The sequence below is a fragment of the Thermus sp. NMX2.A1 genome (assembly GCF_000511705.1).
In the GTDB taxonomy this organism is placed as follows: Bacteria; Deinococcota; Deinococci; order Deinococcales; family Thermaceae; genus Thermus; species Thermus scotoductus.
In genome coordinates this window covers 53885-106513 of the sequence record NZ_ATNI01000081.1, presented here as the reverse complement: position 1 = coordinate 106513, position 52629 = coordinate 53885, and the positions used below count along the sequence as shown (strand labels likewise).

Annotated in this window: 62 protein-coding genes and 1 pseudogene (2 of these 63 only partly in view); 28 read left to right on the top strand and 35 right to left on the bottom strand. The window is 65.8% G+C overall.

Features of this window, described 5'->3' with window-relative positions:
* On the bottom strand, positions 1-1287 hold the 5' portion of the coding sequence (gene pckA / locus TNMX_RS10165) for a phosphoenolpyruvate carboxykinase (ATP) (protein ID WP_038031780.1). Its footprint begins 303 nt before the window's first position; 1287 of the gene's 1590 nt are visible here — the first part of the coding sequence; the start codon lies at positions 1285-1287; its stop codon lies beyond the left edge, outside the window.
* 52 nt (positions 1288-1339) lie between these two features.
* Positions 1340-2605, bottom strand: a complete 1266-nt coding sequence (pgi, locus tag TNMX_RS10160) for a glucose-6-phosphate isomerase (protein ID WP_015716030.1) — start codon at positions 2603-2605, stop codon at positions 1340-1342.
* Positions 2606-2637: 32 nt separating this feature from the next.
* Between pgi and TNMX_RS10155 the strand changes: the two genes are divergently transcribed.
* The 7 genes from TNMX_RS10155 (at position 2638) to groL (ending at position 11000) form a co-directional block, all read left to right on the top strand.
* Complete coding sequence (locus TNMX_RS10155) at positions 2638-4935, top strand: GNAT family N-acetyltransferase (protein WP_038031778.1); 2298 nt, start codon at positions 2638-2640, stop codon at positions 4933-4935.
* Positions 4913-5686, top strand: coding sequence for an RNA methyltransferase (locus TNMX_RS10150; RefSeq protein ID WP_015716028.1), 774 nt, complete (start codon positions 4913-4915; stop codon positions 5684-5686). Before TNMX_RS10155 ends, TNMX_RS10150 begins: the two co-directional genes overlap by 23 nt.
* Complete coding sequence (locus TNMX_RS10145) at positions 5683-7002, top strand: DUF4129 domain-containing protein (RefSeq protein ID WP_038031776.1); 1320 nt, start codon at positions 5683-5685, stop codon at positions 7000-7002. The genes TNMX_RS10150 and TNMX_RS10145 overlap by 4 nt, the downstream gene beginning before the upstream one ends.
* Positions 6954-7868 (top strand): MoxR family ATPase, encoded by a 915-nt coding sequence (locus TNMX_RS10140; protein ID WP_015716025.1) that lies wholly within the window; start codon positions 6954-6956, stop codon positions 7866-7868. Before TNMX_RS10145 ends, TNMX_RS10140 begins: the two co-directional genes overlap by 49 nt.
* Before the next feature lie 11 nt (positions 7869-7879).
* Entirely contained in the window at positions 7880-8956 is a 1077-nt protein-coding gene (locus tag TNMX_RS10135; protein WP_015716024.1) for a DUF58 domain-containing protein, read from the top strand.
* 97 nt (positions 8957-9053) lie between these two features.
* Positions 9054-9359, top strand: coding sequence for a co-chaperone GroES (gene groES / locus TNMX_RS10130; RefSeq protein WP_015716023.1), 306 nt, complete (start codon positions 9054-9056; stop codon positions 9357-9359).
* Between the two features lie 12 nt (positions 9360-9371).
* Positions 9372-11000 (top strand): chaperonin GroEL, encoded by a 1629-nt coding sequence (gene groL, locus TNMX_RS10125; protein WP_038031775.1) that lies wholly within the window; start codon positions 9372-9374, stop codon positions 10998-11000.
* 81 nt (positions 11001-11081) lie between these two features.
* Here the strand turns inward: groL and dnaE are convergent, their stop codons facing one another.
* Positions 11082-14747, bottom strand: coding sequence for a DNA polymerase III subunit alpha (gene dnaE, locus TNMX_RS10120; RefSeq protein ID WP_038031773.1), 3666 nt, complete (start codon positions 14745-14747; stop codon positions 11082-11084).
* Positions 14748-14811: 64 nt separating this feature from the next.
* Here dnaE and TNMX_RS10115 point away from each other — a divergent pair, with 64 nt between their 5' ends.
* The 3 genes from TNMX_RS10115 to TNMX_RS10105 are packed head-to-tail and all read left to right on the top strand — an operon-like array spanning position 14812 to position 16100.
* Positions 14812-15117 carry a type II toxin-antitoxin system Phd/YefM family antitoxin gene (locus TNMX_RS10115; protein WP_015716019.1) on the top strand — a complete coding sequence of 102 codons (306 nt, stop codon included), beginning with the start codon at positions 14812-14814 and terminating at the stop codon, positions 15115-15117.
* On the top strand, positions 14999-15559 hold the full coding sequence (locus tag TNMX_RS10110; protein WP_321162866.1) for a type II toxin-antitoxin system VapC family toxin: 561 nt from the start codon (positions 14999-15001) through the stop codon (positions 15557-15559). The genes TNMX_RS10115 and TNMX_RS10110 overlap by 119 nt, the downstream gene beginning before the upstream one ends.
* Positions 15540-16100: a 5-formyltetrahydrofolate cyclo-ligase gene (locus TNMX_RS10105; RefSeq protein ID WP_015716017.1), complete on the top strand. Its 561-nt coding sequence runs from the start codon at positions 15540-15542 to the stop codon at positions 16098-16100. The genes TNMX_RS10110 and TNMX_RS10105 overlap by 20 nt, the downstream gene beginning before the upstream one ends.
* Here TNMX_RS10105 and TNMX_RS10100 read toward each other — a convergent pair.
* The 5 genes from TNMX_RS10100 to dnaX form a co-directional block, all read right to left on the bottom strand.
* Entirely contained in the window at positions 16097-17011 is a 915-nt protein-coding gene (locus TNMX_RS10100) for a 2-oxoacid:ferredoxin oxidoreductase subunit beta (RefSeq protein ID WP_015716016.1), read from the bottom strand. The two genes, TNMX_RS10105 and TNMX_RS10100, sit on opposite strands and share 4 nt — an antisense overlap.
* 2 nt (positions 17012-17013) lie before the next feature.
* Positions 17014-18867, bottom strand: a complete 1854-nt coding sequence (locus TNMX_RS10095) for a 2-oxoacid:acceptor oxidoreductase subunit alpha (RefSeq protein WP_015716015.1) — start codon at positions 18865-18867, stop codon at positions 17014-17016.
* A 75-nt stretch (positions 18868-18942) separates the two neighbouring features.
* The gene (locus TNMX_RS10090; protein WP_015716014.1) at positions 18943-19404 is read right to left on the bottom strand and encodes an HD domain-containing protein; all 462 of its coding nucleotides are present in this window, start codon (positions 19402-19404) and stop codon (positions 18943-18945) included.
* 49 nt (positions 19405-19453) lie between these two features.
* Complete coding sequence (locus tag TNMX_RS10085; protein ID WP_015716013.1) at positions 19454-19735, bottom strand: metal-sensitive transcriptional regulator; 282 nt, start codon at positions 19733-19735, stop codon at positions 19454-19456.
* Between the two features lie 7 nt (positions 19736-19742).
* On the bottom strand, positions 19743-21608 hold the full coding sequence (gene dnaX, locus TNMX_RS10080) for a DNA polymerase III subunit gamma/tau (protein WP_038031771.1): 1866 nt from the start codon (positions 21606-21608) through the stop codon (positions 19743-19745).
* A 17-nt stretch (positions 21609-21625) separates the two neighbouring features.
* Here dnaX and TNMX_RS10075 point away from each other — a divergent pair, with 17 nt between their 5' ends.
* Positions 21626-22117, top strand: a complete 492-nt coding sequence (locus TNMX_RS10075; RefSeq protein WP_148228629.1) for a hypothetical protein — start codon at positions 21626-21628, stop codon at positions 22115-22117.
* Positions 22110-22856, top strand: coding sequence for an acetylglutamate kinase (gene argB / locus TNMX_RS10070; RefSeq protein ID WP_015716008.1), 747 nt, complete (start codon positions 22110-22112; stop codon positions 22854-22856). Before TNMX_RS10075 ends, argB begins: the two co-directional genes overlap by 8 nt.
* Here argB and TNMX_RS10065 read toward each other — a convergent pair.
* The 9 genes from TNMX_RS10065 to TNMX_RS10025 are packed head-to-tail and all read right to left on the bottom strand — an operon-like array spanning position 22846 to position 28688.
* Entirely contained in the window at positions 22846-23349 is a 504-nt protein-coding gene (locus TNMX_RS10065; protein WP_019550615.1) for a type 1 glutamine amidotransferase domain-containing protein, read from the bottom strand. The genes argB and TNMX_RS10065 overlap by 11 nt on opposite strands.
* Positions 23312-23782, bottom strand: coding sequence for a CoA pyrophosphatase (locus TNMX_RS10060; protein ID WP_038031759.1), 471 nt, complete (start codon positions 23780-23782; stop codon positions 23312-23314). Before TNMX_RS10060 ends, TNMX_RS10065 begins: the two co-directional genes overlap by 38 nt.
* Positions 23783-23811: 29 nt before the next feature.
* Complete coding sequence (locus TNMX_RS10055; protein WP_019550617.1) at positions 23812-24408, bottom strand: MazG family protein; 597 nt, start codon at positions 24406-24408, stop codon at positions 23812-23814.
* Positions 24383-24832 carry a hypothetical protein gene (locus tag TNMX_RS10050; protein ID WP_038031756.1) on the bottom strand — a complete coding sequence of 150 codons (450 nt, stop codon included), beginning with the start codon at positions 24830-24832 and terminating at the stop codon, positions 24383-24385. The genes TNMX_RS10055 and TNMX_RS10050 overlap by 26 nt, the downstream gene beginning before the upstream one ends.
* Positions 24833-24840: 8 nt before the next feature.
* Positions 24841-25590: a hypothetical protein gene (locus TNMX_RS10045; RefSeq protein ID WP_038031754.1), complete on the bottom strand. Its 750-nt coding sequence runs from the start codon at positions 25588-25590 to the stop codon at positions 24841-24843.
* The gene (locus TNMX_RS10040; RefSeq protein WP_015716002.1) at positions 25587-26090 is read right to left on the bottom strand and encodes a nitrous oxide reductase accessory protein NosL; all 504 of its coding nucleotides are present in this window, start codon (positions 26088-26090) and stop codon (positions 25587-25589) included. Before TNMX_RS10040 ends, TNMX_RS10045 begins: the two co-directional genes overlap by 4 nt.
* Before the next feature lie 52 nt (positions 26091-26142).
* Complete coding sequence (locus tag TNMX_RS10035; protein ID WP_015716001.1) at positions 26143-26838, bottom strand: nitrous oxide reductase accessory protein NosL; 696 nt, start codon at positions 26836-26838, stop codon at positions 26143-26145.
* A 12-nt stretch (positions 26839-26850) separates the two neighbouring features.
* Positions 26851-27522 carry an ABC transporter ATP-binding protein gene (locus tag TNMX_RS10030; RefSeq protein ID WP_038031752.1) on the bottom strand — a complete coding sequence of 224 codons (672 nt, stop codon included), beginning with the start codon at positions 27520-27522 and terminating at the stop codon, positions 26851-26853.
* Positions 27501-28688: a NosD domain-containing protein gene (locus tag TNMX_RS10025; protein ID WP_305807353.1), complete on the bottom strand. Its 1188-nt coding sequence runs from the start codon at positions 28686-28688 to the stop codon at positions 27501-27503. Before TNMX_RS10025 ends, TNMX_RS10030 begins: the two co-directional genes overlap by 22 nt.
* Positions 28689-28778: 90 nt before the next feature.
* On the opposite strand from TNMX_RS10025, the gene TNMX_RS10020 reads away from it, so the two are divergent.
* Genes TNMX_RS10020 through TNMX_RS10010 form a run of 3 tightly spaced genes read left to right on the top strand, consistent with a single transcriptional unit; the run spans position 28779 to position 30131 of the window.
* On the top strand, positions 28779-29192 hold the full coding sequence (locus tag TNMX_RS10020) for a copper chaperone PCu(A)C (RefSeq protein ID WP_038031747.1): 414 nt from the start codon (positions 28779-28781) through the stop codon (positions 29190-29192).
* Entirely contained in the window at positions 29189-29782 is a 594-nt protein-coding gene (locus TNMX_RS10015) for an SCO family protein (protein ID WP_038031745.1), read from the top strand. Before TNMX_RS10020 ends, TNMX_RS10015 begins: the two co-directional genes overlap by 4 nt.
* A gap of 10 nt (positions 29783-29792) precedes the next feature.
* Positions 29793-30131 carry a hypothetical protein gene (locus tag TNMX_RS10010; protein WP_038031743.1) on the top strand — a complete coding sequence of 113 codons (339 nt, stop codon included), beginning with the start codon at positions 29793-29795 and terminating at the stop codon, positions 30129-30131.
* A gap of 8 nt (positions 30132-30139) precedes the next feature.
* On the opposite strand, the gene TNMX_RS10005 is transcribed toward TNMX_RS10010, so the two are convergent.
* Positions 30140-30937: a ZIP family metal transporter gene (locus TNMX_RS10005; RefSeq protein ID WP_038031742.1), complete on the bottom strand. Its 798-nt coding sequence runs from the start codon at positions 30935-30937 to the stop codon at positions 30140-30142.
* Between the two features lie 65 nt (positions 30938-31002).
* Here TNMX_RS10005 and prfA point away from each other — a divergent pair, with 65 nt between their 5' ends.
* Positions 31003-32067, top strand: a complete 1065-nt coding sequence (gene prfA, locus TNMX_RS10000; RefSeq protein WP_038031737.1) for a peptide chain release factor 1 — start codon at positions 31003-31005, stop codon at positions 32065-32067.
* A complete protein-coding gene (locus TNMX_RS09995) occupies positions 32067-32534 on the top strand; it encodes an NUDIX hydrolase (RefSeq protein WP_038031733.1) in 468 nt (155 codons plus the stop codon). The genes prfA and TNMX_RS09995 overlap by 1 nt, the downstream gene beginning before the upstream one ends.
* Positions 32535-32633: 99 nt before the next feature.
* On the opposite strand, the gene TNMX_RS09990 is transcribed toward TNMX_RS09995, so the two are convergent.
* Complete coding sequence (locus TNMX_RS09990) at positions 32634-33323, bottom strand: hypothetical protein (RefSeq protein WP_038031731.1); 690 nt, start codon at positions 33321-33323, stop codon at positions 32634-32636.
* A 95-nt stretch (positions 33324-33418) separates the two neighbouring features.
* Between TNMX_RS09990 and TNMX_RS09985 the strand changes: the two genes are divergently transcribed.
* On the top strand, positions 33419-34468 hold the full coding sequence (locus tag TNMX_RS09985; protein WP_038031728.1) for an NADH:flavin oxidoreductase/NADH oxidase: 1050 nt from the start codon (positions 33419-33421) through the stop codon (positions 34466-34468).
* Between the two features lie 84 nt (positions 34469-34552).
* On the opposite strand, the gene TNMX_RS09980 is transcribed toward TNMX_RS09985, so the two are convergent.
* Together TNMX_RS09980 and TNMX_RS09975 are read right to left on the bottom strand one after the other, a co-directional pair.
* The gene (locus TNMX_RS09980; protein ID WP_038031723.1) at positions 34553-34924 is read right to left on the bottom strand and encodes a nucleotidyltransferase domain-containing protein; all 372 of its coding nucleotides are present in this window, start codon (positions 34922-34924) and stop codon (positions 34553-34555) included.
* Complete coding sequence (locus tag TNMX_RS09975) at positions 34881-35261, bottom strand: HEPN domain-containing protein (RefSeq protein ID WP_015715936.1); 381 nt, start codon at positions 35259-35261, stop codon at positions 34881-34883. The genes TNMX_RS09980 and TNMX_RS09975 overlap by 44 nt, the downstream gene beginning before the upstream one ends.
* Before the next feature lie 28 nt (positions 35262-35289).
* Here TNMX_RS09975 and TNMX_RS09970 point away from each other — a divergent pair, with 28 nt between their 5' ends.
* A complete protein-coding gene (locus tag TNMX_RS09970) occupies positions 35290-36249 on the top strand; it encodes a quinone oxidoreductase (protein WP_015715935.1) in 960 nt (319 codons plus the stop codon).
* Here the strand turns inward: TNMX_RS09970 and TNMX_RS09965 are convergent.
* A complete protein-coding gene (locus TNMX_RS09965) occupies positions 36205-37143 on the bottom strand; it encodes a carbohydrate kinase (protein ID WP_038031718.1) in 939 nt (312 codons plus the stop codon). The genes TNMX_RS09970 and TNMX_RS09965 overlap by 45 nt on opposite strands.
* Before the next feature lie 132 nt (positions 37144-37275).
* On the opposite strand from TNMX_RS09965, the gene TNMX_RS09960 reads away from it, so the two are divergent.
* Both TNMX_RS09960 and TNMX_RS09955 read left to right on the top strand, forming a co-directional pair.
* A complete protein-coding gene (locus tag TNMX_RS09960) occupies positions 37276-39099 on the top strand; it encodes an aldehyde ferredoxin oxidoreductase family protein (protein ID WP_038031716.1) in 1824 nt (607 codons plus the stop codon).
* Between the two features lie 61 nt (positions 39100-39160).
* Positions 39161-39670: a ubiquitin-like small modifier protein 1 gene (locus TNMX_RS09955; RefSeq protein ID WP_015715990.1), complete on the top strand. Its 510-nt coding sequence runs from the start codon at positions 39161-39163 to the stop codon at positions 39668-39670.
* On the opposite strand, the gene TNMX_RS09950 is transcribed toward TNMX_RS09955, so the two are convergent.
* From TNMX_RS09950 to TNMX_RS09940, 3 genes are read right to left on the bottom strand one after another with little or no spacing between them, the layout of a single operon-like run.
* Positions 39667-40347: an ATP-binding cassette domain-containing protein gene (locus tag TNMX_RS09950; protein WP_015715989.1), complete on the bottom strand. Its 681-nt coding sequence runs from the start codon at positions 40345-40347 to the stop codon at positions 39667-39669. The two genes, TNMX_RS09955 and TNMX_RS09950, sit on opposite strands and share 4 nt — an antisense overlap.
* Positions 40344-40979 carry an ABC transporter permease gene (locus TNMX_RS09945; protein ID WP_015715988.1) on the bottom strand — a complete coding sequence of 212 codons (636 nt, stop codon included), beginning with the start codon at positions 40977-40979 and terminating at the stop codon, positions 40344-40346. The genes TNMX_RS09950 and TNMX_RS09945 overlap by 4 nt, the downstream gene beginning before the upstream one ends.
* Positions 40966-41775, bottom strand: coding sequence for a substrate-binding domain-containing protein (locus tag TNMX_RS09940; RefSeq protein ID WP_038031714.1), 810 nt, complete (start codon positions 41773-41775; stop codon positions 40966-40968). Before TNMX_RS09940 ends, TNMX_RS09945 begins: the two co-directional genes overlap by 14 nt.
* A gap of 22 nt (positions 41776-41797) precedes the next feature.
* Between TNMX_RS09940 and TNMX_RS09935 the strand changes: the two genes are divergently transcribed.
* Together TNMX_RS09935 and TNMX_RS09930 are read left to right on the top strand one after the other, a co-directional pair.
* Positions 41798-42079, top strand: coding sequence for a DUF309 domain-containing protein (locus tag TNMX_RS09935; RefSeq protein WP_038031712.1), 282 nt, complete (start codon positions 41798-41800; stop codon positions 42077-42079).
* Positions 42076-43056 (top strand): asparaginase, encoded by a 981-nt coding sequence (locus tag TNMX_RS09930; RefSeq protein ID WP_015715985.1) that lies wholly within the window; start codon positions 42076-42078, stop codon positions 43054-43056. The genes TNMX_RS09935 and TNMX_RS09930 overlap by 4 nt, the downstream gene beginning before the upstream one ends.
* 15 nt (positions 43057-43071) lie before the next feature.
* Here the strand turns inward: TNMX_RS09930 and TNMX_RS09925 are convergent, their stop codons facing one another.
* Both TNMX_RS09925 and TNMX_RS09920 read right to left on the bottom strand, forming a co-directional pair.
* Positions 43072-43392 carry an FUN14 domain-containing protein gene (locus TNMX_RS09925; RefSeq protein ID WP_019551393.1) on the bottom strand — a complete coding sequence of 107 codons (321 nt, stop codon included), beginning with the start codon at positions 43390-43392 and terminating at the stop codon, positions 43072-43074.
* 37 nt (positions 43393-43429) lie between these two features.
* Positions 43430-43981: an HD domain-containing protein gene (locus tag TNMX_RS09920; RefSeq protein ID WP_015715983.1), complete on the bottom strand. Its 552-nt coding sequence runs from the start codon at positions 43979-43981 to the stop codon at positions 43430-43432.
* 16 nt (positions 43982-43997) lie between these two features.
* On the opposite strand from TNMX_RS09920, the gene ispF reads away from it, so the two are divergent.
* Both ispF and TNMX_RS09910 read left to right on the top strand, forming a co-directional pair.
* Complete coding sequence (ispF, locus tag TNMX_RS09915; protein ID WP_015715982.1) at positions 43998-44456, top strand: 2-C-methyl-D-erythritol 2,4-cyclodiphosphate synthase; 459 nt, start codon at positions 43998-44000, stop codon at positions 44454-44456.
* Positions 44449-45045 (top strand): trimeric intracellular cation channel family protein, encoded by a 597-nt coding sequence (locus tag TNMX_RS09910; protein WP_015715981.1) that lies wholly within the window; start codon positions 44449-44451, stop codon positions 45043-45045. Before ispF ends, TNMX_RS09910 begins: the two co-directional genes overlap by 8 nt.
* Positions 45046-45086: 41 nt before the next feature.
* On the opposite strand, the gene TNMX_RS09905 is transcribed toward TNMX_RS09910, so the two are convergent.
* On the bottom strand, positions 45087-45788 hold the full coding sequence (locus TNMX_RS09905; protein WP_052037974.1) for a hypothetical protein: 702 nt from the start codon (positions 45786-45788) through the stop codon (positions 45087-45089).
* Positions 45789-45848: 60 nt separating this feature from the next.
* Between TNMX_RS09905 and TNMX_RS09900 the strand changes: the two genes are divergently transcribed.
* Positions 45849-47315 (top strand): lipopolysaccharide assembly protein LapB, encoded by a 1467-nt coding sequence (locus tag TNMX_RS09900; RefSeq protein WP_038031705.1) that lies wholly within the window; start codon positions 45849-45851, stop codon positions 47313-47315.
* Between the two features lie 64 nt (positions 47316-47379).
* Complete coding sequence (locus TNMX_RS09895; RefSeq protein ID WP_038031703.1) at positions 47380-48198, top strand: S-adenosyl-l-methionine hydroxide adenosyltransferase family protein; 819 nt, start codon at positions 47380-47382, stop codon at positions 48196-48198.
* On the opposite strand, the gene surE is transcribed toward TNMX_RS09895, so the two are convergent.
* The 3 genes from surE to TNMX_RS09880 form a co-directional block, all read right to left on the bottom strand.
* On the bottom strand, positions 48146-48895 hold the full coding sequence (surE, locus tag TNMX_RS09890) for a 5'/3'-nucleotidase SurE (RefSeq protein ID WP_019551387.1): 750 nt from the start codon (positions 48893-48895) through the stop codon (positions 48146-48148). The two genes, TNMX_RS09895 and surE, sit on opposite strands and share 53 nt — an antisense overlap.
* A 146-nt stretch (positions 48896-49041) precedes the next feature.
* A complete protein-coding gene (locus TNMX_RS09885) occupies positions 49042-49248 on the bottom strand; it encodes a cold-shock protein (protein WP_015715977.1) in 207 nt (68 codons plus the stop codon).
* A gap of 121 nt (positions 49249-49369) precedes the next feature.
* Entirely contained in the window at positions 49370-49837 is a 468-nt protein-coding gene (locus tag TNMX_RS09880) for a peptidylprolyl isomerase (RefSeq protein WP_019551386.1), read from the bottom strand.
* Positions 49838-49965: 128 nt separating this feature from the next.
* On the opposite strand from TNMX_RS09880, the gene cysK reads away from it, so the two are divergent.
* A complete protein-coding gene (gene cysK, locus TNMX_RS09875) occupies positions 49966-50880 on the top strand; it encodes a cysteine synthase A (RefSeq protein WP_026329099.1) in 915 nt (304 codons plus the stop codon).
* Here cysK and TNMX_RS09870 read toward each other — a convergent pair.
* The 4 genes and pseudogenes from TNMX_RS09870 to TNMX_RS09860 all read right to left on the bottom strand — a co-directional run.
* On the bottom strand, positions 50877-51515 hold the full coding sequence (locus tag TNMX_RS09870; RefSeq protein WP_019551384.1) for an outer membrane lipoprotein carrier protein LolA: 639 nt from the start codon (positions 51513-51515) through the stop codon (positions 50877-50879). The two genes, cysK and TNMX_RS09870, sit on opposite strands and share 4 nt — an antisense overlap.
* Before the next feature lie 11 nt (positions 51516-51526).
* Complete coding sequence (locus TNMX_RS09865; RefSeq protein WP_019551383.1) at positions 51527-52288, bottom strand: hypothetical protein; 762 nt, start codon at positions 52286-52288, stop codon at positions 51527-51529.
* A gap of 59 nt (positions 52289-52347) precedes the next feature.
* A pseudogene (locus TNMX_RS12665) lies at positions 52348-52500 on the bottom strand (ATP-binding cassette domain-containing protein); the annotation flags it as partial.
* Positions 52463-52629: the final stretch of a TetR/AcrR family transcriptional regulator gene (locus tag TNMX_RS09860; protein WP_038031861.1), read on the bottom strand. The gene runs 427 nt beyond the window's last position; 167 of the gene's 594 nt are visible here — the last part of the coding sequence; the start codon falls outside the window, past its right edge; its stop codon occupies positions 52463-52465. The gene TNMX_RS09860 and the pseudogene TNMX_RS12665, both read right to left, overlap by 38 nt.

Here is a 52629-nt window from a genome sequence, read left to right as displayed (position 1 = left end):
GGTCCAGCCGGTGTTCACCAGGTACACCCTGGGACCATGCTTCTTGATCTTCTCCCCCAGCATGCGGGCATAGACCCCGGGATGGAGGGGAAGAAAGGGCGCCCCGAAGCAGGCGGAGAAGGTGGCCTTGGGCTCGGTGACGCCCCTTTCCGTGCCCGCCACCCGGGCGGTGTAGCCGGAGAGGAAGTAGTACATGGCCTGCTCCGGAGAAAGGCGGGCGATGGGGGGCAGGACCCCGTAGGCGTCGGCGGAGAGGAAGAAGATGGCCCTGGGATGGCCCGCCATGCCCGAGTCCACCACATTTTCCAGGTGGGCAAGAGGGTAAGAGGCCCGGGTGTTCTCGGTCTTGGTGTCGTCATCCCACTCCACCCGACGGCTTTCCGGGTTGACCACCACGTTCTCCAGGATGGCCTCAAACTGGTTGGAGGCTTTATAGATGAGGGGTTCGTGCTCCGGGGAGAGGCGGATGACCTTGGCGTAGCATCCCCCTTCAAAGTTGAAGACTCCCTCCTCGCTCCAACCGTGCTCGTCGTCGCCGATCAAGGGCCTCTCCGGATCGGTGGAAAGGGTGGTCTTGCCCGTCCCGGAAAGACCAAAGAAGATGGCCACATCCCCCTCCTTCCCCACGTTGGCCGAGGCGTGCATGGGGAAAACCCCCCGCTTGGGCATGAGGTAGTTCATCACGGTGAAGATGCTCTTCTTGATCTCCCCGGCGTACTTGGTACCCACGATGAGGACGAGCTTTCTCTGGAAGCTGATGCCCACGAACACCTCGCTCCGGGTTCCATCCCGCTCGGGGTCGGCCAGGAAGTAAGGGGCGTGGATCACGGTGAAGCCGGGAGCGAAGGGCTCCACCTCGTCGCCCTCGGGGAACCGGCGCGGGAGGATGAACATGTTGCGGGCAAAAAGGGCGTGCCAGGGGCTTTCCGTCACCACCCGCACCGCCAGCCGGTAACGCTTATCCGCTCCCGCATACAGGTCCTGCACGTAGAGGTCGCGGTCAGAAAGGTAGGCGGCCACCCTTTCCAAAAGGGCCTGGAAGGCCTCCGGGGCGAAGGGCTGGTTCACCTCACCCCACCAGACCTCCTCCTCTACGCCCGGCTCCCGCACCACGAACTTGTCGCGGGGGCTTCTCCCGGTGTAGGGGGTGGTGTCCACCACCAAGGACCCTTTGTGGGCCAGAATCCCCTCGCCCCGGGCCAGGGTGTGCTCCACCAGGATGGGAGAAACCGTGTTCCAGAAAACCTGTTTCCTCGGTTTGATGCCCAAAGGCTCCAGTCGGTCCATAGAGACCCCCTAATGCCTAGGGCATCATACACTTATTTCCACGCTTCCAAGGTTAGGAGCCATACCCGGGACGCCCAAGAAGGGCAAAGGTCAAGCGCTTGCCCAGCTCCACCCCGGGCTGGTCAAAGGCGTTCACCCTCCAGAGCTCCCCCAGGAAGGCGGTTTGCCACATGAGGTGCTGCAAGAGCCAGCCCACGGCGTAAGGGGAAACCTCCGAGAGGTAGAGGGTATAGACCCTCTGTCCCGCTTCGGCCAAGGCCTGGTAGGTGGCCTCGGCCTCGGCCTTCAAGAGCTGGAACAAGCCCTTGCCGAAGAGGTAACCTGCCTCCCCCTCGAGGCCTTCCACCTGGGGCAGGAGGAGGTCCTCCGTGGCCCTTTCCGGCACCACCAGAACGATGAGCTTGTCCAGGGGGCCTTCCCGGAAGAGCTGCACCTGGGCGTGCTGGTCCTGGGGACCCAAAGCGGGCACGGCGGTGGTGCCCACCCGGTTGCCCTCCCCATCCCGCTTGCCCAAGGACTCGTCGTGGAGCTGGACAAACCAGGCGGGAAGGTATTTCAGCCTTTCCGAGTACACCATAAAGACCGTGATGGGCAGGTGGCGGTGGAGGTGCTGGAGGAAGGCGGTTTTCAGGGGGAGGTTTTCCTCCAACGGGGCCAGGGCCAGCTCGTTCGCCTTCCTTGCCCCCATGAGGAGGGCCTCCAGGTCCATCCCGGCAAAGGCCAAGGGAAGGAGCCCCACCGGGGAGAGCACGGAGAAGCGCCCTCCCACGTTTTCGGGAATGGAAAAGGCCTCGAGGCCCTCCTTTTCCGCCAAGGCCCTTAGCGCCCCCCGCCTGGGGTCGGTGGTGAGAACCAGATGCCGCCGCCACTCCTCCCCCAGGTTCTCCCGAAGCCAGTTCAGAAAAACCAGAAGAGCGGCCAGGGTTTCCGCGGTGGCCCCCGACTTGGAAACCGCGTTCACCAGGGTCTTCCGGGGGTCTAGGCCCCGAAGGAGCCGAAGCACGGGCTCCGGCTCCACGTGGTCCACATAGTGGAAGCGCACGCCGCTTTCGTTGAAGGCACTCTCCAGGGCCTTAGGCCCCAAGGCGCTTCCCCCGATGCCCAGAAGGACGAAGTCCTCCACCCAAGGGTTAGCCTCCCGGTAGCGGCGGATCCGCCTCAGGGTTTCCGTGTCCTCGGGGAGGTCCATCCAGCCCAGCATGCTTTGGAGATCCTTCCGCTTGGCCAAAAGAGCCTCCCGGGCTTGAAGAAGGAGGGGCCCGTGCTCCTTAAAAGCCTGGGGGAAATCCGGGAGGAAGCGGGTATCCAGGCGCAGCATACCCCCATGCTACCCGGATGTAGGCTAAAGGCATGGGCTACGTGCCCCCACCCACGCCCCAGCACGGCCTCGAGGAGGGTCCCATCCTCCTCAAGGACGGGCGCACCGCCTTCCTGAGGCGGGCAGGCCCCAAGGACCTTCCCCTTTTCGTGGAGTTCCTGAGGCGGCTATCCCCGGAGTCCCTGCGCATGCGCTTCTTCTCCCCCATCTCCCCGGAAAAGGCGGCGGAGCTTCTCCTTTCCGCCAAACCGGAAGAGGAAAAGGTGATCCTCATGGTCCTGGCGGGAGACCCCCCCAGGATGGTGGCCACGGGGGAGTACGTGCGCCTGAAGGGGGAGGACACCGCCGAGGTGGCCTTTCTGGTGGACGACGCCTTCCAGGGCAAGGGCCTGGGCACCCTCCTTCTGGAGCGCCTGGCCTTGATCGCCGCCAAGCGGGGGGTAAGGCGGTTTCAGGCCTTCGTCCTGGCGGAGAACCAGAAAATGCTCAACGTCTTCATGGAAAGCGGCTTCCAGGTGCGGGCCCGCAGGGATAGCGGGGAGGTGGAGGTGGAGTTTGAGATCCTCCTGGAGGAGAAGGCGGCGGAGCGGTTTGAGTGGCGGGAAAAGGTTTCCACCCTCGCGAGTCTCCATCCCTTCTTCTTTCCCCGGGGCGTGGCGGTGGTGGGGGCCAGCCGCGACCCGGAAAGCATCGGCTACCGGACCCTGGAAAACCTCATCTTTGGCCGCTTCCAAGGCCCCGTCTACCCGGTGAACGAGGCCATCGGCAAGGAAGGAGGTACCGTGGGGCCCCTTCTCGCCTACCCCAGGGTGGAGAGCATCCCCGGCCCCGTGGACCTGGCGGTGATCGCCGTGCCCAAGGAGCGGGTTTGGGAGGCCCTCGAGGCCTCGGGAAGACGGGGGGTGCGAGCCAGCGTGGTCCTCACCACCGGCTTCCAGGACCAAGAGGCCAAAGAGCTGGCCGACAAGGCCAGGCGCCTGGGGATGCGCCTTCTGGGCCCGGGTTCCTTGGGCCTGGTCCACACCCACCCCGAGGTGCGCCTGGCGGCGGGCCTGGCCCCCCTCCCCAAACCCGGACCCCTGGCCATCTCCAGCCAGTCCGGCACCCTGGGCCGGGCGGTGATGGCCTATGCGGAGGGTATGGGACTGGGCATCTCCTCCTTCGTCTCCTTGGGGGCCAAGGCGGACATCTCCTCCAACGACCTTTTGCAGTTCTGGGAAGAGGACGAGCGAACCCGGGTGATCCTCCTTTACCTGGAGAGCTTCGGCAACCCCCGGCGCTTCTCCCGCCTAGCCCGCAGGATCGGCAAGAAAAAGCCCATCCTGGCGGTGCATCCCTCCCGGGATCCCTTGGTGCGCACCCTCTTCGCCCAGGCCGGGGTGATCCGGGCCAACAGCCTGGAGGAAGCCTTTGACGTGGCCGCCCTTCTGGCCCTGGGGCGCCTTCCGGAAAACAACCGGGTGCGACTCATCTCCAACGCCTCCGGCCCCTCCAACCTGGCCCTCGAGGCCCTAAGGGAAGGAGGGCTTTTCGTGGAGCACGTGGACCTAGGCTCCACCGCCAAGGCGGAGGAGTTCGCCCGCGCCCTGGAAGAAGCCCTGGAAGGCGAGGCGGGAAGCGTGTTTCTCCTCTTCGTACCCATGGGCTTTACCAGCGAGGAGGAGTTCCTGGCTCTTTTAGAGAAGGCAGAAGGGAACAAGGTACTCTTGGCCTGCGTGATGGGCTCCCCTGGGGTGCGGGCCCGGGTTATGGGCCAGGTGGCCCTCTACCGCTTCCCCGAATCCGCGGCCATCGCCTTGAGCCGGGCCTGGGCTTACAAGGCCTGGCGGGAAGAGCCCCTCCACTTCCCCGACTTCCCCGACCTGCGCCTGGAGGAGGCGAGGAAGCTTCTAGAAGGGAAAAGGACCCTGAGTCAGGCGGAGGGGGCCGCCCTCTTGGAGTGCTTCGGCCTGCCCTTGGGGAAGGGGGAAGGGCTTTCCCTCAAGCTCACCGCCAAGCCCCACCCCCTCTTCGGCCCCGTCCTCACCCTGGTCCTGCCCACCCCCCTGGGGGACCAGGTGCTGGGCCAGCGGCTTTCCCCCCTCACCCAGAAGGACGCCCAGGAGCTGGTAAGGCCCCTAAGCCACGGGCAAAGCCCGGATCTTTCGGGTCCTCTCGACCCTGCCCCCTACCAGGAAATCGTCCTCAGGCTTTCCCGGCTTCTGGAGGAACTGCCCCAGGTGGAAGAAGTTTCCCTGGAGCTTTCCGGACCCCGGATCGCCCGCTTTGAAGTGCGCCTCGGGGGAAACCCCGAACCGAGGAACCGCCATGCGCATTCAAAGCCCCGCTAACCCCAAGGTGAAGGCCTTGGCCGCCCTGAAGGAACGAAGGGAGCGGGAAAGGACTGGCCTTTTCCTGGTGGAAGGCCGGCGGGAGGTGGAAAGGACCCTAAGGGCTGGCCTCCAGTTAGAAACCCTCCTCCTCGGCCCCAAGGCCACCCCGGAGGACCAGGCCCTGGCGGGATCGGCCCCCACCCTGGAGCTTTCCCAGGAGGCGATGGAGCGGGTTTCCGTAAGGGAGAACCCGCCTCCCGTCATCGGGGTCTTCCGCCTGCCCCACAAAACCCTAAAGGAGGTCCAGCTCCCGCAAGACCCCCTGGTCCTGGTCCTTCTGGGCCTGGAAAAACCCGGCAACCTGGGGGCTATCCTGCGCTCGGCGGATGGGGCGGGGGTGGATCTGGTTCTGGTGGCGGAAGGGGTGGACCTCTATAGCCCCCAGGTGATCCGGAACTCCACGGGGGTGGTCTTCTCCCTGCCCGTCTACCCCGTGGCCGAGGAGGAAGCCGCCCGCTTCCTGGAGGAAAAAGGGCTTTTTTTGGTGGCCGCCACCCCCAGGGGGGAGAAGGTTTACTGGGAAGAGAACTACCAAAGGGGGGTGGCCTTCCTCCTGGGAACCGAGGACGAAGGCCTTTCCGAGGCCTGGCTGGCCCGGGCGGGGGTGAGGGTGCGCATCCCCATGCGGGGGGTGGCGGATAGCCTCAACGTTTCCGTGAGCGCTGCCCTCCTCCTCTACGAGGCCCTGCGCCAAAGGGGCGGAGGATGAGGTTTCCCCTCACCCCCTTGCTGGCCCTGGGGCTTTTTCTTTCCCTGCCCGTGTGGGCGCTCCCTTCGGCCCTGGGGATCCTCCTCCTCCACCTGGGCAAGCGGTTCTACCCCGGCGCCTTCCTATGGGGAGCCTTCCTTCCCGGTCTCCTCCATGCCTTTACCCTCCCTTTCCCCACCTGGCTCCAGGGATGGGCCCTGACCTCCGGGCTTCTCCTCCTCTACGGCTTTTTCCTGGCCGCCAAGGCCAGGCCCCTTTCCAGCCTCTTCCTCCTCCCCTTGGCCCTTGGGCTTGGGCCATGGGGCCTCTTCCTCCTGGGCCTCCTGCACGGAATCAGCCTTCTGGAGGAGGCCCATGGGCGGGCCCAGGAACGGGGGGAATGGTTTTGGACCCCCCCTTCCACCCTATGGATCCCAGGGATCCTGGGCCTTTTGCTGGCAGGCCTGGCCTTTCTTCCCCTCCATCTTCCCGCCCTTCCCCTACCGGCCCTGGCTCCCCCTAGCCTTCAGGCTTCCCCGGAAGCGAAATCCCAGCCGGGAGAGGAAGCAGCCTACCAGGCCCCCGAGGAAGGGTTTTCCCCCTGGGTGGCCTTCCTCAACCGGGCCTTGGCCCATGCCCAGCCCCTGGCCCTCCTTCTTCTCCTCCTGGCGCTTCTGCCCCTTTTGGACCGGGGGGAGAGGCTTCCCTACCGGGGGCTTCACCTCTTGCCCCTCTTGCTGGCCCTTTTGGCCGGGGGCCTTTTCCTCCTCTACCTGGGTACCCTGGGGGGTGGGGAAAGCGCATGGGGAACCAGCCCCTCAGCCTCCATGCCCACCCCTTCCCAGGAGAGCGGCCCCAAAGAGGCTGTACCGGGACCCAGGCGGTTAGGCGAGGTGGGCATGGCCCTGGCGGGGCTTTCCGCCCTTTTCACCCTGGGGCTTCTCTCCCTCCTGGCCTTCCTGGTTTGGCGCCACCGGGACCGGGAAGAGCAGGAGGCCGCCCAGGGCATACCGGCCAGGAGTTCCAAGCGCTTTCAAGAAACCCTCCCCCAAGACCGGGTGCGGCGGGCCTATCTCCAGACCCTTAAAGCCCTAAAGGCCCTGGGCCTTCCCCGGCTGGCCTCCGAGGGGCCCCTGGAGTACCTGGAGAGGGTTTCCCTCCCCCTTCCCGGGTTGAGAGAACCCTTGGAGGGGCTCACCCGGCTTTACCTGCCCGCGCGCTACGGCGGAAGGACCGGGGAGGAGGAAGCGGAAAGGGCGGAAGCCCTCTTGGGGGATATCCTTAGGCTATGTTCCTCGCCCGCATCCAAAGGGCCCTTTCGGGCCGGGTCCTCCTGAGGGAGGAAACCCTAAGGCTTTCCCTGGCCACCCTCCTTTCCGGGGGGCACCTTCTTCTGGAGGACGTGCCCGGCACGGGGAAGACCACCTTCGCCAAGGCCTTGGCCCGGGTCCTGGGCCTTTCCTTTAGCCGCATCCAGATGACCCCCGACCTCCTGCCCCAGGACCTCACCGGCGTCTACCTCTACCGGGAAGGAAGCCTCCTTTGGCAGAAGGGACCCGTCTTCGCCCAGGTGCTCTTGGTGGACGAGCTCAACCGGGCCACCCCCAGGACCCAGTCCGCCCTCCTCGAGGCCATGGGGGAAGGCCAGGTGACCCTGGAGGGGAAAACCCATCCTTTGCCCGAGCCCTTTTTCGTCCTGGCCACGCAAAACCCCGTGGAGGAGGAGGGCACGTACCCCCTGCCCGTGGCCCAGCGGGACCGGTTCACCGCCCGGCTATCCCTGGGCTACCCCGACGAAAAGGCCCTCCTCCAGGCCCTGAAGGAGAGGGAACCCCTAGAGGGCCTGGAGGCGGTCACCCAAGGGGAGGAGATCCTGGCCCTTCGCCAGGAGGTGCGCCGGGTGCGGGTGGCCGAGGAGGTGCTGGACTACCTCCTGGCCTTGGCGGGCTGGCTCAGGAGCCGGGAGGAGGTGCGGCTTGGCCCCTCCCCCAGGGCTCTTTTGCAGGTGGAGCGCCTGGCCCAGGCCCTGGCCCTCTTGCAGGGACGGACCTTCACCGTGCCCGAGGACATCAAGGAGGCCTTCCGGGCCGCCATCCCCCACCGCCTTCTCCTACGGCTGGAGGCGGAGCTTTCCGGAGCCAGCCCGGAAGGGCTGGTGGCGGAAGCCCTCAAGGCGGTCCCCGCCCCGGTGGAAAGGGCCTAGGGAAGGACGTCATGGAAGGGGTTTTGGGCCTTCTATCCCTCCTTCTCCTCCTCGCCCTTTGGCGGGCACCCCGATTGGCCCGGATCCGGGTGCAAACCCCGGACCTGGCTCCAGGCTTCCCCGGGCAGGTGCGGCTTGGGCAGGTGGCGGTGGAGGTCTGGGCTCCCCTTCCCCTTTTCTTCCGCCTGGAAAACCTCCCCTCGGCCCCCTTGGGCTTGGAACCCCGGGGCCTTTCCGGGATGGCCTGGGGGAAGATCCGGTTGGCCCTGCCTCTTTCCTGCCGCTACCGCCGGCGGGGAGAGCATACCCTCCGCCTTACCCTACGCTTCACCAGCCCCCTGGGCCTGGGGGAGAGGCTTCTCAGCCTGGAGGCGGGGAGGGTCTTGGTCTACCCCGCCTTGCGGCCCCTACCGCCCTTTGAGCCCGCCCCCAGCTTCTTCCTGGAGGGCAAAACCGAGCCCTTCGGCCTTCCCGATCCCCTCGAGGCCAAGGGCCTCCGCCCCTACCAGCCCGGGGATTCCCTGCGCCTTCTGGCCAAGCCGGCAAGCCTCCGCCAGGGCCGCCCCATCGTGCGGGAAGTGGAAAAAAGCCTTCTGGGAAGCCTCTTCCTTCACCTGGACACCCAAAGCCTCCACCCCGCCTACCTGGACCATGGGGCGAGCCTTGCCGCCTGGCTCCTTCTCCTGGCGGAGAAAAGCGGGGTTTCCTATGGCCTTTCCGCAGGAGAGGTCCTGCCTTTGGGACGGGGAAGGGGCCACCTGGTGAGGGCCCTCTCGCTTCTGGCCCGCCTAGAGCCCACCCAAACCCCCGCCCTCCCGCCCAAGGCCCCTCCTGGAAGCACCTTCTTCCTCATCACCCAGGCGGCGGAACAAGCCTTCCTCAAGGCGGCCTTAAAGGGAAGCGCCCAAGCCCGGCAGGGAGTTCTCCTCCTCCTCCCCGAGGGTTACTTCCTTTACCCAGGGGAAAAGGGCCGGCTGGCCTTGGGCAAGACCCCGGGCCTGGAGCGAGCCCTGGCTATGCGGGGCCTCCTCCTGGCCCATGGCCTCGAGCTGAAGGTGGTGAGGGGCCACCAGCCCCTCTCCTTATAAAACCCCCCTCAACCCCCTTGACAGGAACACGCGGGGGCAAAATAATAACCCTTGGTTTGACACTCTCGCCCTTTGAGCGTCAAAGGAGGGAGTGAATATGGCTGCGGAGGTGAAGACGGTGATCAAGCCCCTAGGCGACAGGGTTGTGGTGAAACGGATTGAGGAGGAGCCCAAGACCAAGGGCGGCATCGTGCTCCCCGACACCGCCAAGGAGAAGCCCCAGAAGGGCAAGGTGATCGCGGTGGGCTCGGGCCGCATCCTGGACAACGGGCAGAAGGTGCCCCTCGAGGTCAAGGAGGGGGACATCGTGGTCTTCGCCAAGTACGGCGGCACTGAGATCGAGATCGACGGCGAGGAGTACGTGATCCTCTCCGAGCGCGACCTTTTGGCGGTTCTGCAGTAAGGGAGGTGAGGTATGGCGAAGATCCTGGTGTTTGACGAAGCGGCCCGCCGGGCCTTGGAGCGCGGCGTGAACGCGGTAGCCGACGCGGTGAAGGTAACCCTTGGCCCCCGGGGCCGGAACGTGGTCCTGGAGAAGAAGTTCGGCTCCCCCACCATCACCAAGGACGGGGTGACGGTGGCCAAGGAGATCGAGCTGGAGAACCACCTGGAGAACATCGGGGCCCAGCTCCTCAAGGAGGTGGCCTCCAAGACCAACGACGTGGCCGGCGACGGCACCACCACCGCCACCGTCTTGGCCCAGGCCATCGTGCGGGAGGGCCTCAAGAACGTGGCCGCCGGCGCCAACCCCTTGGCCCTCAAGCGGGGCATTGAGAAGGCGGTGGAGGCGGCGGTGGAGAAGATCCGCTCCCTGGCCATCCCCGTGGAGGACCGCAAGGCCATCGAGGAGGTGGCCACCATCTCCGCCAACGACCCTGACGTGGGCAAGCTGATCGCCGACGCCATGGAGAAGGTGGGGAAGGAGGGGATCATCACCGTCGAGGAGTCCAAGAGCCTGGAGACCGAGCTGAAGTTCGTGGAGGGGTACCAGTTTGATAAGGGGTACATCTCCCCCTACTTCGTCACCAACCCCGAGGCCATGGAGGCGGTCCTCGAGGACGCCTTCATCCTCATCGTGGAGAAGAAGGTCTCCAACGTGCGCGAACTCCTCCCCATCCTGGAGCAGGTGGCCCAGACGGGTAAGCCCCTCCTCCTGATCGCCGAGGACGTGGAGGGCGAGGCCCTGGCCACCCTGGTGGTCAACAAGCTCCGGGGCACCCTGAACGTGGCTGCGGTGAAGGCTCCCGGCTTCGGTGATCGCCGCAAGGAGATGCTCAAGGATATCGCCGCCGTCACCGGTGGTACCGTCATCTCCGAGGAGCTTGGCTTCAAGCTGGAGAACGCCACCCTCTCCATGCTGGGCCGGGCCGAAAGGGTGCGGATCACCAAGGACGAGACCACCATCGTGGGCGGCAAGGGCAAGAAGGAGGACATCGAGGCCCGCATCAACGGCATCAAGAAGGAGCTGGAGACCACGGACAGCGAGTACGCCAAGGAGAAGCTCCAGGAGCGCCTGGCCAAGCTGGCGGGGGGCGTGGCGGTGATCCGGGTGGGGGCTGCCACCGAAACCGAGCTCAAGGAGAAGAAGCACCGCTTTGAGGACGCCCTGAACGCCACCCGGGCCGCGGTGGAGGAGGGCATCGTCCCGGGCGGTGGCGTGGCGCTCCTCAGGGCCATCAGCGCCGTGGACGAGCTCCTTAAGAAGCTGGACGGGGACGAGGCCACCGGGGCCAAGATCGTGCGTCGGGCCCTGGAGGAGCCTGCCCGTCAGATCGCCGAGAACGCTGGCTACGAGGGCTCCGTGGTGGTCCAGAGGATCCTCTCCGAGACCAAGAACCTCCGCCTGGGCTTCAACGCCGCCACCGGGGAGTACGTGGACATGGTGGAGGCAGGCATCGTGGACCCTGCCAAGGTGACCCGCTCCGCCCTGCAGAACGCCGCCTCCATCGGCTCCCTCATCCTCACCACCGAGGCGGTGGTGGCCGAGAAACCCGAGAAGAAGGAGTCCACCCCCGCTCCCACGGGCGGCGACATGGACTTCTAAAGCCACCCCAACCTGGCTTTGCCAGGTTGGGGCCCCGGCAAAGGGGCAAAGGAGGCTGGGCCTACGCCCAGCCTCTTTTCCCTAAAAGGGCACCACTTCCTCCTTGGGCCCTCCTCCACCGTTCCCCTGGAGGAAGGCCTCCCGATCCGGGATCAAGTAGGCGCGGAAGCCCTCGGCCTCGAGGGCCTCGAAAACACCTTCCCCGACCCGGGCTTCCCGTAGGGAGAGGATGGCTTCTCCAAAGGGCCCCTGCACCCTCAGGTAGAGGGGGAGGTTCCCGGGGTGCTCATCCAGGATGCTCTTCAGAAGGGCAACACCCCCTTCGTCCAAAAGGGCATGGTCTACCTCCACCTCCAGGGCCTTGGGGGCCTCGGCCACCTCCTCGTGGGTCCAGGCGGCCTGGGCCATGACCCTAAGCCCCCCTTCCTCCCGCTCCACCTCCGCCAGGACCAGGAGAGGGGTGTCCTCCTTGAGCTTGGGAGAAACCCCCTCGTAAGCCCGGCCGAAAACCACCACCTCGAGGGCCCCTGTCTCATCGGAGAGGGTAAAACGGGCCATCATGCCCCCGCTTTTGGTGGGCTTGCGCGCCACCTCCTCCACCATGCCCGCGAGGAGCACCCTGGGCCTTGGGGGAAGGCCCCGGATGAAGTCGGAAAGCTCCTCCAGGGTGCAGCTCGCCACCTCCCTCAGGCCCGGGTAGCGCAGCACCGGGTGGCCGGAAACGTAGATGCCCAAGGCCTCCTTCTCGTAGCGGAGCCGGGTGATCTCGTCCAGGGGCAAGGCTTCCGCCAGGGGAGGTTCTTCCACCTCGGCGAACAGGCCCATCATGCCGGATCGCTCCCGCTCCCGGCTTTCCGCCGCCCACCGGAGGAGGGGGTCCAAGGAAGCCAGCAACCGGGCCCTGTCCCCAAAGGCGTCAAAGGCCCCCGCCTTGATAAGGGACTCCAGGGTGCGCTTGTTCACCACCCTCTCGTCCAGGCGCTTGAGGAAGTCCCCGAGGCTCTTAAAGGGACCACGGCGCTCCCTTTCCGCCAGGATGGCCTGGGCTGCCCCTTCCCCCACGTTCTTCACCGCGGAGAGGCCAAAAAGGATCTCCTCCCCCACCACCTTGAAGTCAAAGCCTGAGCGGTTGATGTCGGGGGGAAGGACCTCTATGCCCATGGCCCGGGCGTCGCGGATGTACTCCGCCACCTTGTCGGAATCGTGCCGCTCCACGGTGAGGAGGGCGGCCATAAACTCCACCGGGTAGTGGGCCTTCACGTAGGCGGTCTGGTAGGAAAGGAGGCTGTAGGCGGCTGCGTGGGACTTGTTGAAGCCGTAGTTGGCGAAGGCCTCCAGCATGTCAAAAAGCCGGTTGGCCTCCTCCTCGGGCACGCCCCGCTCCCTGGCCCCCCGCACGAAGCGCTCCCGGTGCTTTTGCATCTCCTCCACCTTCTTCTTGCCCATGGCCCGCCTCAAAAGGTCGGCCTCCCCTAGGGAGTAGCCCGCCACCTGGGAGGCGATCTGCATGATCTGCTCCTGGTAGACGGGGATGCCGTAGGTTTCCTCCAGGATGGGCCTCAGGTACCTCTCCGCATGGGGGAATTCCACGTAGCTCACGGGCTCCTGGCCATGGTGGCGGCGGATGTAGGTGGGGATGTGCTCCATGGGCCCCGGGCGGTAGAGGGAAACCAGGGCGATGATGTCCTCGAGGCGCCTGGGCTTTAGCCCCCGCACCGTGGCGGTCATCCCTCCCGATTCCAGCTGGAAAACCCCCTTGGTCTCCCCCCGCGCCAAGAGGGCGAAGGTCTTGGGGTCGTCCAAGGGCAAGCGATCATAGTCCAGCTCCACCCCCTTGGACTCCTTCACGATCTTCTTGGCCTCGTCCAGGAAGGTGAGGGTGCGCAAGCCCAGGAAGTCCATCTTCAAAAGCCCCAGGGCCTCCACCGCCCCCATGTCGTACTGGGTCACGGGCCGTCCCTCCTGGTCCCGCATGAGGGGCACCAGGTCCGTGAGGGGCTCGGCGGCGATCACCACCCCGGCGGCGTGCACGGAAGCATGGCGGTTCAGGCCCTCGAGGCGCATGGCCACCTCGATCACCTCCCGCACCCGGGGGTCTTTTTCCATCTCCGCCCTTAACTCCGGCACCAGCTCTATGGCCTCGGCCAGGGGCTTGGGCTTGCCGAACTGCACGGGAATCAGCTTGGCCAGCTCCTCCGCCTTCTTGTGGGGGATGCCGTAGACCCGGGCCACATCCTTGAGGGCTGCCTTGGAGGCCAGGCTACCGAAGGTGCCGATCTGGGCCACCTTCTCCTCCCCGTAGCGCCCGCGCACGTACTGGATCACCCGGTCCCGCTCCCGGTCGGAAAAGTCCGTGTCGATGTCGGGCATGGAAACCCGCTCGGGGTTCAGGAAGCGCTCAAAGAGGAGGCCGAAGCGCAGGGGGTCGATGTTGGTGATGCCCACGGCATAGGCTACCAGGCTCCCGGCGGCGCTTCCCCGGCCTGGTCCCACGGAGATCCCGTTCCGCCTGGCCCAGTTGATGTAGTCCTGGACGATGAGGAAGTAGCCGGGAAAGCCCATCCGCTCGATCACGGAAAGCTCGTAAAGGGCCCGGTGCAAGATGGCCTCCGCCGTCCACTCCCTCACCCCCTCCAACGGGGGTAGCTTGGGCAGAAGGGCTTCCCAAGCCTTCCCTTCCACCTGGGCCAAGGCCTCCGCCAGGGCTTCCCCGTCCCCATGGGGCGGTATCTTCCCCAGAAGGCGGAAGACCTCCCGGTAAAACCCCTCGGTGATGCGGTCCGGATACCGGGAAAGAAGCCCTTTGAAGGTGAGCTCCCTAAGGTACTGGGCCTCGGTCCTTCCCTCGGGAAGGGGAAAGCGAGGGATGCGGTAGACCATCTTGTCCCCGATGGGAAGGTCCACCTCGCACATGCGGGCGATCTCCACCGTGTTGTCAAAGGGTTCGTCGCCCCACTCCTCCTCCGGGAGCATGGCCCGCATCTCCTCTGGGGTCTTCACGTAAAACTCGTCGCAGGGGAAACGCCAGCGCTCGGGGTCATCCAGGGTGCTCTTGGACTGGATGGCGAGAAGCACCTCGTGGGCCCGGGCGTCCTCCTTGCGCACGTAGTGGCCGTCGTTGGTGGCCACCATCCCCAGGCCGTACTTCCGGGCGAACTCCCTCAGGACCTGGTTAACCTTCCTTTGCTCGGGCAGGCCGTGGTTCTGGATCTCTATGAAAAAGCGGTCGCCGAAGATGGAGAGGTACTCGTTCAGCCGGGCCTCCGCCAGGTCCAGGCGGTCCTGCAGGATGAACTGGGGAATCTCCGCCCCCAGGCACCCCGAAAGGGCGATAAGACCCTCGGCATGCTCCCGTAGAATCTCCCGGTCAATGCGGGGTTTTTCGTAAAAACCCTCCAGGTATGCCCGGCTCGCCAGGCGCACCAGGTTCTGGTAGCCCTTGAAGTCCCTGGCAAGAAGGGTGAGGTGGAAGTACCCCCCGTCCAGGCCCTTCCCCCTTTTGCGGTCAAAGCGGCTTTCCGCGGCCACGTAAGCCTCGTAGCCGATGATGGGCTTGATCCCCATGGCGGTGGCCTTCTTGTAGAACTCCACCGCCCCGAAGAGGTTGCCGTGGTCGGTCATGGCCAGGGCAGGGTCCTCGGGGGAAACCGTTTTCACCCACTCAAGAAGGTCAGAAAGCTTCGCCGCCCCGTCCAGGAGGGAGAACTGGGTGTGCTGGTGCAGGTGGGCGAACTTAAGGCGGCCCATAGGGTCCAGTCTAGCAAGGGCCTTGCCTCCCTTAGTTAGGTACTTGGGTATACTGATTAATGCAATGATTGAGGACACCAGCACCCCCATCTCCGCCACCGAGGCCCGGGTTCACTTTGGGGAGGTCCTCCAACGCGTGGCCCAGGGAGAAACCCTGGTGGTGGAACGGGGAGGAAGAGCCGTAGCGGTCATCCTGTCCGTGGAAGAATACGAGCGGCTCCGGAAAGCGCCTAAGCAACAAGAGATCCTCGATGCGCTTTGGAGGCTGGGCCAGGAGATCCGAAGCCACCTACAAGGACCCATCTCTTCCCCAGAGGAAGTCATACGGGCGATGCGGGAGGAACGCACCCTTGAACTGGGCGGTTCTTGACGCAAGCTTCCTCATGCGAGTTCTTCTGGCAGGCATCCTTGGCGACAGAAGGGCCCATGAAGCTTTTCTTGGTTTGGGTAGCAAGGAGGTGGTCGCCCCCACCCTCCTGCCTTACGAGGTGGCCAATGCCCTTCACCGCTACGTTCTGGGCGGGGTCTTGTCAGGGCCCCAAGCGGAAGCCTTTTTGCGAGGAGCCTTGGGCCTGAACATCCGCCTGATGGGGGACAAAGGCCTTCATCTAAGAGCCTTGGCCCTATCCCAAGCCCTGGGTTTAAAAGCTGTGTACGACGCCCATTACCTGGCCCTGGCGGAGAAGCTTCAGGCTGAATTCTGGACAGCGGACGGAAAGCTATCCCGGAAGGTTACGGAAGCGCAAGTTCAAGGCTTGCTGGAAGGCATCACCGTGCGCTATTTAGAACCCCATGACCCTGGGCCAACTTAGGGAAGAAGTCTGGAACACCTTAGCCCGCTACGACCTGGCCCTTCACCCCACGCCTCCCCACGGCCACCACCCCAACTTCCTGGGAGCCAAAAAGGCAGCGGGGCTCCTCCTCCGCACCCCGGAGTTTCAAAGGGCCAGGCTCATCCTGGCGGGCATGGATGCGGTGCTGAAACCCTTGCGGGAAGAGGCCCTGAAGGCAGGAAAGGCCCTGATCCTCCCCCACCCCGACCGGCCGGGGGAGTTCGTGCTCCTTAAGGACCTGGACCCAAGAAAGCTCAAGCGGGTGCGGGAGGCCTACCGCTACGGGGTGAAGGTGGACCTAAAGGGGCAGCCCATAGACCTAGTCCTCATCGGGGCCGTGGCCGTGGATGAAGAAGGGGGCTGGGTGGGGAAGGGCTACGGTTTTCCCCAGGCCTGGCTTGCCGTGGAGGCCCCCTTCGCCACCCTGGCCCACGCCCTCATGGTCTACCCCAAGCTTCCCGTGGAGCCGGAACGCCGGGTGGACCTCATCGCCACCCCGGCGCGGCTCATCCGGCCTTAAAGGGCGAACTCCTTAAGGAGGCCCTCGAGGTCCAGGGGTTCCTGTTGCCCTAAGGCAGGGTAGACCTCAGGGTAGCGGGGCAGATAGGCCTTGAGGCGCTCCTCAAAGGTGGGGACCTCCGCCTTCCAGAAGACCCCTATGGGGATCCGCTCCCCCCACTCCGCCGCTTTTTCCTGGAACTGGGCCATCCTGCGATCCAGCTCCTCCGGGGGAAGCCCTTCGGGAACATGGGGGTCGTATCCCTCATCCTGGAGCTTATAGAGCCTGGGGGCGAACCACTCCTTGGTGTGCAGGTCGTTGTAGGTGGGGCAGGGCTGGAGGACATGCAGAAAAGCCAGGCCCTTATGGCTAAGGCCCTCCTTGATGAGCTCCTTGAGGCCCTTCACGTCGTAGGCGTAGCCCCGGGCGATCCAGGTGTAACCCGAGGCAAAGGCCAGAAGCAGGGGGTTGATGCGCCCCTGGGGGTTGGGCTTGGGAAGGCTTTTGGTCTTCTCCCCTAGGCCCAGGGTGGGCCCCGCCTGCCCCTTGGTGAGGCCGTAGACCTCGTTGTCGTAGAGGATGTAGAGCATGTCCACGTTGCGGCGGCCTGCGGCCACGAAGTGCCCGGCCCCGATCCCAAGGCCATCCCCGTCCCCACCCACCGCCACCACGGTGAGGTGGGGGTTGGCCAGCTTGGCCCCCTGGGCCACGGGGAGGACACGGCCGTGGAGGGTGTGGATCCCGTAGACATTAAGGTAGTGAGGGGTCTTGGCGGAGCAACCGATTCCCGAGAAGACCGCCGTCTGGGAAGGATCCCGCTTCAGCTCGAAAAGGGCCATCTGCAACGCGGAGAGGATGCCATAGTCCCCGCAGCCCGGGCACCAGTCCGGTTGCTTTTCCGCCTTGTAATCGGCAAGTTTGAGTTCCAGCATGGTTAAACTCCTTTCCTGAGCACCAGGCGCTCCGGGGCCCTGCCCGCAAGCACCTGCTCCAAGGCCTGCACCGCCTCATCCAGGGTGATGGGGCGGCCGTTGTACTTCACAATGCGGTGATCCACCCGCCTTAAGGTTTCCTGCTGCACCAGGTCCGCAAGCTGCCCCGAGTAGTTGTGTTCCACCGTGACCAGCTTTTTCCCCTCCAGAAGTGCACCAATCTCCGGGAAGGGCCAGAGGAGCCTGAGGTGCAGGTAGCCCACCCCAGGCAGGCGGTCCAGGGCTTCCAGGAGGGTACCCTTCACCGTGCCCCAACCCAGGACCAGGACTTCGCCATCCCTGTAGAGGGTGTACTGGTCCTCGAGGGGAATCTCCCTGCGGGCGTCTTCCAGCTTGCGCATGCGCTTTTCCATCTGGTATTCCCTGAGGACGATGTCCTCGGTGATGTGGCCCTCGAGGTCGTGCTCGTCCGAGGTCATCCAGTAAAAGCCCCCCGGGGTGCCAAGGGGGATAAAGGGGGAGATGCCGTCCTCCGAGGGAGCGTAGCGCTCATAGGGGCCAAACCCCTCCTTTCTGGGGGTGAGGCGTTTTTCCCCATCCAGGGAAAGCACCCTCAAGGCCTCCTTGGGAAGGCTCTGCGCCATGGAGGCCAGGAACTTGTCCAAAAGGTGCACCACCACCGTCTGGTAGCGCCAGGCCCAGGCCAGGGCCTTCTGGGCATCCAGGAAAGCATCCTCTATATCCCCAGAGGCCAGGACGATCCTGGGGTACTCCCCGTGCCCGCCCCGGATGGCGAACATCAAGTCGCCCTGCTCGGTGCGGGTGGGAAGGCCGGTGCTCGGGCCACCCCGCTGGTAGAGGGTCACCACCAAGGGGGCCTCGATCATGCCGGCAAAGCCCATGCCCTCGGCCATGAGGCTGAAGCCTGGCCCGCTGGTGGCGGTGGCGGCCCTGGCCCCGGTGAGGGCCGCTCCCACCGCCATGGTCACCGCGGCGATCTCGTCTTCCGTCTGGACCACGGCCACGTCGGCTCCGGTAAAGGCCGTGTGGGCCTCGAGGTAGGTGGACTCGTCCGTGGCCGGGCTTATGGGGTAGTAGGTCTGGAAGCGAAGCCCGCCAGCCAGCTTGCCCAAGGCCGCCGCCTGGGCCCCGGTGAGGTAGACTCGGCCCGGCTCGTACCCGTTTAGGTGAAGCTGGAAGGAAAGCCTGGGCACCTCCTCCCGGTACACCGCCTCGGCCACCTTCTGGTTTAGCTCCAACACCTTGCCCCTAAACTGCAGGGCCAGGGCCTCCAGCAAGGGTTCCAGGGGGAAGCCCAGGAAGTGGAGGCTCGCCGCCACGGCGATGGTGTTCAGGGTGCGCCGGGCTTGAAGGGAAGGGACACCCAGCTCCGCCCCGATCCGGTCCGCCACCTCCTCAAAGGGGTAGGGCAGGGGCTGGACCCCCGACTCCACGTAGGCGGCAAGGAGATCCTTCAGGGTGGGGTCCAGCTTGCCGAAGCGTTCCGAAAGGGCCTCCGCCACCCGGTGGTCCAGCATGGGAAGCTTGTGCACCGTGAGCTCCAAGACCCGGGGATCGTAAAGGATCACCCCTCCAGACCGAATCTCGTCCAGGTGCCGGGCCAGGGTCTCCCCGTCCAGGGCCACCAGCATGTCCACCTTTCCTCGGAAGGCCGCCACGGGTTTTCGCGAGAGGCGCACATCCAAGTAGGAGTGCCGCCCCATGATGTTGGAGTGGTACTCCCGCTTGGTGGCCACCCACCAGCCCCCCTTGGCCACCGCCCGGGCGAAAAGGGTGGCCGCCGTCTCTATCCCGCCCCCTTGGGGGCCGCCCACGCGCCAGGTGAAGTCTTCCATAAGCCCTCCTTTGCTCTTTGATACCCTACTCCTTAAGGGTCCGGCTTGGCTAGGGGCATTTGCCCAAAGGGGGGTTCATTCCTCCTGGTCCGCCTGGTGAAGCCGCTTTCCCCAGAGGCTTTGCGGGCGGTGGTGCTCCAGGACCAAAGCCCGCACCTCGGGGTCCTGAATGCGCTCCGCAGCGTACAGGGGGTGGTGGCGGCGCACCTGGAAGGCCCCCAAGATCCCCCTCCGCAAGGGATAAGGGGGTACGGGGAGGGCGTAAAGCCCGGTGAGAATGCGCTCCAGGGGACGGTAGGGCCTCAGGGCCTTTCCCGCATCGTGAAGAAGGGCAGCCCGGATGGCGAAGGCAGGGGCCTCAGGGTAGTGCCTCAGGAGCCGGCGGGCCACCCGCACCGCATGGGCCCGGTCCCTGGGGTCCATGGAAAGGTAAAGGGTGCGCTCCTCCCCCTGCAGAAAGGCCAGGGCGAAGGCATCGTCCGGCTCCTCCCCTCGAGGAAAAAAAGCCTGAAAGAGGCGCCTAAGCCTCTTCGGCACCTTCCCAAACCCTCGTCCTAAGCCCGGGCTCCTGCGACCCAGCAAGGGGCTAGATGAACTTCTTCAGCATGGTGGCGATCTCCTCGGGCTTTTTGGGGTCCACCTTGCCCTCGGAAACCTCGGCGGCGCAGATGTTGAGGAACTCCTCCAGGATCAAGGTGGCCGCCGCCTCCATGGCCTTTTTGGTGGCGGTCATCTGGGTGAGCACCTCGTCGCAGGGACGCCCCTCCGCCACCATCTTCTGCAAACCCCTCACCTGGCCTTCGATACGCCGTAGCCGCTTAAGGATGTTTTCTACGGTCTCTTGCCCCAGCTCGGTGGTCTTGGTCATGGGGGCATTATATACCAGTACCCCCTATGTCGTCTTCACTCAGCGGTTCCTCGGCCTCGGGAAGCCTGGGCCTGCGCACCCATAGAAGCCGCGCCCCCAAGAGCCGGGTGATCTCCGCCAGGCGCCGGCTGGGATCCTCAGGAGGCCTGATGGGGTCCTCCGTTGGGGCGTCTTGGCCAAAGGGGTCCACCTCCCCTCGCCAAGGAGCCTCTGCGGAAGGTGGCCTTTCGGCTGGCTCGGGCAAGGAATCCCACGGCTCCTCCTCCCCTTCAGGAAAACCCCTGACCTCCTGGACACTCCCTTCGGGCAGGGCCGGGGGAGCGGGCTCGGAGGCCTTGGGCTCTTCCGAACGCCCACGTTTTTCCCCAGGCAAAGGAAGGTTCCGGGAAGGGGGCCTAGGGTCTAGGCTTTTTTTTTCCAGGAGAAAGGCCACCTCCTCCACCCCGAAGTGGGCCCGCACCAGGGGGAGAAGGATGGCCCTTTGCTCCTCAGCCCGCTTGTGGTGAAAGGCCTTGCTCTCGGGGAAGCGAAGCACCAAGCGCCCTTCTTCCAGGTCCGGCCGGGCCTCCCTGAGGAAGGCCCTCAGGGTGGGCTTCAGGGCCTCGAGGAACGCCCGCCACCTCCCGGCCAGGTCCCTTGGCACCTCCCCGGAAAGGCCTGCTTCCCTGGCACCTGGCGGCACCAGGGGCTTGGTGGGATGGAACTCGGGCAGGTCTTCCCGGGAAGCCCCTTGCCTACGCACATGGGCTGGCTCTTCAGGCAAAGCCGCCTCGGCCCGCACCCCTTCCCCGGAGGAAGGGCCGGCCGTGGGCTGAACCTCCCCCTTGCCCGGCTGGAACAAGGAGGCCGCCGGGAAAACCCTGGCCGCCTGCAACAGGGCTGCCTCCAGGGCCAGGAGGTCCGAGCGCTTGGCAAGGCGCTCCATGGCCTCGTCCAAGGCGGTGAGGGCTCCCAGTAAAGCTTCGGGAGGAGCCTCGAGGCCCTCCCCCGGCAGGCCGTGGGCGGCGTAGAGGGCTTCCCGGAGCACCTCCATGAGCCCTCCCGCCAGGCTCCTTGGGGCGAAGCCCTTGGCATAAAGCCCCCTGGCCTCCGAGAGCACTTCCTTGAGGTCCCCCCGGGCTAGGCCCCGGGCCAGGCGGGAAAGAGCTTCTCTTGGCGGAAGGCCCAGGGCCTCCTCCACCTGCTTTCGGGTCAAGGGACCCTCCAGGAGAAGCAGGCGGTCCAAAAGGCTTTCCGCATCCCTAAGCGCCCCGTCCGAAATCCTTGCCACCAGGAGAAGGGCATCTTCCTCCGCCTCCCTCCCCATCTCCTTGAGGATGCGCTGGAGCTTAAAGGCGATCTCCTCCTCCGTGAGGCGGCGGAAGCGGTAGTGCTGGGTGCGGGAAAGGATGGTGGGGGGCATCCTCTCGGGCTCGGTGGTGGCGAAGATGAAGAGCACGTGGGGCGGGGGCTCCTCCAGGGTCTTGAGGAGGGCGTTGAAGGCGCTTTTGGAGAGCATGTGGGCCTCGTCCAGGATAAAGACCTTCCTGGGGGCGGAAAGGGGGGCGAGGAGGATCCTCTCCCTAAGCTCCCGCACGTCCTCCACCGAGTTGTTGCTGGCGGCATCGATCTCCACCACATCGGGGTGGGCTCCCTTTTGCACCGCCTGGCAGTGGGCGCAAACCCCGCAAGGGCGCTCCGCCCCCTGGCACCCCACGGCCATGGCCAGAAGCCGGGCAGTGGTGGTCTTCCCCACCCCCCGCGGACCGGAAAAGAGGTAGGCCTGGGCGAGGCGTCCTTCCCGGATGGCCCGCACCAGGGGCTCCTTCACGTGCTCCTGGCCCACCAGCTCCTCAAAGGTGAGGGGGCGGACCCGGCGGTAAAGGGCGCTCACAAGGGCTAGTATAGGGCTTGGTGCGGAGCTTTCTCTCCCTCCACGTGGAGGCCCCCCTGGAAAGGGTGCTGGCCTGGGCTCAGGGCAAGACCCTGGGGGCCGGGATCTACCTGGTTCCGGATCCTCCCTGGGTGAGCCTCTACCATGAGACCCTCGAGGCCCAGGAGGACCCCGAGGCCATACGGGCCTTCCTGGAGGAGCTTTCCCAACTGGGGAAGGCCCTGGCCTTCCTGGTCCTGGCCGAGGAGGAGCTTCTTTTTCTTCTGGCCGAGGGGGGAAAAGTCCAGGCGGAGCTGGCCCAGGGAACGGAGCTAGGGGAAAGGCTTATGGCCCCTTCGGAGCTGAAACCCCTGCTCGAGAAGGCCAGCCGCATGCCCCCCGTAAACGCAGTCCAGGCCCTGGCGGCCCATTTCGGCCTCCACCCCGACCACGCCGCCTTGGGCTTTTTGGACCTCCTGGAGGCCGAGGAGGAAGGGGACCTGCCCGAGGAGGTGATCTACCTTGAGTGAACCCTTGCTGGTGAAGGTGGGGGGAAGCCTAAGGGGTGCCGAAACCCTGCTGGACGAGCTCGCCAGCTACCCCGGCCCCCTGGTTCTGGTGCACGGGGGCGGGCCGGAGATCGGGGCCTGGCTTACCCGCCTGGGTCTGGAAAGCCGCTTTGAGGGAGGCCTGCGGGTAACGCCTCCTGAGCACATGGAGGTGGTGGAGATGAGCCTGTGCCTCACGGGGAAGCGCCTGGCGGAGGGGCTTTCCCGAAGAGGGCGAAGGACCCTTTCCCTTTCCGGTCGGGATGCCCTGTGCCTAAGGGGAAAGGTCCTCCCCCACCTGGGCCGGGTGGGGGAAGTGGTGGGGGTGGAAGTGGGCTTGCTCCTGGACCTCCTGGAAAAGGGCTACACGCCCCTTCTCGCCCCCATCGCCCTGGACGAGGAAGGCCCCTTGAACGTGAACGCCGACACCGCCGCCGGGGCGGTGGCCGGGGCCTTGGGGTGGCCCGCCCTCTTCCTCACGGATGTGCCCGGGGTCTTAAGGAACCCCAAGGATCCCACCACCCGCTTCCCCCACCTCACGCCGAAGGAAGTGGACGACCTGAAGGCCCAGGGGATCCTCCAGGGGGGCATGATCCCCAAGGTGGAAGCTGCCTTAAACGCCCTTAGGGCAGGTGCCCCCTGGGCCGCCATCGCCCAGGGGGAAAGGGGCGTAGTGGCCGGGGTCTTGCAAGGGGAAAGGGGAACCCGGTTCACCCTTTAGCCAGAAGCTCCAAAAAGGCCAGGACGAACCCGGGCAGGTCCTTGGGCCCCTGGGCGGTCACCAGGTTTCCATCCACCACCACCCCAGTTTCCTGGTAAAGCCCTCCGGCGTTCTCCAGGTCGTCCCGGATGGAGGAAAACCCCGTGACCCGCCTACCCCGCACCAGCCCGGCGCTGATGAGAACCCAGCCCGCATGGCAGATGGCCCCGAGGGGCCCTCCCCCCTCCGCCACCCGGCGCACCAGGGCCAGCACCTCAGGGCTTCTTCTCAGGTAATCGGGGGCGAAGCCTCCGGGGATGAGGAGGCCCGCCAGCTCCGGTGCCTCCCGGGCGCTTACCTCCGCCTTCCAGGAAAAACCGGATTTGGCCCTGTACTCCCGGGCCTCAGGACCGATGACCACCGGGGTATACCCGGCCTCCTGCACCCGGTAATAGGGGTACAGGAACTCCCGCTCGTCAAAAAGGTCCGCCAGAAGAATCCCCACTCGCTTCACGCCACACCTCCAGGAACTCCTTAAGGATATTCCCCGTCACCCCCCAGATGTCCACCCCCCGCCAGGGAAAATGCCAGACGGTGCGGCCATGGCGCACCTCGCTCCAGGGGTTTACCTGGAGAAGCTCCTTCAACGGGGCCAGGAAGACCTGGGCCACCTCGAGGGGATTGGGCCTTAGGGGAGGAAGGTCCTCCCGGAAGACCACCACCGGCTGGACCAGGAAACCCTGGGGGGAAAGCACCGGGGCAAGGTACCCCAGGGGCTCCACCCCCAAAAGGCCCACCTCCTCCGCGGCCTCCCGCAGGGCTGCCTCCACGGGGGTTTCCCCTGGCTCCACCACTCCTCCCGGGAAGCTGATCTGCCCGGCGTGGGTGGGGAGGTGGGGGCTCCTTAGGGTGAAAAGGAGGCTTTCCCCAAGAAGGGGCACGGCCACCGCCGCCAGGCGGAAGCCCTCGGGAAGGGCTAGCCCTCCTGGCAGGCTCTCTGGAAGCGCCTTCTTAAGGCGGTCTCGGGGTCCAAGCCCCTCTTGGCGAAAAGCCCCACCAGGTTCCAAAGTGCCTCCTCGAGGTCCCCTTTCTCCAGGGCCGCCCTCAGGCCCTCCGCGCTTCCCGGATCCACGCCCTTTCGCTGGAGCTCATAAGCCCGAAGCAGGGTGGGAAGGTGCTTGGGTAGCCCACAGGGCTCCTCCTTTTTCCCCTCCTCCGCCTTCAGCTCCTCCCAGCGGGCCTTCACCTCCTCCGGGGTCTTGGCCGTGCCCTCCCCGAACACATGGGGGTGGCGGCGGATGAGCTTTTCCACGATGCTTCTTTCCACGTCCTCGTAGGAGAACCGCCCCTCCTCCTCGGCGATGACGCTGTGAAAGGCCACCTGCAAAAGCACATCCCCAAGCTCCTCCGCCATCTCCTGGGAATCCCCCTTCAACAGGGCATCCGCCGCCTCGCTGGCCTCCTCCAAAAGGTACGGGATGAGGCTTTCGTGGGTCTGGGCCCGGTCCCAGGGGCAGCCCCCAGGGCCCCTGAGGCGGCGCATCACCTCAAGAAGCCGCTCCATGCCCCCCATTCTCCCTCAGGAGGAAGCCCCCTGCCAGGGAAAGGCCCACCAAGAGCAGGGAAAGGGGGTCCACCGGGGCCCGCTCCAGCACCCACCCCCCGGGCCCCGGGGCGGGTAGACCCGTGGTGCGGGTGAGGAGGAAAAGCCCCCCCATCACCCCCACCAGGTACCGCCCCAGGCGCCGCCAGCCCGGGCCTACGGGCACCTCTAGAAGGGGCAGGAGGAGCAAGGAGAGGCCGTAGCCCAGCTCGAGGGCCAACAGGACCATGAAGAGAAGGGCGTACCAGAACCCCGGGGTCTGGAAGGCCAGGGCGGGGTTTTGCACCAGGAAAAGCTCCCCGCACAGCCCCCCGCCCAAGGGGGTCTTCCCGAAGCCCAGAAGCTGGAGGAAAAAGGGAAGGATGAACAAAAAGGCCGCCAGACGGAGTCGCATGCCCTATGCTACCGGTCCCGACGGGCAAAGACCAGGGCGCCCAGCAGGGCCAGGGCAAGCCCCGAGAAGGCCAGGTAAAGGAAGCCCAGCCAAGGCCCCACCTCCCCAAGCCGCTCCGCCACCAGGTACCCTATGGGCCCGGTGAGCACCGGGGCTTTAAGGCCAGCAAGAAGCCCCACCCGGTGGACCTCCTGGGGGTTGAGGAGGAGGGCCAGGGTGAGGAGGCCCTCCAGGGGATAGTCCTTAAGGCGCACCGCCAGGGCCACCACCAGGGGTCCATAAAGGATGTTCAAGAGGCCGAAAAGGCCAAACCCCAGGCCCAGGGCCCGCTTTTCCTCCAGGGTCAAGGCGGAAAGCAGGGCAGCAAGGCCCACCCAGAAGGCCAGGAGGCCAAGGCCGGAAAGCAAAAGCCATAAGGCGGCCTTTCCGGAAAGCCCCAAGAACCCCGCCCCCAGGAGAAGGCCGGGCATGAGGGGAAGCCCTAGCCCCAGGAAGATCCCCAGGATCCCCTGGCCGAAGCCCCGGAAGGCCCCCACGGGAAGCCCGAGGAGGAAGGCCCACTCCTCCCTCGAGGCCAAAAGGGGCACCGCCAGGGCCAGGACCAAGGGGGGAAGGAGAAGGAGAAGCCCCGAGTAAAGCCCCACCAGCCCCACCCCCTCTCCCCGGCCCAGGAAGCCCAGGGCCAGAAGGAAGGGAAGGAGGAACAGGCCGAAGGTCCAGGGGTTGCGGGTGATCTCCCTGAAGAAAAGGGGGCTCATGGAGCCTTGGGAGGGGAAAGGATGTCGGCGGGCACCCAGGGGCGCTTCTCCCCTTCCTTAAGCGCCTGGACCCAGGTGAGGATCCGCCCCCCCGCCCGCTCGGGCCGCTCCTTAAGGTGCCCCTCCAAAGCCTCCCGGCTGGCGAAGGCCAGAAGCCCCGAGCCCATGGGGGTGCGGATCCTGGGATGGTGGTAGAGCACCGCCCCTTCCGCCGGGATCCACCGGGGGGCCGTGCGGGTGCTGGCCGCAAAATCCGCCAGGTACACCTCCTTGGCCGTAAGGCTAGGCCCGCCCCAGCCGTTAAGCTGATCCAGAAGGCAAGCCGGGTCATCGTAGGAGAAGGCCTTCCCCTGGGGGTTCACCGCCTGGGCCGCATGCCGGGCGTCCAGGATGGTCATGAAGCAGTAGGGACAGGCCTCCACCCCTACCCTCAGGGCCCGGGGAGCCGCCAGGGCCTGGAGAAGGAAGGGCAGGGAAAGGATCAAGGTCCGCCGGTGCATAGGTCCTCAAGCTAGGGTACACCCTCGAGGAACCCCCCAAGCCCCCACCAGGCTAATGGCCATGGCTCTCCTCGCCCTCTCCACCCAAAAGCCCTGCATGCTGGGCCAGAAGGGCCACCAGGTTCATCTCCGGCAAGGGAGCCAGGTCCCAAAGGGTCTGGAAGCTGTAGAAGCGCTGGCGACCGTGCTGGGCCCGGTTCCTCTCGGCGAACTCCTGGGCTGCCCTGGCGCTGGCGAAGGCCAGGAGCCTGGCGTTCATGACCACCATCATCCTCTCCCCCCAGTAGTAGGTGGCCTGGCGGGCGGGGATGAGGCGCACCGACTCCTGGGGCCTCCCTGGGTCGTAGGCCCCCCGGTCGGTGACGTAGAAGGTGGCCCCCTCCCCATCCTTAAGCCCATGCACCCAGGCGTAGTTCACCATGCAGGCGATGCTCTCAAAGTGCAGGGCCTCCACCGCTTGCTTGGGATCATGGGGGGCAGGCGTAGGCTTGCCAAAGGCGATCTGGCTATAGGTCTGCTCAAAGAAGCCCTTGGGGAAGGTGCGGCCCCGCCACTGCCCTTCCGGGGTCTTGATGGGCATGCCGCAGAAGGCACAGGCCCCCTCGTCCCAGGGAATGGGCCTAGGGGAAACCCGCATCCCCAAAGCAGGAGCCGGGGCCTCCATGCCATGCCCCATGGGCTGGGCAAGGGCCGGCCCCGCCACCACCAGTCCACCCAAAGCCTTCAGCACCTCACGCCGGTTCCTCATACAGCACCTCCATCAGCCATCATACAGCACCTCCATCAGCCAGGAAAGACGCTCCCCCCTTAGGCCCAGAACCCCTCTTGGGGAGCCATCCTCCAGGATGCTTCCCCCCTTCAAGAGCAGAAGCCGGTCCGCCCGCTGGGCTTCCTCCACGTGGTGGAGGGCCACCAGGACCACGCCCTCCTTCTTCCCCTCCACCCAGGCCCAAAACCGCTCCCGCCCCCTGGGGTCCAAGGCGGCGGTGGGCTCATCCAGAAGCCAGATGGGAGGGTCGCCCATGAGGCTTGCCGCCAGGGCCAGGCGCTGGCGCTGCCCCCCGGAAAGCTCTCCCACCCGTTTCCCCAGGAACCCCTCCAGCCCCATGCGCACCAGGGCTTCCTCGAGGGCCTCCCGGCCCAGCCCCTTCACCCGCCTCGCTCCCTCCAGGACCTCGAGGGCCCTGAGATGGGGGAATAGCCTGGGGGTCTGGGGCAGGTAGGCCCTTAGGGGAAGGGCCCTGGGATCCCGGGGGGCATGGGAGAAAAGCGCCGCCTTGCCTCCATCCGGCTTGATCCGCCCCGCCAAAAGGGCCAAAAGGGTGCTCTTCCCCGCCCCGTTGGGGCCCAAAAGCCCCACCACACCCCCGGCCACCTGCAGGGTGACTCCCTTAAGCCTTCCCTTCTTGCTCAGGTTCTCCGCCACCACCACAGAACACCTCCAAGAAGGCCCAGGATGATCCAGTGGCCCCGGAAAGCCACCGCCTTGGGCAAGGAAGCCGCCCGGGCATCGGCCAAGGCCACGAGCCTCAGCCCCGGCACCTGGGCCTCCGCCGCCTCCCAAAGGACAATCCCCGGGGAGAGGGCGAAAAGGGAAAGCTCCGGCTGCCGGGCCAGGAGGAGGGCGAAGCTCCCGGTGGGCAGGTGGGGAACAGGAAGACCAGAAGCCCGGTCGTACAGGTTCCCCACCACCCGGGCCTTGGCCTCAGGATCGTCCACCGCAAGGTCGTAGAGGTTCCCCTGGAAGGCGTTTTTCTCTACCCAAGCCGAGTTTCCTCCCCGCTCCCGGGTGATGCGCAAGGCAGTGCCGTTTTCCCGGAAGCCGTTGCCCCCCACCCTCACCCCCTGGGCGTCCATGAGGACCAGGCCCAGGGTGTTTTCCGCCAAGAGGTTTTCCCGAACCTCCGTGTCCCGCTCGTCCTGGACCAGAAGCCCGTAGCCCACCGGGCTTTTGTGCCCGTAAAGCCGGTTTTCCCGCACCAGGTTCTGCGCCCCATGCATCACCGCATTGCCCACGCCGTTATCCCGGGACAGGTTACCCTCTATGCCCACCTGCCAGGAGAACATCACGTGGAAACCATAGCGGCCGTTCCTCTCCAGAAGATTGCCCCTAATCTCCATCCCCGGGCTGTACTCCACGTAGATCCCATCCATGAAACCCTGGAGATGGCTTCCCTCCACCCGGGCCCTGGGGCTGGAGTAGACCAAAACCCCCGGGGAACCCTCGAGGCCCCGGGCCTTAAGCCCCCGGATGGTGGCCCCCGGGGAATCCTCCACCCGCACCGCAGCGGGGGCTTCCTCCACCCTCACATCCTCCAGCAGGCATCCCTCGCACCCCGATAGGTAAATGGCGGCGTCCGGCTCAAAGAAATCCCCCTCGGGCCCCGCCCCCACCACCCTTAGCCCCCGCACCTTGATCCCCGGGGCGAGGAGGCTCAGGGTGTGCCCCTTGTTCCCTCGCAGGACTGCCCCTTGCCCCTCCACCACCAGGTTCGGGGTGGAAAGCACCAATGGACCCCTTACCTCCCCTTCCAGGCGAAGCACCGGAGCCGCCAGTCCCGGAAGGGCCAGAAAGCCCAGGATAAGAACGGGCCGCATCGCCCCTAGGGTAGAAGGGAAGGGCGGGACATCCGTACTCCTCACCCCTGGGGAGTACATATGTCCTTCCCCTCCTGGTAGCCTGGAGGGGTGAGGTGGCTTTTCCTGTTGCTGGGTAGCGTGGCCTTGGCCCAGGCTGTGGCCACCCCGGGCTGGGTCCGCCTGGTACCCCCGGTGGTGAAGGACACCGCCGCCTACCTGACCCTGGAAAACCGGGGCAAGACCCCCTTGCGCCTGGTGGGAGCCGAAACGGAGGTGGCCGAGCGGGTTTCCTTCCATCGGGACCACCGGGAACACCGGGGAGGCCAGGTGGTCCTGGGCATGCGCCCCCTTCCCTACCTGGACATTCCCCCGGGAGGCCGGGTGGAGTTCCGCCCCGGTAAGTACCACCTCATGCTGGAAGGGCTCAAGCGTCCCCTGAAAGCAGGGGAGAAGGTGGCTTTGGTCCTGAGGTTCCAAGACGGCAGCAAGCTCAAGGTGATCCTGCCGGTGGAGATGCGATGAAAGGGAAACTCCTCTTGCCCGTACTCCTGGTCCTCGCCCTGGTGGGGGTGGCCTACCTCCTCCTGCCCAAGGGCTCCCACGCCTTCTACGGCACCCGGCTTCTGAATCCCAAGCCCGTGGATTTCACCCTCGAGGGGCCCCAGGGCCCCGTGCGCTTGGCCGAGCTCAGCCAGGGTAGGGTGGTCCTCATCTTCTTTGGTTTCACCCGTTGCCCCGACGTCTGCCCCACCACCATGCTGGCTTTGAAGCGAGCCTACGAAAAGCTCTCTCCCAAGGAGCAGGAAAGGGTGCAGGTGATCTTCATCAGCGTGGACCCCGAGCGGGATATCCCACAGATCTCCGACCAGTACGCCAAGGGCTTCCACCCCAGCTTCCTGGGCCTCACGGGAAGCCCGGAAACCATCCAGGAGGTGGCCCGGACCTTCGGGGTTTACTACCAGAAGACCCAGTACCGGGGCCCGGGGGAGTACCTGGTGGACCACACCGCCACCACCTTCGTGGTGAAGGAGGGCAACCTGGTCCTCCTCTTCAGCCCGGACAAGGTGGAGGAAACGGAGAAAGTGGTGGGGGACCTCCGGGCCTTGTTGTAAACTATTTGCTATGGATTTCCTTAAGGATTTGTTGCAACAGATTTCCGAGAAAACCCGTTCCGCCACCGCCGAGGTGGAAAAGCGCCTTCAGGAGCTGAAGGAGAAGCTGGACCAGGACAAGGACGGCAAGCCCGACCTGGTGGAAAAGGCTCTCCAGGAGGCCAAGAAGGCCCTCGAGGAGGCCAAGGCCCGCCTGGCGGAGCTGGACCAGGACAAGGACGGCGTCCCCGACAAGCTGAAAGAGCTTTCGGAAAAAGCGGCCCAGGCTGCCGAAGCCGCCAAGGCCAAGGCGGAGGAAGCCGCCCGCCTCCTCAAGAAACGCCTGGGCAAGAGGGATTCCCAAGCCTAAGGAAGAAATCAGCCCAGGGCCACATCCAGGGCCATCATGAGGGCAAAGCCGGTCATCACCCCGAAGGTGGAGATATCCCCGTTGCCCTCCGCCTGGCTTTCCGGGATGACCTCTTCCACGATCACGAAGACCATGGCCCCTGCCGCCAGGGCCATGAGGTAGGGCAACAGGTAGAGCATCTGCGTGACCAGAAGGACTCCCAGAAGGGCTCCTAAGGGCTCCACGATGGCGGAAAGCTGCCCGTAAAACCAGGCCTTTCCCGCCCCGATGCCCGCCCGCCTTAGGGGCCAGGCCACCGCCAGGCCCTCGGGCATGTTTTGCAGACCGATGCCCACCGCCAGGGCGATGGCCCCGCCCAGGGTGGCCGTCCCCGTGGGGTCAAGACCTGCGGCTCCAAAGGCTACCCCCACCGCCAGGCCCTCGGGGAAGTTGTGGAGGGTGATGGCCAGGATCAGCAAGGTGGTGCGCCGCCACAGGGTGCGGATCCCTTCCTCCTGGGCTCCTGGAACCAGGTGAACATGGGGAAGAAACCGGTCCATCAGACGCAAAAGGCCTCCTCCCAGGAGAAAGCCCACCACGGCGGGCACCCAGGGAACCATGCCCTGGGATGCGGCCATCTCCATGCCGGGAAGGAGGAGGGAGAAGACGCTGGCTGCCAGCATGACCCCCGCGGCAAAGCCCAGCATCCCATCCAGGAGCTTGCGGCTGGGCTCTTGCGCCAGGAACACGCTGGCTGCCCCCACCGCGGTAAGCCCCCAGGTGAAGAGCCCCCCTAAAAGGGCATAGAGGAAAACCGGGGTTTCCATGCCCCCCAGTTTAGGCTTACCTAAACCCGAAGGCAAGCCCGGGTTGGAGTATCCTGAGGTAAGGTATGCTGGATAAGCTTGCGCGCCTAGAAGAGGAATACCGGGAGCTGGAAGCGCTCCTTGCCGACCCCGAGGTCCTAAAGGACCAGAAGCGCTACCAGGCCCTCTCCCGGCGCTATGCGGAGATGGGGGAGGTGATCGCCCTCATCCGGGAGTACCGGAAGGTCCTCGAGGACCTGGAAGGCGTGGAGGGCCTCCTGGAAGACCCCGAGCTAAAGGAAGTGGCCAGGGCAGAAAAGGAAGCCCTCCTTTCCCGTAAGGCGGAGCTGGAAAAGGCCTTGGAACGCCACCTCCTGCCCAAGGATCCCATGGACGAGAGGGATGCCATCGTGGAAATCCGCTCCGGCACCGGGGGCGAGGAGGCCGCCCTTTTCGCCCGGGACCTCCTGGAGATGTACCTGCGCTTCGCCGAGGAGATGGGGTTTGAAACCGAGATCCTGGACTCCCATCCCACGGACCTGGGAGGCTTCTCCAAGGTGGTCTTCGAGGTGCGGGGGCCTGGGGCCTACGGCACCTTCAAGTACGAAAGCGGGGTCCACCGGGTGCAGCGGGTCCCCGCCACGGAAACCCAGGGGCGGATCCACACCTCCACGGCCACGGTGGCGGTGCTGCCCAAGGCGGAGGAGTCCGACTTCCAGCTCAACATGGACGAGATCCGCATCGACGTGATGCGGGCCTCGGGGCCTGGGGGCCAGGGGGTGAACACCACGGACAGCGCGGTGCGGGTGGTGCACCTGCCCACGGGCATCATGGTCACCTGCCAGGACTCCCGCAGCCAGATCAAGAACCGGGAAAAGGCCCTGATGATCCTGCGAAGCCGCCTCCTGGAGATGAAGCGAGCGGAGGAGGCGGAGAAGCTCCGAAAGACCCGCCTGGCCCAGATCGGCACCGGGGAGCGTTCGGAGAAAATCCGCACCTACAACTTCCCCCAGTCCCGGGTCACGGACCACCGCATCGGCTTCACCACCCATGACCTCGAGGGCATCCTCTCGGGGCACCTCCAGCCCCTCCTGGAAGCCCTCAAACGGGCCGACCAGGAACGGCAGCTGGAGGCCTTGACGGAAGCGTGATGCGCCGCGAGATCCTGGTGGTGGCGGCCATCCTGTTGGACCGCCAGGGCCGGGTCCTCCTGGTAGGGAACGACTGGGGCAGGCGGGGCATGGTGCGCTACACCCTTCCTGGGGGCACCGTGGAACCCGGGGAAACTGTTCTGGAAGCCCTGGTGCGGGAGGTGCGGGAGGAAACCGGCCTGAAGGTGAAGGCCATTGAGCACCTGGCCTACGCCATCCAGGTGGAGGACCGCCGCAAGAACGAGCGCACCCTGGCCATGGCCTTCAGGGCCAGTTACGAGGGGCTTTTGAACCCCAGGGACCCCGACGGCCACATCGTGGAAGCCCGCTTCTTCACCCCGGAGGAGGTGGTAGCCAAACTTTCCGGCCACCGCCCCCTCCTGGAACCCCTGCTGGACTACCTTGGGGGGGAACGGGGCCGGTTTTACGCCTACACCGGCTGGAGCCAGCCGGGAACACGGGTCTAACGCCACCCCACCCTGGCTTCGCCGGGGCGGGGACCCAAGGGAATACCTCACCTAGGCCATCTGGGCCACGATGGAGCGGGAAAGAGCATAACCCCAGGATTAAGGGCCCAGTTTCCGCTTCAGGTAGGCGGTGAGCTCCTCTATGGCCTTCCTCAGGGCCCGCTGCTCCTCCGCCAGGGCCTCGAGGGGGTCCCTGGCTCCCTCCGGCGCGGAAAGGGTCTTGAAGAGGAGGGTGGGGTTGCCGCACCGGGGGCAGACGAGGCCCGCGGGGCGGACCGAGGGAGCGTAGAAGATCCGGGTGTGGCACCGGGGGCACAGGAGGTACTTGACCCCCGAAGCCTCCCCCTTGCGCACCGCCTCCTCCAGCTCCAGGGCCTCCTCCCGGGGGAAGCCCAAGAAGAAATCCTCCCCCACTTGAACGGAGGCTGGGTCCTCCCGGGTGGGTTTCAGCTCCCCCTGCCCCCCCTCGGGGGTTTCCCAGGTAAACCCGTTCCAGCGGAAGTGGCGAAGGTGCTTTCTCCCTTCCAGATCCTCAATCTCCACGATGAGCTGAAGGACAGGATCCTTGGGATAGTAGTACAGGCGCACCGCCTGCACCCCGGAAAGGCCCTTGCTGCGGGGCAGGGTGTAGGCCAAAGGACCCTCCCCCTTGGCGGGGTACCCCACCAAGCGCTCCAGGTCGTAGAGGGTGAGGCCGGGGCGATCCATATCCCCGAAGAGGAGGCTTTCCACGTAGCGGAAGGCAGCCGCCAGATCGGAGCCTTGCCCCTGACCGAAGCCGGGGTTCATAAGACCAGTCTATCCCAAAAAAGAGCGCGGGGAAACCCGGCCCCCACGGGACTGTTTCCTTACGCTTTCCTTCAAGAGCCCTCCATAATGGAGGCATGGCCTTGCTCTTCACCCCCCTGGAACTCGGCGGCCTCCGGCTGAAAAACCGCCTGGCCATGTCCCCCATGTGCCAGTACTCCGCCACCTTGGAGGGAGAGGTAACCGACTGGCACCTCCTCCACTACCCCACGCGGGCCCTTGGGGGCGTGGGGCTCATTCTGGTGGAGGCCACCGCCGTGGAACCTTTGGGCCGTATCAGCCCCTATGACCTGGGCATCTGGTCGGAGGATCACCTTCCGGGCCTGAAGGAGCTCGCCCGGAGGATCCGGGAAGCTGGAGCGGTGCCGGGGATCCAGCTGGCCCACGCCGGGCGCAAGGCGGGGACCGCCAGGCCCTGGGAAGGGGGAAAGCCCCTGGGCTGGCGGGTGGTGGGGCCAAGCCCCATTCCCTTTGACGAGGGCTACCCGGTACCCGAACCCCTGGACGAAGCAGGGATGGAGCGCATCCTCCAGGCCTTCGTGGAAGGAGCCAGACGTGCCCTTAGGGCAGGCTTTCAGGTGATCGAGCTCCACATGGCCCATGGCTACCTCCTTTCCTCCTTCCTCTCCCCCCTTTCCAACCAGCGCACCGACGCCTACGGGGGAAGCCTGGAAAACCGCATGCGCTTTCCCCTCCAGGTGGCCCAGGCAGTGCGGGAGGTGGTGCCCAGGGAGCTTCCCCTTTTCGTGCGGGTCTCCGCCACGGACTGGGGGGAAGGAGGATGGAGCCTCGAGGACACCCTGGCCTTCGCCCGGAGGCTTAAGGAGCTGGGGGTGGACCTTTTGGACTGCTCCTCGGGCGGGGTGGTGCTCAGGGTGCGGATTCCCCTGGCCCCGGGCTTTCAGGTGCCCTTCGCCGACGCCGTGCGCAAGAGGGTGGGCCTGCGAACGGGAGCCGTGGGCCTCATCACCACCCCCGAGCAGGCGGAAACCCTCCTGCAGGCGGGAAGCGCCGATCTGGTGCTTCTGGGCCGGGTTCTCCTCAGGGACCCCTACTTCCCCTTACGGGCTGCCAAGGCCTTGGGCGTGGCCCCGGAGGTACCCCCCCAGTACCAAAGGGGGTTTTAGCACCATCCCAACCTGGCAGGGCCAGGTTGGAGGCACCGGCCAGTCCCTAACCCGGCAGCTCAAACCGCTAAGGGGCACGGTGGGCTAGGGGAAAAGAGCGGGGTGGTGAAGGAGCCAGCGCACCTCCCGCCTCAGGGTTTCAGCAAAGCGGGGGCTTCTTTCAGGCAGGGCCTGCCACTCGGCCAGGGTATAGACCAAGGCCTCCGCAGGCACGGGAAGCTCCTCCAGGGGCAGGGTCAGGGCCCGTTGCCAGGAAGGAAGGGAAGAGGACTCCACCACCAAAAGGAGATCCAGGTCGCTTCCCACCCCGTAGTCGCCCCGAGCGTAGGAACCGAAGTAGCCCAGGGCCAGGAGGCCGGGGATGGGGTGGCGGACCATCCAGGCCTGAAGGGCACCTTCCACTTCCTCCCGGCTAGGCCATCTGAGCACGGCAGAACTCAAGGATTTCACGGGCATAGCGCACCGCCTCCTGGCTTTGCAAGGGGCCATAGTGCTCCGCAGAAGGCCCCTCGGGAAAAGCATCGGGGTATCGGGTGGGTATGTAGAGCCCATCCAGGTAGCGGGCTTTTTCCACCAGGTCTTGAGGAACCTCCAAGGGTAACTCCTTGAGAAGCCGGGCCACCACATGCCCCCAAGCCTCCTGGTCCAGGTGGAGGTGGAGGGCTTTTACCGCCTTCTCTGCGGCCTGCTGGGCGGCAAAACAGGCCCACTCGTGCCGGCCTGCCTTCCGGGCGATCTCAGCCATCTCCAGGTCCCTTTCCGCCTGGAGAAGCCAGTCCTTAGCCCGATTCACCCCTCCAGTTTACCGTAGACTGTTCCCCATGAAGGCCGTACGGGTGCATCAGACAGGCGGGCCCGAGGTCCTGGCCCTCGAGGACCTCCCCATCCCCGAGCCAGGGCCAGGGGAGGTTTTGGTGAAGCTGTTGGCCATCGGGGTCAACTACATCGACACCTACAAGCGCAAGGGCCTTTACCCCATGCCCCTTCCCTTCACCTTAGGGGAGGAAGGAGCTGGGGTGGTGGAGAAGGTGGGGGAAGGCGTGGTGGGGGTACGCCCTGGGGACCGGGTGGCCTTCGCCAACGTTCAGGGCGCCTACGCCCAGTACCAGGTGGTGCCGGCGGAGAGGCTGGTACCCGTGCCCCAAGGGCTGGATCCCAAGCTGGCGGCAGCGAGCCTCCTGCAGGGCATGACCGTCCACTACCTTCTGAAAAACACCTACCCCGTCCGCCCTGGGGATCAGGTCCTGGTCCATGCGGGGGCCGGAGGGGTGGGGCTCCTCCTCATCCAGTGGGCCAAGCGGCTGGGGGCCACGGTCTACGCCACCGCCAGCACCGAGGAGAAGCGGGCCCTTTGCCTCGAGGCGGGGGCGGACTACGCCCTGCCCTACGAGGGCTTCGCCCAGGCGGTGAAGGCCCTCTCCGGAGGGGGGGTGGACGTGGTCTATGACGGGGTGGGGCAGAGCACCTTTGAAGGGAGCCTCGAGGCCTTAAGGCCCAGGGGCTATCTGGTCCTCTTCGGCCAGTCCTCGGGGCCCGTGCCCCCATTTGACCCCCAGGTCCTGAACCGGAAAGGAAGCCTCTTCCTTACCCGCCCCACCCTGCACCATTACACCGCCACCCGCAAAGAACTCCTCTTTCGGGCGGGGGAGGTCTTTGAGGCCATCCGGGAAGGGTGGCTACGGGTGCGCATCGGGGCGGAGTTCCCCCTGGAAAAGGCCAGGGAGGCCCACGAGGCCCTAGAGGGGCGGAAGACCACGGGCAAGGTCCTCCTCATCCCCTAGGTACCGGACCTGCCAGGACCTGAGCCCCTTTTCCGGAAGGTAGGCTCCCCGCACGGTGCAGGCCAAGGCGGATAGGGCGATGGCGCCCTCCAGGATCTCCTTTAGGTCCGGCAAAGACAGGAGGGGAAGATTCCCTTTGCCGTAGCCCTTTCGGAGAAGAAGGGCCAGGAGCCCGGCGGTGAAGGCATCTCCTGCCCCCACGGTATCCTTCACCCTCACCGCCTTTCCGGGAAGGCGCACCGCCTCTTTCCCCAGGAAAGCCACCGCCCCTTCCCGGCCCAGGGTGAGGACCTTTAGGGGTACACCTAGAGCCTTCACCGCCCCCACGGGGTCTTCGAAAAGAAGCTTGGCGTCTTCCAGGGAAAGCTTCAACAGGTCTATCCGGTCCAGGTAGGCTCTTATCCGTTTCCTTTCCCTGGGGGTAGGGGAACGCCGGAGGTTGGGGTCGTAGGAAACCAAGGCTCCCTCCTCCTCCGCTTCCTGCAAAAGGAGGCCTAAGCCTTCCTCCACGCGGTCCTCGAGGGCCAGGAGGGAGCCGAAGTGGAACACCCTGGCTCCCCGGAGGCTTTCGGGCCCTGGGTGGTAGGGCAGGCGGAAAGGGCGGTGGAAGCTATACTCCCCATTTCCCTCCGCATCCAGCCGCACCAGGGCCAGGGGCATGGGGGCGGGGTGGCGGAAAAGCCTAAGCTCGAGGCCCCGCCTTCTCATCTCCTTCTCGCTCCAGGCGGAAACCCAGTCCTCCCCCACCTCGGAAAGGAAGCGCACGGGAAATCCCAACCGGGCCAGGGTGGTGGCGGTGTTGAGCGCCGAGCCCCCAAGGACCCCCCTGAAGCGCAGGGGGTCTTGGCTTTCCTGAATGAGGTCCACCAGGACCTCCCCCAAAAGGGCCAGCATGGCTCCATTATGCCTGTCACCTTCTTTACATTCCCCCGGGGTTTGGGTGGTATAATCCACCCGAACCTGGGCAGTGGTCTGTGGTCTTCCTGGCAATGGGCGTCTTTCCCTTGGCCCAAAAGGAGGTAAAGGATGCTCGGTGGATATGCCCATAAGCTCGCCCGTATCAACCTCTCGACAGGCCAGGTGGAGTACTTCGCCCCCGACCCCAAGGACCTGGAGATGTATGTGGGCGGAAGGGGTCTCGGGGTCAAGTATGTGTTTGAAAACGGGCCCAAAGTAGATCCCCTTGGCCCCGACAACCTCCTTTGCTTCATGAATGGTCCCCTTTCCGGCACCCGGGCCAAGATGTCGGGGCGCCTGGCGGTGGTCACCAAAAGCCCCCTCACGGGCACGGTAACGGATAGCCACATGGGGGGCTGGACCGCGGCCAAGCTGAAGTGGGCGGGGTTCGACGGGCTCCTCATCAAGGGAGCCTCGGACAAACCCGTTTACCTGCTGGTGAAGGATGGGGAGGTCACCCTCCACGATGCCTCGGACCTATGGGGCAAGACCACCCATGAAACCCACCGCATCCTGCGGGAACGCCACGGGGAGGATGCCGACGTGATGGCCATCGGCCCCGCCGGGGAAAACCTGGTGCGCTTCGCCAACTGGATCAACAACGACGAGCGCGCTGCCGGCCGAGGGGGCACCGGGGCGGTAGCGGGGAGCAAGAAGCTCAAGGCCATCGTGGTGGTGGGCAAGCAGGAGAACATGCCCCAGCCCAAGGACCCCGAGCTCTGGCGGGAGGCCGACCGCCAGGCCTCGGCCACCATCAACGACCCCAAGAACGTGACCGCCCCCAAGAAGGGTGGGCTTTCCCTCTACGGCACCAACGTGCTCATGAACATCACCAACGTGATGGGGGCCCTGCCCACCTTCAACGCCCAGCACACCTGCATTGAAGGCGTGGAAACCATCTCCGGGGAGTACATCCGCGAGCACCGCCTCATCAAGGACAACACCTGCCACGCCTGCCCCGTGGCCTGCAAGAAGATGGTGGAGGTCCACATCAACGGCAAGGCCATCCGCTTCGAATCCTACGAGTACGAGTCCGCCTGGGCCTTGGGGGCCCACTCCGGCCACACCGACACCGACTGGACCGGGTACGCCATCTACCTCTGCAACGCCTACGGCATGGACACCATCGAGACGGGTAACGCCATCGCCGTCCTCATGGAGGCCACGGAGAAGGGCTACTACCAGGGCCCTGACGGGATCCGCTTTGGGGACAAGGAGGGCGAGGCCCGCATCATCGAGGCCATCGCCTACCGCCGGGGAGTGGGAGACAGCCTGGCGGAAGGCCCGGCCCGCTTTGCCAAGGCCATCGGCCACCCCGAGATTGCCCTCGAGGTCAAGGGGCAGTCCATCCCCGCCTACGACCCCCGGGGCCTCAAGGGCATGGGCATCGCCTACGCCACCTCCAACCGCGGGGCCTGCCACCTCCGGGCCTACACCCCCGCCTCGGAGATCCTTGGGGTGCCCTACAAGACCGACCCCCTGGCCTGGGAGGGGAAGGGCAAGCTCACCAAGCTCTTCCAGGACCTCTCCGCCTTCACCGACTCCTTGGACCTTTGCAAGTTCAGCCAGTTCGCCGAGGGTCCCGAGGAGTACGCCAAGCAGCTTGCCGCCTACTGGGGCCGGCCCGTGACCCCCGAGGAGATCCTCCTCATCGGGGAGCGCATCTACAACCTGGAGCGCTACTACAACAACCTGGCAGGCTGGGCGGAAGGCTCCGACTACCTGCCCGAGCGCTTCCTCAAGGAACCCTCCGACTGCGCAGGCTCCAAGGGCCAGCTCACGGAGCTGGACCTGATGTTGCAGGAATACTACCAGGAGCGGGGTTGGGAGAAGGGGGTGGTGCCCCCGGCCAAGCTCCAGGCCTTGGGCATTCTGTCCGCCGCCGCCGACTAGGCCCTTTAATGGCACCCATAACCCTGGCCTTTTAGGCCAGGGTTTCCTTTAGACTCAGGCTATGCCCAAGGTGAACCTGTACGCCACCTTCCGCGACCTCACGGGTCAAAGCCAGGTCCGGGTGGAAGGCAAGACGGTGGGGGAGGTTTTGGAGGCGCTGGTCCGGGCCTATCCCACCCTAAAGGAGGAGCTCTTTGAAGGCGAGGAGCTGGCTGAGCGGGTATCGGTTTTCCTGGAGGGCCGGGATGTGCGCTACCTGAATGGGCTCGCCACCCCCCTGACGGAGGAGGCCACCTTGGACCTCTTCCCCCCGGTGGCGGGCGGAACCTTCGCCCAGCGCTTCGGGGCTTTGCCCGCCTGGCTCTTGGAGAGATACCTCAGCGAATGGGGCGGGAGAAAGCTGGAGGAGGGAGTCTACGCCCTCCCCGGGGCCCGGGTGCGCTTCGCCGAGGCGGAACCCTTAAGGGTGGGAAGCCTTTCCCTCCCCCAGCTCCAGGTGGAGGTGGAGGGCGAGGAGGCCGAGGCCTGGTTCCAAAGGATCCAGCTGGCCGCAGCCCGGGGGGGAGGTTAAGGAAGCAACCGTCCCTCCAAAAAGGCTTGGCTCCTCGAGTCCCTTGGGCTTTGGAAAAACCGGTCCGCAGGGGCTTCCTCCACCACCTGGCCCTGGAAGAGGAAGACCACCCTATGGGCCAGCCTGCGCACCTGGAAGAGGTCGTGGGTGGCCAGGACCACCCCCCGGCCTCCCCTGGCTGCCTCCTGGAGCAAGGCCTCCACCTTCAGGGTGTTGGCGGGGTCCAGGCTGGCGGTGGGCTCGTCCAGGAGCAAGACCGCAGGCTCCACCAGAAGCGTTCTGGCCAGGGCCAGGCGCACCGCTTCCCCGCTGGAAAGGAGATGGGCGGGCTGACGAGCCTTGCCCTCCAAACCCACCTCTTCCAGGAGCCTAAAGGCCCGGGCCCGGGCCTGGTGCCGGGGGACACCCCTAAGCCAAAGGCCAAAGGCAGCGTTTTCCAGGACGCTTCGCTGGAGAAGGGGAGGGGTCTGGGGCAGATAGGCGCGGAATCCTCCTTCCACCTGGCCTTCTTCCGGGGAAAGGAGGCCCGCAAGAAGGCGCAAGAGGGTGGTCTTGCCGCTTCCCGAAGGCCCCAGCACCGCCAGGATCTCCCCGGCATAAACCTCGAGGTGGGGAACCTCGAGGCGAAAATCCCCGTAGCGGTGCACCAACCCCTGGGCCTGCAAAACCGGGCTCATTCCCGCTCCAGGATAACCAGGAGGGCCGTGACCAAAAGGGCCACCCCCAGGAGGACAAAGCCTAGGGCCAAGGCGCTTTCCAGCTCTCCCTTTCGGGTTTCCACCACGATGGCCGTGGTGAGGACCCGGGTGTGGTGGCGGATATCCCCGCCCACCAAGGTGGCCGCCCCCACCTCGCTGATGGCCCCGCCGAAGCCGGCGGCCAAGGCAGCGGCCAGGGTGCGGCGGCTTTCCCAGAACAGGGTGGGAAGCACCTGGCCCTCCTTGCCCCCCAGGCTCCGCACCAAAAGCCGCACCTCCTCCACCCTACCCCTGGCCCCCGAAAGCACGAAGGCGGCGATGAGGGGAAAGGCCAAGACCGCCTCCGCCAGCACCATGGCGTAGGGTGTATAAAGGAGGCCCAAGGATCCCAAAGGCCCCGAGCGGGAAAGGAGGAGGTAGAAGAAAAGCCCCACCACCACGGAGGGGAGGGCGAGGCCGGCATAGAGGAGAATCCGCCCGAAAATCCCCCCACCCCCCTTAAGGGCCAGCCAAAGCCCCAAGGGCACGGCGGGAAAAGCCGCCAGCAAGGTAGCAAGCCCCGCCACCCAGAGGCTGCGCAAGGAGATTTCCAAAAGCTCAGCGGCCTCCACCCCTGGAGATGATACACCGCCCCCTCAAGGGCTTAAAGACCGGGGTCCCCTCCACCTGCAAACCCTCCACCAACCGAGCCGCCTCCTCCGTGGCCAGGAAGCGGCGCAGGGCCTCCGCCTCCTCCGCCTTCGCCCCCTGAGGCACCAGGTAGTAGGTGTACTGGTTCAAGAGAAGGGGATCCTCCCGCCGATAAAGAGCCTCCAGCCCCCGTTTGCGGCCCACGGTGAGGTAGGTGGCCAGGTCGGAGAGGGTATAGGCTCCCTTCTCCGCCGCCAGAACCAGGGTCTGGCCCATGCCCGCCCCGGACTCCAGGTACCAGCCTCCTTCGGGGGTGAGGCCTGCCTTCCGCCAGAGCTCCAGCTCCTTCAGGTGGGTGCCCGAGCGGTCCCCCCGGGACACGAAGGGAGCCTGGGCCCGGGCGATCCGCCGCAAGGCCTCCAGGACATCCCCTGCCTCCCGGATCCGGGCGGGATCCCCTTTTGGCCCCACCAGGAGGAAGCTATTCTGGGCCAGGCAGAAGGGCTGGGCGATGATACCGCGCTCCAAGGCTTCCCCCTCGAGGTCCGGGGCATGGACCAGGACCGCATCCACATCCTTGCGCTCGGCCAGCCGCAAGGCCTGCCCCGTGCCCACGGCCAAAACCTCCACCCGAACCCCCGTGGCCCGCTCAAAGACCGGCAAAAGCCGGTCCAAAAGCCCGGAGTCGTAGACGCTGGTGGTGGTGGCGAGCCTAAGCCCCAAGCCCGGGCTGGAAGCCAAGGCGACCAGGAGCCATACCGCCTGGATGAAGCGCATGGGAAGAGTTTAGCCTGAAGGGGTGGAAGCCTTGTGTGAGGCCTGGCACCTTTTCCAGGAGGGCCGTTTCTTTGAGGCCCATGAGGTTCTGGAGGAAGTCTGGCGGGAGGCGCAGGGAGAGAAACGGCGTTTTTTGCAGGGGCTCATCCTCCTGGCGGCGGCCCTGCACCAGGCCAAGAGCGGGCGGGGAGGCCTGAGGAACCTGAAAAAGGCGGAAGGGAAACTCCTGGGCTTCCCCTCCCCCTACCTTAGCCTGGACTGGCGGCCCCTTTTTGAGGAAGCCCGGCGTAGACTTGGGGCGTGAACGCTTGGGTCTACGCCTACCGCGGCCAAGAGGTGGAAAACCGGCACCGCATTTCCCTGGCCATCCACGGGCCGGAAGGCCTACTGGCCTATGCGGGAAACCCCGGGTTATGGGCCTACATGCGCTCCTCGGCCAAGCCTTTCCAGGCCCTGGCCCTCTTCCTCACGGGGGCGGTGGAGCGGTTTGGCATCACGGAGGAGGAAGTGGCCCTGGCCACCGCCAGCCACGACGGCACCCCCCGCCATGTGGCGGTGGCTTCCGGCTTCTTGGCCAAGCTGGGCCTCGGCCCCGAGGCCCTGGTCTGCGGGGTCCACCCTCCCTCCTCCAGGGAGGCCCGGAAGGCCCTGGAGGAAGCCGGGCAAAGCCCCACGCCCCTCCACCACAACTGCTCGGGGAAGCATGCGGGCATGCTGGCCGTAAGCCTGGCCCTGGGAGCCAGCCCTGAAGGCTACGAGACCCCCGACCACCCGGTCCAGGTCCTGAACCGGAAGACCCTGAGGGAGCTTTCCGGGGTGGAGCCCCTCCTGGCCATCGACGGGTGTAGCGTCCCCACTTTTTCCCTGCCCCTTTCCCGGGCCGCCCGGGCCTTTTACCTCCTGGCGGCGCCGGAAAGGGCCCTCGAGGCGTACCGGGAACCCCTCCGCAAGGTGCAGCAGATCATGCGCCGCCACCCCGAGCTGGTGGCAGGACCCGGGAGCATCGACACCCTCCTGATGGAGCGCCTGCCGGTGGTGGCCAAGCGGGGAGCCGACGGCTATTACGGCCTGGCCCTTCTGGAAAGCCCCCACGGGCCCCTGGGGATTGCCTTGAAGGTGGAGGACGGCTCGGCCCAGGCCCGGGAGGTGGCGGTGGTGGCCCTCCTCAGGCTCCTGGGCTTGGATCCCGGGCCCACCCCCTGGGACCAGCCCGAACGCAGGAACTACCGGGGGCTCCAGGTGGGCTATCTGAAGGCCCACCTGGAACTCACCTGGGTCTAGGCCGTCCCCTGCTCCTCAGCCAGCCCGCAGGCCCAGGATCAACCCACCCACGAAGCTAGCCCCGAAGGGCAGGTTGTAGGTGAGGGTGGTGAGGAGCCTCTCCCACAGGCTCTGCAAACCCGGTTGCTGGAGGAGGGGCTCCACATCCCTTTGGATGCGGGTCCAGTCCACCTGGATGTAGCCCGCCTGGGCCAAAAGCTGCACGACCACGAAGAGGAGGCCGAGGGCCACGGCCAGAAGGCGGCCCAGCTTTTTCAAGGCGTAGCCCACCGCATACCCCGCCAGGCCGCCAAAGGTCACCTGCCCCAGGTAAGGGCTTAGGTCGGGTAGCTCCACGCCCTCCACCCTAGCGGAACACAGGGGGCGAAGGCAACTACTTTAGGCCCAGTAGCTCCGCTTCCTTCCTCATGGCCTCGAGGACAAAGGCCATGTGCTCATCCAGGGAAAGGCCCAGGTCCTCGGCCCCCATCCGGATCTCCTCCCGGTTCACCCCCTTGGCGAAGGCCTTGTCCTTGAACTTCTTCTTCAAGCTGGAAAGCTCCAGGCCCAGGATGGAGCGATCCGGGCGCACATAGACCGCGGCGGTGATCAAGCCCGTAAGCTCGTCCACCGCGAAAAGGGCCTTGGCCATAAGGGTCCTGCGGGGTACCCCGGTGTAGGAGGCGTGGCCCAGGATGGCCTCCAAGACCTCCTCCGGGTAGCCCAGGCGCCTCAGCTCCTCCACTCCCCGGTAGGGGTGCTCCTCGGGGTACTTCTCGTAGTCCATATCGTGCAGAACCCCGGCCATGGCCCAAAGCTCCTCGTCCTCCCCGAAGCGGCGGGCATAGGCCCGCATGGCCACCTCCACCGCCCGCATGTGCCGCCTCAGGGACTCGCTTTCCGTCCAGGCTTCCATGAGGGCTAGGGCTTCCGCAAAGCTCGGCATGCCCTAAAGTATAGCCATGCGCCTAGGTTACGGGGAGGATAGCCACCGCCTTATAGAGGGAAAACCCCTCTACCTCTGCGGCCTCCTGATTCCAAGCCCCCACGGGGCCCTGGCCCACTCGGATGGGGACGCTCCCCTGCACGCCCTCACCGATGCCTTGCTGGCCGCCTTTGGCCTTGGGGATATCGGCCTCCTCTTCCCCGACACCGACCCCAAGTGGCGAGGAGCCCGCAGCGAGGTCTTTCTAAGGGAGGCCCTCCGCCTCGTTGAGGAAAGGGGGGGAAGGCTGATCCAGGTAAGCCTGGCCATCATCCTGGACCAGCCCAAGCTTTCCCCCCACCGGCAGGGCCTTTTGGAAAATCTCTCCCGGCTTCTTGGCCTGCCCCTGGACCGCATCGGCCTCACCTTCAAGACCTCGGAGGGCCTGGCGGTAGCGCACGTGCAGGCTCGAGCCATGGTGCTTTTGGATGGTTGAGGTCCTGGTCTGGCTCGGCACCCTGGTCTTCGCCGCCACCGGGGCCTTGAAGGGAGTGGAAAAGGGATTTGATCTCCTGGGGGTCCTGGTGCTGGCCACGGTAACCGCGGTGGGGGGTGGGTCCATCCGCGACGTCCTGGTGGGCACCCTTCCCCCAACGGCCCTGCACAACGAGCCCCTCTTGTGGAGCGTGGTCCTCACGGGGCTTCTCGTCTTCCGCTTCCACCCCAGGGTACAAGCCATGGAGCGGCTCATCTACTACCTGGATACCCTGGGCCTGGGCCTCTTCGCTGCCCTGGGAGCGGAGCGGGGCCTGGTCTCGGGGCTTGGCCCCTTCGGCGTGGCCCTGGCGGGCACCCTCTCAGGGGTGGGGGGAGGCGTGCTCCGGGACGTGCTCTCCGGAGAGGTGCCGGGCATCCTCTACCGGGCAGGGGACCTGTACGCTTCCGCTGCCCTGGTGGGAGCCCTTGTGGTCTATGCCCTCTACGGCACCCATCCGGAAGGGGCCCTTTTCGCCGGGACCCTGGCCACCGTGCTCCTGCGGATCTTCGGAAGGCGGCTTGGTCTTAGGCTCCCCACTCCAAGGTAAAAAAGGAGGCCGGATACACCCGGCCTCCGAGCTCCTTGGGTCTACTTCAGCTTGGCAAGCTCCTGCCGGGCCCTCTCCTGGTCGTAGCGGTCGGCGGCAGTTTTGGCGGGAAGGGAGAGGGCTTTTTCCAGCTGTTTTCTGGCCTCCTCCTTCTTGCCCCAGGCGGCAAGGACCCTGGCGTACTCCACCCGGTGGATGATCCCATCCGGCTCCAGCTCTATGGCCTTTTGCATGAGGGGCTCCACCCTCGAGCCATCCGCCCCCTGGGTGGCCGCCACCAACCAGCCCTTCTGCACCAGCTCAAAGTGCCAGAGGGCCAGGGCCACCATGGCCCCGGCGTGGTCGGGCTTGAGCTTCAAGGTCTTCTCCAGGTCGCCTCGGATCCTGGAGGCCAAGCCCTCCGCCAGGGCCTCGAGGATCCCCTTGAACTGGGAAAGCCGCCCCAGGGCCCGGGCCCGCTCAAAGTAGCCCTCGGGGTAATCCGGGGCTTTGGCGATGGCCTGGGAGGCCGCCTTCTCCGCCTTTTCAAACCAGGTGCGCTTCTCCTCGGGCTTGGCCTGGTAAAGGGCGTAGAAGCTGGCTCCCTTGGCCGCCAGGGCCAGGGCCTCGGGGGTACCCAGCTTTAAGCCCAGCTCATACGCTTCCTGAAACCGCCCGGCATCCACCAGGGCCGACACCTGGGGGGCCTGGGCCTGGCCGACGACCCAAACCATCGCAACAACCAAGGTTATCCATCGCCTCATGGGTTTCACCCGCGGGGGATTATACCCGGTACAAGAGAGGGAGGGCGTAAACTGGAAGACATGGGGCTTATTGGGGGATTACTGGTTCTCCTGGGCCTACACTTCCTCTCTCCCGCTTTGGCCCAGGGAGCCGAAGAGTATTTCGCCCGTTGCCAGCGCCTATACCAACGAGGAGCACTGGATAGCGCCCAGGCCACCTGTGAGTTGGCCCTTAAGAGCGACCCCGGCCACCAGCCAAGCCTCCTCCTTCTGGCCCGTATCCACCTGGAAAGAGGGGATCTGGACCGGGCGGAAAGCTACCTGGGACAACTGGGCGACGAGCCCGAGGCAAAGCTTCTTCGGGCCCGGATTCTCCTGCAAAGAGGCCGGGCCGCGGAAGTCCTCAAGCTTTCCCTGCCCCCAGGACCCGAGGCCAACCTTCTAACGGCCATGGCCCTCAAGGCCCTCCGTCGGTACGAGGAGGCCTTAAGGCTCGCCCAGAACCTGCCCCCCACCCCCGAGGCCCGGCTATTCCTGGCCCAGCTCCACCTGGCCTTGGGGCAGCCCCAGGAGGGCTTAAAGATCCTGGGTCCCACCCTGGCGGAGAGGCTGGAAAGGGGCCGCCTCCTCCTTTTCTTGGGGAAACCCCAGGAGGCCATTCCCCTTCTTGAGGGGCTTCTTCCCCAGCTTGCGGCAGAGCCCCGGATGCAAAGCGAGGTTCTCTCCCTGCTGGTCCTGGCCTACCTGGGGCAGGGTCAGCTTTCCCAGGGACAGGCCGCCCTAAGGCAGCTGGCTTCCTTGGAAAATCTCCCGGCCCGCTTCCTGGCCTGGGCCTGGCCTTGGCTTCTCGTCTTCCTGGCCTTTTTGCTCCTGGTCCTCCTGGGGGAAAGCCGCATTGAGCCCGTGCGCACCCTCGAGGTGGTGGAGGATCCCCTGCCGGGGCCGGGAAGCCTTTACCTGACCCTCCTGGGCTCCCTCCTCCTGGCCCTCCTCCTGGCCGCCTTCCTGGGCAAAACCCTTTTCGCCAACGCCCTAGCCCTCATCACCCCTTACCAGAAAGAGTTGATCCTTCCCAGCTTTTACCTCTTCTATGGCCTTCTCCTCTTCGCAAGCCTCCTTCTCCAAAGGCCCTTCCGCAAGCGCCTTTCTGCCCTTTTGGGACCCTGGTCCAGCTGGATCGAGGGGTTTTGGGTGGGGCCGGCCTTGGTCCTCCTCCTTTTCCTCTACGGGTGGATCCGCGAGCCCTTGGGGCTAGGCACCCTCCCCTTAAACCTCCTTGCCTTTTTGGGCCTAGCCCTCATGGAGCCCTTCTTCCGGGGCCTGGTCCCCTTGGTCCTTAAGGAACGGTACCGGGACCTTTCCCCCTACCTGACGGCCTTGCTTTTTGCGGTGGCCGTGCCCGGGCCCACCTTCCTTCTCCTCCTCCTGGGGGCGGGCCTCCTCTGGGCCAAGGAGCGGGCGGAGGGTACCCTGGGCCTGGCCTTGGGCTGGGTGGTGGCGGGGGTGATCCTGGCCCTTTTCCCCGCCGCCTGGCTCCGGAGCTTCTGATGCCACCCCGTCCCGGCTTTGCCAGGGTGGGGGTCCAGGTAAAACCCCGTAGGCTAAGGGCAGGATGCGCCCCGTCTTCTTCCTCTCCGATTTTGGCCTCGAGGACCCCTACGTGGGCGTGGTTAAGGCGGTGCTCTGGGAAAAAGCTCCCGGGGTACCCGTCCTGGACCTGGCCCACGCCCTACCCCCCCAGGACCTGCGCCGGGCTGCCTACGCCCTTTTTGAGGCCCTCCCCTACCTGCCGGAACAGGCGGTGGTCCTGGCGGTGGTGGACCCTGGGGTGGGCACCAAGAGGCGGGCCATCGCTGCGCTAGGAAGGCGGCTTTACGTGGGGCCTGACAACGGCCTCTTCACCCTGGCCTGGCTTCTGGACCCACCCATCCGAGCCCACGAGATCACCTGCATCTCCCCTCCAAGCCCCAAGGGCATCCTCCCCCTTCCGGGCTGGGCCCCGGGGGGCTACACCTTCCACGGCCGCGACCTCTTCGCCCCCGCCGCAGCCCACCTGGCCCTAGGGCTGGCTGCCGAGGAGCTTGGACCAGAGGTGCCCGCCCAGGACCTCATACGCCTTCCCCTCACCCTCACCCCAGGCCCAGAAGGGGAGATCCTCACCTTTGACCGCTTCGGCAACGCCATTACCACCCTCCTCGAGGCTCCCTTGGAGGGCGTGGTGGAGGTGGCGGGGAAACGCATCCCCATCCGCCAAACCTTCGGCCAGGCGGAAGCGGGAGAGGCCGTGGCCTACCTGGGAAGCGGAGGCCTCTTGGAGATCGCCCTCAACCGGGGAAACGCCAAGGAAGCCCTGGGGCTAAGGGAGGGGATGCCGGTGGTCATACTTCCTCCACCCAGCGGGCCACCTCCTCCAACAGATCTGCCGCCGTGAAATCCAGGCTCACGGGGGTGATGGAGATGTACCCGTGGCGCACCGCGTGAAGGTCGGTTCCCTCCTCCTCCTCCCCCACGGGGGTGCCGGCGATCCAGTAGTAGGGCCTCCCCTCGGGGTCCAGGCGCTCCACCACCGTGTCCTCCCAGTGGTGGGTGGAAAGCCGGGTAACCCTCACCCCTTTGGGCACCCCCGCCGGGAAGTTCACGTTGAGGAGAACCCCCTTGGGAAGCCCCCTTCGCATCACCAGCCGGGCGATCCTTACCGCCCACTCCGCCGCCAGGGTGAAGTTGAGCTCCTCCCCCGAGGTATCCAGGCTGAAGGCGATGGAGGGAATGCCCAAGGAAGTACCCTCCAAAGCCGCAGCCACCGTGCCCGAGTGGGTGAGGTCCAAGCCCAGGTTGACCCCGATGTTGATGCCCGAGACCACCAGGTCGGGCCGGCCCAAAAGGTGAACGCCCAGCACCACGCAGTCCGCAGGGGTGCCGTCCACCCGGTAGGCGGGGATCTCCCCGAAGCCCGCGCTGGCGGTGTGCTTGAACCGTAGGGGCCGCCTCACGGTGATCCCGTGGCCCACCGCGGACTGTTCCACATCCGGGGCCACCACACAAACCTCCCCCAAAGCCCGCATAGCCAGGCCCAGGGCCTTGATCCCGGGGGAGAAGATGCCGTCGTCGTTGGAAACCAGGATGCGCATAACCCAAGCCTAAAGGAAAGAGGCCCCCGATGGGGGGCCTTTCACTGCTAAAAACGGGGGCTTTATCGGCACCCCAGCCTGACTTCGTCAGGCTGGGGTGGTCTTACCGGGGCCCCCACCCTGGCGCGAGCCAGGGTGGGGTGGTATTAGAGGCGGCGGACCTTCTTGGCCTGGGGGCCCTTGCCGCCCCGGCCGGCCTCCACCTCGAACTCCACCCGGTCACCCTCGTTCAGGGTGCGAAACCCCTCGGCCTCGATGGCCGTGAAGTGCACAAACACATCCGGACCCTCTTCCTGCTGGATGAACCCGTAGCCTTTTTCCGCGTTAAACCACTTGACGGTACCCTTCTTCATGCTTCTCCTTCATCCCGAAAACCCACCTGGCTTTCCAGGGACTCTTCACTATCCCACGGATTACCCAAAAAGTCAAGCCCCAAAGCGCAAGGGGCCTTGGAGCCTGGGGTAGGCTTTGGGCTTAGTGGTGGTGCCCGCCCTCGTGCACGTGGCCGTGAAGGATCTCCTCGGGGGTGGCCTCCCGGACCCTTACCACCTCCACCTCGAAGTCCAGGTCCCTGCCCGCCAGGGGGTGGTTGAAGTCAATGGTCACCTCTTCCCCCTGGACCTCCACCACGGTGAGGGGCATGGGGTTCCCCTCCATGTCCTGGGCGTAGAACTGGGCCCCGGGCACCACCTCCGCGTCCTCGGGGAAAGCGGAGAGGGGCACCACCTGGACCCCCTCGGGGTCGCGGGGTCCATAGGCCTTGTCCGCAGGCACACGGGCCTGGAAGATCTCCCCCTCCTCGCGGCCTTCCAGCTCCTCCTCGAGGCCCCGGATCAGGTTGCCGTGCCCGTGCAAATAGGAAAGCTCCCCCTGGTCCAAGACCTCCCCCTCCACCTGGAGGGTATAACGGATGGTTACCACCTTGTCTTGTTCAACCTTCATGGTCACCCTTTCGCAAGCCAGGCTTGCTCCCCTTAGCCTAGCAGACCCGCCCCTTGGAGGAAAGGTGGAAGGAGCTTTCCCCGTATCCAAGCTCCTTCCACCTCCCTTACAGGCCCTATAGTAGGGGTATGCGGGTGGAAACGATCATCGGCAAAACCCCGGTGGTGCGCCTTTTCAGGGTGGTGGAGCCCGACATGGCCGAAGTCTGGGTGAAGCTGGAGGGCCTCAACCCCGGGGGGTCTATCAAGGACCGGCCCGCCTGGTACATGATCAAGGATGCCGAGGAAAGAGGCCTCCTCCGCCCCGGCTCCGGCCAGGTCATCGTGGAGCCCACCAGCGGCAACACCGGGATCGGACTGGCCATGATCGCCGCAAGCCGAGGCTACCGCCTCATCCTCACTATGCCCGCCCAGATGTCCGAGGAGAGGAAGCGGGTGCTGGAGGCCTTCGGCGCCGAGCTGGTCCTCACTGACCCGGCGAGGCGGATGCTGGCCGCAAGGGAGGAAGCCTTGCGCCTTAAGGAGGAGCTTGGGGCCTTCATGCCCGACCAGTTCGCCAACCCCGCCAACGTGCGGGCCCACTACGAGACCACCGGGCCGGAGCTCTTTGAGGCCTTGGAGGGGCGGATCGACGCCTTCGTCTACGGCTCGGGCACCGGGGGGACCATCACCGGGGTGGGGCGGTACCTGAAGGAAAGGATCCCCGGGGTGAAGGTGATCGCCGTGGAGCCCGCCCGCTCCAACGTCCTCTCCGGGGGCAAGATGGGCCAGCACCAGTTCCAGGGCATGGGACCCGGCTTCATCCCCGAGAACCTGGACCTCTCCCTTCTGGATGGGGTCATCCAGGTGTGGGAGGAGGACGCCTTTCCCCTGGCCCGGCGGCTGGCCAAGGAGGAAGGACTTTTCCTGGGGATGAGCTCGGGAGGAATCCTGTGGGCAGCCCTGCAGGTGGCCAGGGAACTGGGCCCTGGCAAGAGGGTGGCCTGCATCAGCCCGGATGGCGGCTGGAAGTACCTCACCACCCCCCTCTACGCCGAACCCTAGCGCCGCACCACCTGGGCGTCCTTGGGGTAGCGCTTGAGATCCTGGGGGCGTAAGGAGGCTTTCTTGAACTCCACCACCCGCAGGTCGGCCATCACCTTCCCCGCCTCGTCCCGAAACACGAAGCGCACGGGCCTGGGATCGTTCTTCAGGATGTAAAGCTCCAGGGTGGCGAAGCCCTGGCCCTCCTGTGCCCGGCCCACCAGTTTCCAGGCCACCCCCTCCGGCAGGCGCTCCTCCCCCACAAGGCGAAGGCTCACCCGCTCGGAAAGCCCCTTCAGGTCCCCAAGGCCCTGGGGGCTAAACCCCAGGCCCTGCACCTGGGCCTTTTCCTTGGGGCTCACGATGAGCTGGTTGGTGAGGTAAAGGTAGTTCCAGACCTCCTTTTCCGTGATCACCGTGAAGTTGCCCTCCAGAGAGCCCGGTTTCTGAAACTCTATGCGGAAGAGGTTTTCCTTGGGAATGGCCAGCACCCGGGCTTTAAGCTCCTCCTGCCCTCCGGGTCCCTGGATCTGGCCCTGCACCACCGCCTGCCAGGGGTCCTGCAGGTTCCTTTCCACCCGGTCCAGGATCTCGGAGACGCTTTGCGCCAGAGCCAGGCCCAGGGCCAGGAGCAAAATACCCCAGGGTTTTTCCATAAATCTCCTCCTCATGGCCACCTCCAGGCGTACCGGACCCAGGCGTAGGGAGCCTCCCTATATCCTCCCTCGAGCCCCAAGTCCCCAAGCCACACCCCGAGGCTACCCGCAAAGGGATAGGAAAGGGTGAGGAAAAGGCTAGCCTCCCCTAAGTAAAGCCCCGCCTCGAGGCGATTTAACCCCCCTAAGCGCAGGGCGAGGTCCAGAACCTCCATCCCCTCCCCCACCTCGCCCTTCCAGCCCAAAACCAGATAGGGCAGGCCGGAAAAACCCGCCCCCAGGGTATAGGTGGCCTCCTCCCTCAGGGCGTAGCTCACCTCGGCCCGCAAGACCTCTCCCCTTTCCAATAAGAGGCCCACCACCTCCTTGGGCACCAGGCGGTAACGCAGGGAAAGCCGGCCGAACACCCCCTCCTCGGGGAACAGGGGGAAAACCCTCTTGGAGCGGTAGCCGAGCCGCGCCGCCAGGGCCAGGGGGCCGGCACCCCCTTCGGCAAAGGCCATCCCCCCAAGCCCCCCCACCCCCACCTCGGCTTGCAGGCCATAGGCCAGGTACCCCAGGGGCCCTAGGGCGAGGCTCGAGGAAAGCCCCAAGGCCCCCCGGCTTTCCTGCCCCACCTGGAGCTTCCCGTAGACCTCCCCCGGCTCCAGGGTGAAGCCTCCCTCGAGGGTGGAGGCTAAGCTTCCCGAAACTCCATAAACACCGGCCTCGAGGCGCCCTTGGGCCAGGGCCAAGCCCAAAACCACCCACCCCGCCCACCAGATCCTTTTCATGCCGCCACCTGCCTTTGGAAGCGCACGGAGGCCAGGAAGAGGACCAGGGCGGAAAAGAGGAGAACCCCGGTGAGGATCCGCACCAAGGTGGTCTTCCCCGCCCCGTTGGGCCCCAGGAGGTCGAAGACCTCCCCGGGGCGCACCTCGAGGCTCACCCGGTCCAAGGCCCTGATACTACCGAAGCTCCGACTGACCTCCTCTGCCTGCACCATATCTGCCCTCCAGGTATCCCCGCAGATAGGCCTCCGGGTCCAGGGGGAGGTGCACCCCCAAAGCCTCCCCCAGAAGAAAGCGGGCCATCAAGGGTCCCACAAAGGCCAAGGCCATCTCCTCGGGAGGCT

Excerpts from the sequence above, each read along its gene's own strand:
- pgi (WP_015716030.1), bottom strand. The coding sequence starts at position 2,605 with ATGCTGCGCCTGGATACCCGCTTCCTCCCGGATTTCCCCCAGGCTTTT.
- TNMX_RS10155 (WP_038031778.1), top strand. The coding sequence starts at position 2,638 with ATGGGCTACGTGCCCCCACCCACGCCCCAGCACGGCCTCGAGGAGGGT.
- TNMX_RS10150 (WP_015716028.1), top strand. The coding sequence starts at position 4,913 with ATGCGCATTCAAAGCCCCGCTAACCCCAAGGTGAAGGCCTTGGCCGCC.
- TNMX_RS10145 (WP_038031776.1), top strand. The coding sequence starts at position 5,683 with ATGAGGTTTCCCCTCACCCCCTTGCTGGCCCTGGGGCTTTTTCTTTCC.
- TNMX_RS10140 (WP_015716025.1), top strand. The coding sequence starts at position 6,954 with ATGTTCCTCGCCCGCATCCAAAGGGCCCTTTCGGGCCGGGTCCTCCTG.
- TNMX_RS10135 (WP_015716024.1), top strand. The coding sequence starts at position 7,880 with ATGGAAGGGGTTTTGGGCCTTCTATCCCTCCTTCTCCTCCTCGCCCTT.
- groES (WP_015716023.1), top strand. The coding sequence starts at position 9,054 with ATGGCTGCGGAGGTGAAGACGGTGATCAAGCCCCTAGGCGACAGGGTT.
- groL (WP_038031775.1), top strand. The coding sequence starts at position 9,372 with ATGGCGAAGATCCTGGTGTTTGACGAAGCGGCCCGCCGGGCCTTGGAG.
- dnaE (WP_038031773.1), bottom strand. The coding sequence starts at position 14,747 with ATGGGCCGCCTTAAGTTCGCCCACCTGCACCAGCACACCCAGTTCTCC.
- TNMX_RS10115 (WP_015716019.1), top strand. The coding sequence starts at position 14,812 with ATGATTGAGGACACCAGCACCCCCATCTCCGCCACCGAGGCCCGGGTT.
- TNMX_RS10110 (WP_321162866.1), top strand. The coding sequence starts at position 14,999 with ATGCGCTTTGGAGGCTGGGCCAGGAGATCCGAAGCCACCTACAAGGAC.
- TNMX_RS10105 (WP_015716017.1), top strand. The coding sequence starts at position 15,540 with ATGACCCTGGGCCAACTTAGGGAAGAAGTCTGGAACACCTTAGCCCGC.
- TNMX_RS10100 (WP_015716016.1), bottom strand. The coding sequence starts at position 17,011 with ATGCTGGAACTCAAACTTGCCGATTACAAGGCGGAAAAGCAACCGGAC.
- TNMX_RS10095 (WP_015716015.1), bottom strand. The coding sequence starts at position 18,867 with ATGGAAGACTTCACCTGGCGCGTGGGCGGCCCCCAAGGGGGCGGGATA.
- TNMX_RS10085 (WP_015716013.1), bottom strand. The coding sequence starts at position 19,735 with ATGACCAAGACCACCGAGCTGGGGCAAGAGACCGTAGAAAACATCCTT.
- TNMX_RS10055 (WP_019550617.1), bottom strand. The coding sequence starts at position 24,408 with ATGGGGGGCATGGAGCGGCTTCTTGAGGTGATGCGCCGCCTCAGGGGC.
- TNMX_RS10050 (WP_038031756.1), bottom strand. The coding sequence starts at position 24,832 with ATGCGACTCCGTCTGGCGGCCTTTTTGTTCATCCTTCCCTTTTTCCTC.
- TNMX_RS10045 (WP_038031754.1), bottom strand. The coding sequence starts at position 25,590 with ATGAGCCCCCTTTTCTTCAGGGAGATCACCCGCAACCCCTGGACCTTC.
- TNMX_RS10040 (WP_015716002.1), bottom strand. The coding sequence starts at position 26,090 with ATGCACCGGCGGACCTTGATCCTTTCCCTGCCCTTCCTTCTCCAGGCC.
- TNMX_RS10035 (WP_015716001.1), bottom strand. The coding sequence starts at position 26,838 with ATGAGGAACCGGCGTGAGGTGCTGAAGGCTTTGGGTGGACTGGTGGTG.
- TNMX_RS10025 (WP_305807353.1), bottom strand. The coding sequence starts at position 28,688 with ATGCGGCCCGTTCTTATCCTGGGCTTTCTGGCCCTTCCGGGACTGGCG.
- TNMX_RS10015 (WP_038031745.1), top strand. The coding sequence starts at position 29,189 with ATGAAAGGGAAACTCCTCTTGCCCGTACTCCTGGTCCTCGCCCTGGTG.
- TNMX_RS10010 (WP_038031743.1), top strand. The coding sequence starts at position 29,793 with ATGGATTTCCTTAAGGATTTGTTGCAACAGATTTCCGAGAAAACCCGT.
- TNMX_RS10005 (WP_038031742.1), bottom strand. The coding sequence starts at position 30,937 with ATGGAAACCCCGGTTTTCCTCTATGCCCTTTTAGGGGGGCTCTTCACC.
- prfA (WP_038031737.1), top strand. The coding sequence starts at position 31,003 with ATGCTGGATAAGCTTGCGCGCCTAGAAGAGGAATACCGGGAGCTGGAA.
- TNMX_RS09995 (WP_038031733.1), top strand. The coding sequence starts at position 32,067 with ATGCGCCGCGAGATCCTGGTGGTGGCGGCCATCCTGTTGGACCGCCAG.
- TNMX_RS09990 (WP_038031731.1), bottom strand. The coding sequence starts at position 33,323 with ATGAACCCCGGCTTCGGTCAGGGGCAAGGCTCCGATCTGGCGGCTGCC.
- TNMX_RS09985 (WP_038031728.1), top strand. The coding sequence starts at position 33,419 with ATGGCCTTGCTCTTCACCCCCCTGGAACTCGGCGGCCTCCGGCTGAAA.
- TNMX_RS09980 (WP_038031723.1), bottom strand. The coding sequence starts at position 34,924 with ATGCCCGTGAAATCCTTGAGTTCTGCCGTGCTCAGATGGCCTAGCCGG.
- TNMX_RS09970 (WP_015715935.1), top strand. The coding sequence starts at position 35,290 with ATGAAGGCCGTACGGGTGCATCAGACAGGCGGGCCCGAGGTCCTGGCC.
- TNMX_RS09965 (WP_038031718.1), bottom strand. The coding sequence starts at position 37,143 with ATGCTGGCCCTTTTGGGGGAGGTCCTGGTGGACCTCATTCAGGAAAGC.
- TNMX_RS09960 (WP_038031716.1), top strand. The coding sequence starts at position 37,276 with ATGCTCGGTGGATATGCCCATAAGCTCGCCCGTATCAACCTCTCGACA.
- TNMX_RS09955 (WP_015715990.1), top strand. The coding sequence starts at position 39,161 with ATGCCCAAGGTGAACCTGTACGCCACCTTCCGCGACCTCACGGGTCAA.
- TNMX_RS09950 (WP_015715989.1), bottom strand. The coding sequence starts at position 40,347 with ATGAGCCCGGTTTTGCAGGCCCAGGGGTTGGTGCACCGCTACGGGGAT.
- TNMX_RS09940 (WP_038031714.1), bottom strand. The coding sequence starts at position 41,775 with ATGCGCTTCATCCAGGCGGTATGGCTCCTGGTCGCCTTGGCTTCCAGC.
- TNMX_RS09920 (WP_015715983.1), bottom strand. The coding sequence starts at position 43,981 with ATGCCGAGCTTTGCGGAAGCCCTAGCCCTCATGGAAGCCTGGACGGAA.
- ispF (WP_015715982.1), top strand. The coding sequence starts at position 43,998 with ATGCGCCTAGGTTACGGGGAGGATAGCCACCGCCTTATAGAGGGAAAA.
- TNMX_RS09910 (WP_015715981.1), top strand. The coding sequence starts at position 44,449 with ATGGTTGAGGTCCTGGTCTGGCTCGGCACCCTGGTCTTCGCCGCCACC.
- TNMX_RS09905 (WP_052037974.1), bottom strand. The coding sequence starts at position 45,788 with ATGAGGCGATGGATAACCTTGGTTGTTGCGATGGTTTGGGTCGTCGGC.
- TNMX_RS09900 (WP_038031705.1), top strand. The coding sequence starts at position 45,849 with ATGGGGCTTATTGGGGGATTACTGGTTCTCCTGGGCCTACACTTCCTC.
- TNMX_RS09895 (WP_038031703.1), top strand. The coding sequence starts at position 47,380 with ATGCGCCCCGTCTTCTTCCTCTCCGATTTTGGCCTCGAGGACCCCTAC.
- surE (WP_019551387.1), bottom strand. The coding sequence starts at position 48,895 with ATGCGCATCCTGGTTTCCAACGACGACGGCATCTTCTCCCCCGGGATC.
- TNMX_RS09885 (WP_015715977.1), bottom strand. The coding sequence starts at position 49,248 with ATGAAGAAGGGTACCGTCAAGTGGTTTAACGCGGAAAAAGGCTACGGG.
- TNMX_RS09880 (WP_019551386.1), bottom strand. The coding sequence starts at position 49,837 with ATGAAGGTTGAACAAGACAAGGTGGTAACCATCCGTTATACCCTCCAG.
- cysK (WP_026329099.1), top strand. The coding sequence starts at position 49,966 with ATGCGGGTGGAAACGATCATCGGCAAAACCCCGGTGGTGCGCCTTTTC.
- TNMX_RS09870 (WP_019551384.1), bottom strand. The coding sequence starts at position 51,515 with ATGGAAAAACCCTGGGGTATTTTGCTCCTGGCCCTGGGCCTGGCTCTG.
- TNMX_RS09865 (WP_019551383.1), bottom strand. The coding sequence starts at position 52,288 with ATGAAAAGGATCTGGTGGGCGGGGTGGGTGGTTTTGGGCTTGGCCCTG.